At 66.0% G+C, this 49,337-nt stretch carries 54 protein-coding genes, 1 pseudogene and 1 riboswitch (1 of these 56 running past the window's edge); of the genes and pseudogenes, 18 read left to right on the top strand and 37 right to left on the bottom strand.

The annotated features are described in order from the left end of the window. Nucleotides 1–290, bottom strand: partial view of a TetR/AcrR family transcriptional regulator gene (locus tag MTX34_RS19625; protein WP_243610524.1) — the 5' portion only. It extends 283 nt beyond the left edge of the window; 290 of the gene's 573 nt are visible here — the first part of the coding sequence; its start codon is at nt 288–290; its stop codon lies off the left edge, out of view. A gap of 105 nt (nt 291–395) precedes the next feature. Between MTX34_RS19625 and MTX34_RS19630 the strand changes: the two genes are divergently transcribed. Continuing rightward, on the top strand, nt 396–1,235 hold the full coding sequence (locus tag MTX34_RS19630) for an alpha/beta fold hydrolase (RefSeq protein ID WP_243610525.1): 840 nt from the start codon (nt 396–398) through the stop codon (nt 1,233–1,235). 43 nt (nt 1,236–1,278) lie between these two features. Here the strand turns inward: MTX34_RS19630 and rraA are convergent, their stop codons facing one another. Both rraA and MTX34_RS19640 read right to left on the bottom strand, forming a co-directional pair. Beyond that, entirely contained in the window at nt 1,279–1,758 is a 480-nt protein-coding gene (rraA, locus tag MTX34_RS19635) for a ribonuclease E activity regulator RraA (RefSeq protein WP_094638506.1), read from the bottom strand. A gap of 24 nt (nt 1,759–1,782) precedes the next feature. Continuing rightward, a complete protein-coding gene (locus tag MTX34_RS19640) occupies nt 1,783–2,166 on the bottom strand; it encodes a DUF5313 family protein (RefSeq protein ID WP_243595820.1) in 384 nt (127 codons plus the stop codon). 106 nt (nt 2,167–2,272) lie between these two features. Here MTX34_RS19640 and MTX34_RS19645 point away from each other — a divergent pair, with 106 nt between their 5' ends. Both MTX34_RS19645 and MTX34_RS19650 read left to right on the top strand, forming a co-directional pair. Next, complete coding sequence (locus tag MTX34_RS19645) at nt 2,273–3,313, top strand: amidohydrolase family protein (protein ID WP_243610526.1); 1,041 nt, start codon at nt 2,273–2,275, stop codon at nt 3,311–3,313. 71 nt (nt 3,314–3,384) lie between these two features. Beyond that, on the top strand, nt 3,385–3,630 hold the full coding sequence (locus MTX34_RS19650; RefSeq protein WP_279393523.1) for a WhiB family transcriptional regulator: 246 nt from the start codon (nt 3,385–3,387) through the stop codon (nt 3,628–3,630). On the opposite strand, the gene MTX34_RS19655 is transcribed toward MTX34_RS19650, so the two are convergent. Together MTX34_RS19655 and MTX34_RS19660 are read right to left on the bottom strand one after the other, a co-directional pair. Beyond that, nucleotides 3,599–4,351: a MerR family transcriptional regulator gene (locus tag MTX34_RS19655; protein WP_243610567.1), complete on the bottom strand. Its 753-nt coding sequence runs from the start codon at nt 4,349–4,351 to the stop codon at nt 3,599–3,601. The two genes, MTX34_RS19650 and MTX34_RS19655, sit on opposite strands and share 32 nt — an antisense overlap. A gap of 89 nt (nt 4,352–4,440) precedes the next feature. Next, entirely contained in the window at nt 4,441–5,646 is a 1,206-nt protein-coding gene (locus tag MTX34_RS19660; RefSeq protein WP_243610527.1) for a lipase family protein, read from the bottom strand. 115 nt (nt 5,647–5,761) lie between these two features. Here MTX34_RS19660 and MTX34_RS19665 point away from each other — a divergent pair, with 115 nt between their 5' ends. Beyond that, entirely contained in the window at nt 5,762–7,354 is a 1,593-nt protein-coding gene (locus tag MTX34_RS19665; protein ID WP_279393524.1) for a succinic semialdehyde dehydrogenase, read from the top strand. A gap of 34 nt (nt 7,355–7,388) precedes the next feature. Here MTX34_RS19665 and MTX34_RS19670 read toward each other — a convergent pair whose 3' ends face one another. From MTX34_RS19670 to MTX34_RS19685, 4 genes and pseudogenes are all read right to left on the bottom strand, one after another. Then, nucleotides 7,389–8,783 carry a PQQ-binding-like beta-propeller repeat protein gene (locus MTX34_RS19670; RefSeq protein WP_243610529.1) on the bottom strand — a complete coding sequence of 465 codons (1,395 nt, stop codon included), beginning with the start codon at nt 8,781–8,783 and terminating at the stop codon, nt 7,389–7,391. Nucleotides 8,784–8,899: 116 nt separating this feature from the next. Further along, nucleotides 8,900–10,909, bottom strand: coding sequence for an MDR family MFS transporter (locus tag MTX34_RS19675; protein WP_243610530.1), 2,010 nt, complete (start codon nt 10,907–10,909; stop codon nt 8,900–8,902). Between the two features lie 3 nt (nt 10,910–10,912). Next, on the bottom strand, nt 10,913–11,398 hold the full coding sequence (locus MTX34_RS19680; protein ID WP_243610531.1) for a MarR family winged helix-turn-helix transcriptional regulator: 486 nt from the start codon (nt 11,396–11,398) through the stop codon (nt 10,913–10,915). A gap of 219 nt (nt 11,399–11,617) precedes the next feature. Next, nucleotides 11,618–11,815: pseudogene (locus MTX34_RS19685) on the bottom strand (type II toxin-antitoxin system Phd/YefM family antitoxin); the annotation flags it as partial. Between the two features lie 108 nt (nt 11,816–11,923). On the opposite strand from MTX34_RS19685, the gene MTX34_RS19695 reads away from it, so the two are divergent. Next, nucleotides 11,924–12,274 carry a VOC family protein gene (locus MTX34_RS19695; protein ID WP_243595828.1) on the top strand — a complete coding sequence of 117 codons (351 nt, stop codon included), beginning with the start codon at nt 11,924–11,926 and terminating at the stop codon, nt 12,272–12,274. Here the strand turns inward: MTX34_RS19695 and MTX34_RS19700 are convergent. The 9 genes from MTX34_RS19700 to MTX34_RS19740 all read right to left on the bottom strand — a co-directional run bounded on the left by MTX34_RS19700 (nt 12,265) and on the right by MTX34_RS19740 (nt 19,846). Then, the gene (locus MTX34_RS19700) at nt 12,265–13,374 is read right to left on the bottom strand and encodes a TDT family transporter (protein WP_243610532.1); all 1,110 of its coding nucleotides are present in this window, start codon (nt 13,372–13,374) and stop codon (nt 12,265–12,267) included. The genes MTX34_RS19695 and MTX34_RS19700 overlap by 10 nt on opposite strands. A 68-nt stretch (nt 13,375–13,442) precedes the next feature. Beyond that, on the bottom strand, nt 13,443–14,351 hold the full coding sequence (locus MTX34_RS19705; protein ID WP_243610533.1) for a LysR family transcriptional regulator: 909 nt from the start codon (nt 14,349–14,351) through the stop codon (nt 13,443–13,445). 18 nt (nt 14,352–14,369) lie between these two features. Further along, a complete protein-coding gene (locus MTX34_RS19710; protein ID WP_243610534.1) occupies nt 14,370–15,221 on the bottom strand; it encodes a GIY-YIG nuclease family protein in 852 nt (283 codons plus the stop codon). After that, the gene (locus MTX34_RS19715) at nt 15,205–16,380 is read right to left on the bottom strand and encodes a DNA cytosine methyltransferase (protein WP_243610535.1); all 1,176 of its coding nucleotides are present in this window, start codon (nt 16,378–16,380) and stop codon (nt 15,205–15,207) included. Before MTX34_RS19715 ends, MTX34_RS19710 begins: the two co-directional genes overlap by 17 nt. A gap of 48 nt (nt 16,381–16,428) precedes the next feature. Next, complete coding sequence (locus tag MTX34_RS26015; protein WP_243610536.1) at nt 16,429–17,373, bottom strand: copper resistance D family protein; 945 nt, start codon at nt 17,371–17,373, stop codon at nt 16,429–16,431. 16 nt (nt 17,374–17,389) lie between these two features. After that, nucleotides 17,390–17,944 carry an MprA protease, GlyGly-CTERM protein-sorting domain-containing form gene (gene mprA / locus MTX34_RS19725; RefSeq protein WP_243610537.1) on the bottom strand — a complete coding sequence of 185 codons (555 nt, stop codon included), beginning with the start codon at nt 17,942–17,944 and terminating at the stop codon, nt 17,390–17,392. Between the two features lie 5 nt (nt 17,945–17,949). Next, complete coding sequence (locus MTX34_RS19730) at nt 17,950–18,615, bottom strand: YcnI family protein (RefSeq protein ID WP_243610538.1); 666 nt, start codon at nt 18,613–18,615, stop codon at nt 17,950–17,952. A 46-nt stretch (nt 18,616–18,661) separates the two neighbouring features. Continuing rightward, entirely contained in the window at nt 18,662–19,180 is a 519-nt protein-coding gene (locus tag MTX34_RS19735; protein WP_243610539.1) for a hypothetical protein, read from the bottom strand. Nucleotides 19,181–19,195: 15 nt separating this feature from the next. Then, the gene (locus MTX34_RS19740) at nt 19,196–19,846 is read right to left on the bottom strand and encodes a DUF6474 family protein (RefSeq protein ID WP_037186611.1); all 651 of its coding nucleotides are present in this window, start codon (nt 19,844–19,846) and stop codon (nt 19,196–19,198) included. Between the two features lie 132 nt (nt 19,847–19,978). Between MTX34_RS19740 and MTX34_RS19745 the strand changes: the two genes are divergently transcribed. After that, complete coding sequence (locus tag MTX34_RS19745) at nt 19,979–21,592, top strand: TM0106 family RecB-like putative nuclease (protein ID WP_374640073.1); 1,614 nt, start codon at nt 19,979–19,981, stop codon at nt 21,590–21,592. A gap of 40 nt (nt 21,593–21,632) precedes the next feature. Here MTX34_RS19745 and MTX34_RS19750 read toward each other — a convergent pair whose 3' ends face one another. The 8 genes from MTX34_RS19750 to MTX34_RS19785 form a co-directional block, all read right to left on the bottom strand. Continuing rightward, nucleotides 21,633–22,400, bottom strand: a complete 768-nt coding sequence (locus tag MTX34_RS19750) for an SDR family NAD(P)-dependent oxidoreductase (RefSeq protein ID WP_243610540.1) — start codon at nt 22,398–22,400, stop codon at nt 21,633–21,635. Between the two features lie 123 nt (nt 22,401–22,523). Beyond that, the gene (locus MTX34_RS19755) at nt 22,524–23,363 is read right to left on the bottom strand and encodes a carbohydrate ABC transporter permease (RefSeq protein ID WP_243610541.1); all 840 of its coding nucleotides are present in this window, start codon (nt 23,361–23,363) and stop codon (nt 22,524–22,526) included. Further along, nucleotides 23,360–24,265 carry a carbohydrate ABC transporter permease gene (locus MTX34_RS19760; RefSeq protein ID WP_243610542.1) on the bottom strand — a complete coding sequence of 302 codons (906 nt, stop codon included), beginning with the start codon at nt 24,263–24,265 and terminating at the stop codon, nt 23,360–23,362. Before MTX34_RS19760 ends, MTX34_RS19755 begins: the two co-directional genes overlap by 4 nt. After that, nucleotides 24,262–25,557, bottom strand: a complete 1,296-nt coding sequence (locus tag MTX34_RS19765; RefSeq protein ID WP_243610543.1) for an ABC transporter substrate-binding protein — start codon at nt 25,555–25,557, stop codon at nt 24,262–24,264. Before MTX34_RS19765 ends, MTX34_RS19760 begins: the two co-directional genes overlap by 4 nt. 86 nt (nt 25,558–25,643) lie before the next feature. Further along, entirely contained in the window at nt 25,644–26,660 is a 1,017-nt protein-coding gene (locus MTX34_RS19770; protein ID WP_243610544.1) for a hypothetical protein, read from the bottom strand. Then, nucleotides 26,657–27,841: an ATP-binding protein gene (locus MTX34_RS19775; protein ID WP_243610545.1), complete on the bottom strand. Its 1,185-nt coding sequence runs from the start codon at nt 27,839–27,841 to the stop codon at nt 26,657–26,659. Before MTX34_RS19775 ends, MTX34_RS19770 begins: the two co-directional genes overlap by 4 nt. A 32-nt stretch (nt 27,842–27,873) precedes the next feature. Beyond that, on the bottom strand, nt 27,874–28,578 hold the full coding sequence (locus tag MTX34_RS19780; protein WP_243610546.1) for a TMEM165/GDT1 family protein: 705 nt from the start codon (nt 28,576–28,578) through the stop codon (nt 27,874–27,876). Nucleotides 28,579–28,786: 208 nt separating this feature from the next. Beyond that, a complete protein-coding gene (locus MTX34_RS19785; protein ID WP_243610547.1) occupies nt 28,787–29,314 on the bottom strand; it encodes a peptidase in 528 nt (175 codons plus the stop codon). A gap of 158 nt (nt 29,315–29,472) precedes the next feature. Between MTX34_RS19785 and MTX34_RS19790 the strand changes: the two genes are divergently transcribed. Together MTX34_RS19790 and MTX34_RS19795 are read left to right on the top strand one after the other, a co-directional pair. Continuing rightward, nucleotides 29,473–30,420, top strand: coding sequence for an ABC transporter substrate-binding protein (locus tag MTX34_RS19790; protein ID WP_243610548.1), 948 nt, complete (start codon nt 29,473–29,475; stop codon nt 30,418–30,420). Between the two features lies 1 nt (nt 30,421). Next, a complete protein-coding gene (locus MTX34_RS19795; protein WP_243610549.1) occupies nt 30,422–31,342 on the top strand; it encodes a sucrase ferredoxin in 921 nt (306 codons plus the stop codon). A gap of 79 nt (nt 31,343–31,421) precedes the next feature. Here MTX34_RS19795 and MTX34_RS19800 read toward each other — a convergent pair whose 3' ends face one another. Then, nucleotides 31,422–32,045 carry a superoxide dismutase gene (locus MTX34_RS19800; RefSeq protein ID WP_243610550.1) on the bottom strand — a complete coding sequence of 208 codons (624 nt, stop codon included), beginning with the start codon at nt 32,043–32,045 and terminating at the stop codon, nt 31,422–31,424. A 259-nt stretch (nt 32,046–32,304) separates the two neighbouring features. Here MTX34_RS19800 and MTX34_RS19805 point away from each other — a divergent pair, with 259 nt between their 5' ends. Then, nucleotides 32,305–33,432 (top strand): acyltransferase, encoded by a 1,128-nt coding sequence (locus MTX34_RS19805; RefSeq protein WP_243610551.1) that lies wholly within the window; start codon nt 32,305–32,307, stop codon nt 33,430–33,432. A 109-nt stretch (nt 33,433–33,541) separates the two neighbouring features. On the opposite strand, the gene MTX34_RS19810 is transcribed toward MTX34_RS19805, so the two are convergent. After that, complete coding sequence (locus MTX34_RS19810; RefSeq protein WP_243610552.1) at nt 33,542–34,477, bottom strand: LLM class F420-dependent oxidoreductase; 936 nt, start codon at nt 34,475–34,477, stop codon at nt 33,542–33,544. A 277-nt stretch (nt 34,478–34,754) separates the two neighbouring features. Between MTX34_RS19810 and MTX34_RS19815 the strand changes: the two genes are divergently transcribed. Genes MTX34_RS19815 through MTX34_RS19830 form a run of 4 tightly spaced genes read left to right on the top strand, consistent with a single transcriptional unit; the run spans nt 34,755 to nt 37,868 of the window. Further along, nucleotides 34,755–35,105, top strand: coding sequence for a rhodanese-like domain-containing protein (locus MTX34_RS19815; protein WP_243610553.1), 351 nt, complete (start codon nt 34,755–34,757; stop codon nt 35,103–35,105). Then, nucleotides 35,106–36,176: a DUF4328 domain-containing protein gene (locus MTX34_RS19820; protein ID WP_243610554.1), complete on the top strand. Its 1,071-nt coding sequence runs from the start codon at nt 35,106–35,108 to the stop codon at nt 36,174–36,176. Then, on the top strand, nt 36,173–36,946 hold the full coding sequence (locus MTX34_RS19825; RefSeq protein ID WP_243610555.1) for a glycerophosphodiester phosphodiesterase: 774 nt from the start codon (nt 36,173–36,175) through the stop codon (nt 36,944–36,946). The genes MTX34_RS19820 and MTX34_RS19825 overlap by 4 nt, the downstream gene beginning before the upstream one ends. 10 nt (nt 36,947–36,956) lie before the next feature. Then, the gene (locus tag MTX34_RS19830; RefSeq protein WP_243610556.1) at nt 36,957–37,868 is read left to right on the top strand and encodes a DUF5926 family protein; all 912 of its coding nucleotides are present in this window, start codon (nt 36,957–36,959) and stop codon (nt 37,866–37,868) included. 105 nt (nt 37,869–37,973) lie between these two features. On the opposite strand, the gene MTX34_RS19835 is transcribed toward MTX34_RS19830, so the two are convergent. The 5 genes from MTX34_RS19835 to MTX34_RS19855 form a co-directional block, all read right to left on the bottom strand. Further along, nucleotides 37,974–38,528, bottom strand: coding sequence for a ferritin (locus tag MTX34_RS19835; RefSeq protein WP_243595852.1), 555 nt, complete (start codon nt 38,526–38,528; stop codon nt 37,974–37,976). A gap of 112 nt (nt 38,529–38,640) precedes the next feature. Further along, nucleotides 38,641–39,201, bottom strand: coding sequence for a ferritin (locus tag MTX34_RS19840; protein WP_243610557.1), 561 nt, complete (start codon nt 39,199–39,201; stop codon nt 38,641–38,643). Nucleotides 39,202–39,264: 63 nt separating this feature from the next. Then, nucleotides 39,265–40,542 (bottom strand): LCP family protein, encoded by a 1,278-nt coding sequence (locus MTX34_RS19845; protein ID WP_374640093.1) that lies wholly within the window; start codon nt 40,540–40,542, stop codon nt 39,265–39,267. A gap of 358 nt (nt 40,543–40,900) precedes the next feature. After that, nucleotides 40,901–41,710, bottom strand: coding sequence for a CPBP family intramembrane glutamic endopeptidase (locus MTX34_RS19850; RefSeq protein WP_374640082.1), 810 nt, complete (start codon nt 41,708–41,710; stop codon nt 40,901–40,903). Nucleotides 41,711–41,744: 34 nt separating this feature from the next. Further along, complete coding sequence (locus MTX34_RS19855; protein WP_243610558.1) at nt 41,745–42,515, bottom strand: DUF2470 domain-containing protein; 771 nt, start codon at nt 42,513–42,515, stop codon at nt 41,745–41,747. 124 nt (nt 42,516–42,639) lie between these two features. Here MTX34_RS19855 and MTX34_RS19860 point away from each other — a divergent pair, with 124 nt between their 5' ends. From MTX34_RS19860 to MTX34_RS19870, 3 genes are read left to right on the top strand one after another with little or no spacing between them, the layout of a single operon-like run. After that, the gene (locus tag MTX34_RS19860) at nt 42,640–43,362 is read left to right on the top strand and encodes a hypothetical protein (protein WP_243595855.1); all 723 of its coding nucleotides are present in this window, start codon (nt 42,640–42,642) and stop codon (nt 43,360–43,362) included. A 9-nt stretch (nt 43,363–43,371) separates the two neighbouring features. Further along, nucleotides 43,372–44,304, top strand: a complete 933-nt coding sequence (pheA, locus tag MTX34_RS19865) for a prephenate dehydratase (RefSeq protein ID WP_243595856.1) — start codon at nt 43,372–43,374, stop codon at nt 44,302–44,304. Further along, nucleotides 44,301–44,966, top strand: coding sequence for a histidine phosphatase family protein (locus tag MTX34_RS19870; RefSeq protein WP_243610559.1), 666 nt, complete (start codon nt 44,301–44,303; stop codon nt 44,964–44,966). The genes pheA and MTX34_RS19870 overlap by 4 nt, the downstream gene beginning before the upstream one ends. On the opposite strand, the gene MTX34_RS19875 is transcribed toward MTX34_RS19870, so the two are convergent. The 4 genes from MTX34_RS19875 to MTX34_RS19890 all read right to left on the bottom strand — a co-directional run bounded on the left by MTX34_RS19875 (nt 44,959) and on the right by MTX34_RS19890 (nt 47,982). Then, entirely contained in the window at nt 44,959–45,786 is an 828-nt protein-coding gene (locus MTX34_RS19875; protein ID WP_243610560.1) for an ESX secretion-associated protein EspG, read from the bottom strand. The two genes, MTX34_RS19870 and MTX34_RS19875, sit on opposite strands and share 8 nt — an antisense overlap. Further along, nucleotides 45,783–46,952 (bottom strand): PPE domain-containing protein, encoded by a 1,170-nt coding sequence (locus MTX34_RS19880; RefSeq protein WP_243610561.1) that lies wholly within the window; start codon nt 46,950–46,952, stop codon nt 45,783–45,785. The genes MTX34_RS19875 and MTX34_RS19880 overlap by 4 nt, the downstream gene beginning before the upstream one ends. Before the next feature lie 63 nt (nt 46,953–47,015). Further along, entirely contained in the window at nt 47,016–47,327 is a 312-nt protein-coding gene (locus tag MTX34_RS19885; protein WP_032381057.1) for a PE family protein, read from the bottom strand. 88 nt (nt 47,328–47,415) lie between these two features. Further along, nucleotides 47,416–47,982: a histidine phosphatase family protein gene (locus tag MTX34_RS19890; RefSeq protein WP_243610562.1), complete on the bottom strand. Its 567-nt coding sequence runs from the start codon at nt 47,980–47,982 to the stop codon at nt 47,416–47,418. A gap of 100 nt (nt 47,983–48,082) precedes the next feature. Continuing rightward, a riboswitch (cobalamin riboswitch) is annotated at nt 48,083–48,158 on the top strand. Nucleotides 48,159–48,227: 69 nt separating this feature from the next. On the opposite strand from MTX34_RS19890, the gene MTX34_RS19895 reads away from it, so the two are divergent. Continuing rightward, nucleotides 48,228–48,422, top strand: coding sequence for a CbtB domain-containing protein (locus tag MTX34_RS19895; RefSeq protein WP_032396459.1), 195 nt, complete (start codon nt 48,228–48,230; stop codon nt 48,420–48,422). Further along, on the top strand, nt 48,413–49,180 hold the full coding sequence (locus MTX34_RS19900; protein WP_243610563.1) for a CbtA family protein: 768 nt from the start codon (nt 48,413–48,415) through the stop codon (nt 49,178–49,180). Before MTX34_RS19895 ends, MTX34_RS19900 begins: the two co-directional genes overlap by 10 nt. Nucleotides 49,181–49,337 lie beyond the last annotated feature (157 nt).

Here is a 49,337-nt window from a genome sequence, read left to right on the forward strand (position 1 = left end):
TCCTCGCGAAACCAGTGGTCCAGGAAGTCGAAGATCGACAGAAGCTTGTCTCGGGGGGACTCGTGGGCGGCGGCCTCGGCATCGATGCCGTCGTTCCACTGCTGGGTGCGGCCACGAAGCACCTCGGCGACGATGGCGGTCTTCGACGGAAACAGTGAGTACATGCGCTTGAGGGAGATGCCTGCACTACTGCGAAGTTCGTCCATGCCGACAGCCTGAATGCCTCGCGCATAGAACAATTCGTCCGCGGCGTTCACCACCTGTGCCCGTCCGATTTCCGTACTGGTCATCGTCTACCCCTTGCCGAGAGAACCAACGTTCTCTACAGTAGTCCACACGCGGTGAGAACGACCGTTCTCCCGCGTCGGACTTCACTCACGAAGGAAGGCGACACCATGGCGTACATCAAGGTCGACACCGAGAACTCCACCCCCGTCGAGGTCTACTACGAGGATCACGGCACCGGTCAGCCGATCGTGCTCATCCACGGCTACCCACTCGACGGCAACTCCTGGGAACGTCAGTCGCGGGCGCTGCTCGACGCCGGCTACCGCGTCATCACCTACGACCGCCGCGGCTTCGGCCAGTCCAGCAAGCCCACCGTCGGCTACGACTACGACACCTTCGCCTCGGACCTGGACAAGGTACTGACCGAGCTGGACCTCAGTGATGTCGTTCTGGTCGGATTCTCGATGGGCACAGGCGAATTGGCTCGGTACGCCGCAAAATTCGGCACGGATCGCGTCGCGAAGTTCGCATTCCTCGCCTCGCTCGAACCGTTCCTGCTGCAGACCGACGACAATTCGACCGGCGTTCCACAGTCGGTGTTCGACGGCATCGAGACCGCTGCTCGGGAGGATCGCTTCGCCTGGTTCGAGAACTTCTACAAGGATTTCTACAACCTCGACGAGAACCTCGGCAGCCGTATCAGCGAGGCCACGGTGCGGGCGAACTTCGCCACTTCCGCAGCCAGTGCGCCGGTCGCGGCCTACGCCGTTGTGCCGACCTGGCTCGAGGACTTCCGCGGCGATGTCGCGAAGGTTCGTGAATCCGGCAAGCCCACGCTGATCCTGCACGGAACCGCGGACAACATCCTGCCGATCGATTCGACGGGCCGTCCGTTCCACGAGGCGTTCCCCGAGGCGACGTACGTCGAGGTCGAGGGCGCTCCCCACGGACTGCTGTGGACGCACTTCCAGGAAGTGAACGACGCGCTGCTCGCGTTCGTGAAGTAGTGAATCGGGGCGGCAGGCATCAGGCCTGCCGCCCCGACCGGCACTAGACCGCGACGACGCCGTCGTGGTCGCTGTACACGATCTCGCCCGGGTTGAACGTGACGCCGCCGAAGCTGACCGGCACGTTCTTCTCACCCGAGCCGGTTTGCGTGCTCTTGCGCGGGTTGGTTCCCAGGGCCTTGACGCCGATCTCGAGGGTGCGCAGAATCGCGGAGTCGCGCACCGCACCGTTGACGATGACACCCGCCCAGCCGTTGGTGACTCCGCGGCCCGCGATGATGTCGCCGACGAGGGCAGTGTGAACGCTGGCATCGCCGTCGACCACCAGCACACCACCGTTGCCGGGCTCGCTGAGAGTTTGCTTCACCAGCAGATTGTCCTGGAAGCAGCGGATGGTGGTGATGGGCCCCGCGAACTCGGTGTGCTTGCCGAACTGGATGAACTGGGTGTCGCAGCTGCGGATATCGGGACCGATCTCGTCGGCCAGATCAGCGGTTGCCTTGAATTCCACAGGTGACGTCATGCGCCACAGACTATCGTCCGAATATCAGCCGCGGCCGTGACGGCGTTCGTAGTCGTCGCGAGTGCGGTCGGCGCGGGTCTGCGCCTTGGCATTGATCAACTGCGGATCGAGGCCGTGAATCAACAAGCGATGTCGTCGATAAACATTCATCAGGGCGATCGCGAAGTAGACCAACGGGATGAACAGCAAGGCCATCATCGCCAGCGACATCCACAGCGGCCCCGGGATCAGCAGGAACAACAGCAGCAGCGGGATGACGGGCACGGTGAACCGCGCGAGGTAGCGGACCTGCGCGCCGTTACCCACCAGATCCTCACGAACCCAATCCTGCATGGACTCGGGCAGCGTGCGACCGAACGAATAGCCCAGAAACTGCAGCGGGGTGGGCGTCGTGCGTTCGGTGGTCATCGCGCAATGCTAGTCCCACAAGAGTTGGTACAAGTCACCGTTGACTGCGGATTCTCTCATATGTGACGATAGCGTCAGTTCAAGTCATGAGAGAAGGACGTGCACGGTGATCGATCGCAGGACCCTGCTCGGCGCGCTGGGTGCCGCGACGATCTCCGGGGTGGCCCTCTCGACGTTGCCGTCTGCGACAGCATCGGCAGCACCCGCTTCGGGCAACGGCGGGATTGTCGACGTCCACTCGCACATGGTTCCCGACTTCTATCTGAGAGAAGCCCTCGCGTCGGGCATCGTTTTTCCCGACGGCATGCCGAAGTGGCCGAGCTGGTCGGTGGGCGAACACCTGCAGATGATGGACGGCTGCGGTATCGACAACGCCGTGCTCTCCGTGTCCTCGCCCGGAGTCCATTTCGGCGACGACCGAAAGGCCGCCGATCTGGCCCGACGCGTCAACGATTTCGGGGCCGGAGTTGTCGAGGGGCAGTCACGCCTCGGATTCTTTGCGTCGCTGCCTCTTCCGAACGTCGTCGACTCGACGGTCGAGGCCGTTCGTGCACTCGATCAGCTCGGTGCCGACGGCGTCACGGTGATGTCGAACGCCGGTGGAATGTACCTGGGCAACGCCGTACTGACGCCACTGCTGGCCGCGCTGGACGCGCGATCGGCGGTCGTATTCGTTCATCCCACGTCGCCGCCGAATTCTGCAGCGGCGTCGCTCGGGCGACCGGCTCCGATGATCGAATTCCTTTTCGACACAGCGCGTACCGTCGTCGACCTGATTCTGTTGGGAGTCGTCGACAGGTTCCCGAACATCCGCTGGGTGTTCACTCACGGCGGTGGAGTTCTGCCACTACTGGCGGATCGGGTCGACTTCTTCCGAACGCAGGTCGGTCTGGGAACGCCGACGACACCGGATGTACTGCAGCGCTTGTGGTTCGACCTCGCCGGTACGCCGGTCCCGCGGCAGCTGCCCGCGCTGTTGTCCACCGTCGGACCCGATCGTCTGGTGTACGGCAGTGATTACTGCTTCACGCCGATCACCGGCGTGCAGGAGCAACTGCGATCCCTCGACGCCGGTGAAGCGAACGGTGGCCTCGAGAACTGGCGTGCGACCACATCCGGCAACGCCCGCCGACTGCTGAATCTCTGATCCGAAGGAAGCAGGCACTGACGATGAAAGCGCAAGCACTGCAACCGTTCTCAGAGTACTGGGATTGGCAGATGAATGCCGCCTGCCGCTCGATGCCGGTCTCGATGTTCTACCCGCCCCTGGGGCTGCGGGGATACTCGCTGAGAAACCTCGAGCGGCAGGCGAAGCTCGTGTGCGATGGATGCCCCGTGATCGCGCGCTGCCTGCAACACGCACTCGACTCGGATGAAAAGCACGGAGTCTGGGGTGGATCGACCCCACACGAGCGGTCCGCGATGGCGCGCGTCAACCCTGCCGAGCAGCGTTCGCGACGATGACGTCGCGAAGGTACTGCGCCAAGCCTGAGGCAATACCGTTGTAGTGCTTGGCAAATCGCTCGTCGGCGATGTACATCTCTGCCAGGTTCACCTGCATCTCGTAACCGCAGTCGTAGTACCGCTCGATCGATGCCCGATGACGCTCGGCCAGTGCCCCGGCCTCGGTGGAATCCGGCGAGACACCCCGCTGCATCGCGGCAGCGAGATCCGCTTCCAGTAGGTCGGCCTCCTTTTTGACGGCCTTCCAGTCGTCCTTGGTGAACGACGCCGTCCGCTGTTGCGACTGCTTCCACTCGTCGGTCTCGCCCCAGCGCTGCTCGGCTTCCTCGGCGTAGTCCTCGCCGGGCCAGTTGTCGCCGAAGATCTCTCGCTGCTCCTCGGGAGTCAGTTGCATACCCATCTTTTTCGCCTCCATCATCTTGTCCACGGCCGCAGCCATTGCGTGCAAGTGATCGATCCGCTCGTTCAGAAGGTCCCGTTGCCGACGTAGATGAGCCAACGCGTCGACCGCTGGATCGTCGAGCAACGCTGCAATGACCTCGAGCGGAAACCCGAGTTCGCGGTAGGTCAATACCTGATGCAGCCGTTCGACATCGGCGGACGAGTACGTCCGATAGCCCTTCGGCGTTCTGCCCGACGGCACCACCAACGAGATCTCGTCGTAGTGATGCAGCGTTCTCACGCTGACACCCACCAACTTCGAGACCGCGCCGACCTGCATGCCGACCTGGACGTCGACCGAACTGTTCGCGGACGAATCACTCACGAAGGACACTGTGCTGCCTCCCGTGGCGTGAGGGTCAAGCGCTCTTATCGAACCACGCGTTCGCATCCCGAGGTGGATTCTCCGGCGAGCCGTTGCGCGAGCCAATCGTATGCGCCGGGACGACCGTTGGTCTGCGCCAGCGAATGATCCCCGGGGACCAATTCGAGGCGAACCGACGCTCCCGCAGCGCACCACTGGTCCTGCACGGCCTCGGCGCCTTCCTTGGGAATGAGGAAGTCCTGCAGGCCCTGGTAGATGTACACCGGCGCGTCGGGCTTCGTCTGGCCCATGCGGTTCTCCTCGACGACGGCCGTGGTGATCGGATGCGCGAAGACATCAGGAACGTTGGAGAGGTTTCGCTGGTCCAACATCAACAGTCCCGAATACGACAACACATCGACGCACTGATCCTTCTGCGCCAAAGCCAGTCGTTTCCCGTTGTCGTTGGCGAGCTCCCGCATCTCCGGGTACTCCCGGGACAACCCGATCGTCGCCGCAGTGAACAGGCCCGATCCGATCTGACCGTTCAACGAGGTCTGCAGAATCTTGTAGTCGGTGGGCGGACCGCCGAACGCGACGCCTGCGATGTTCAGCTCGGGCGCGTACTCCGGGGCCAACTGCGCGGCCCAACCGGAGGCGATGGCACCGCCGGAGTAGCCGGTGATACCGATCGGCGCATCCGCGCTCACGCCCGCGCTCTGGGAGGCACGGAGGCCGTCGAGCACGGTGTGTCCGGAGACGAGACCGGCCGAATAGGCCTGCCGCGGGCCCTGGTAGTCGGTGACGACCACCGTGTAGCCGCGGTCGAGCAGAATTCGAACCTGGTCGATTTCCTTGTTGTTGCCCCGCGGCAACGTGTAGGACGGCGCGCACTGATTTCCGAGCGAATCCGTCGCCTCGTTGTACGCGATGACGGGACGATCTCCGGCTCCGGTCCACGGCGCGGTGGGCGTCAGTACCGTCGTCGCCGCTGCGATGGGCCGGTTCTTGGAGTCGGTGGAGCGGAACAGCAACTGCACGGACGACGCCTCGGGCGTGACCGCGACGTCGCGACGGTTCAGTACAGAGCCGGGCTGCTGGTTCTCGTACCCGGCAGGCGGATCGAACCATGGATCACCGAGTGAGGTGGGGAGATACGCATCCGGATCGCTCGGCGGAGCGATGAAATCCTGCAGTGGATCGGCCTGGGCCGATCCTGCGAACGACAGCATCAATGCTGCGGCTCCGGCCAGAACGAATGCCTTGCGCATGTATTTCCCACCCTGTAGCTCCGTACGCCCCGACGTCCGGTAGACCACTGACCATCGTGCCACAGGATTCGGGAATTTCGGCCCTGTGAAGTGAGCCGAAGACCAGGTAGGTTGTCTGTTACTCAGAACACTACTCACCAGTAGGGACACGTCCATGCCAGCACCGTCCGCCTCGACCTTCTCTCGGCTCGCCGATCTCATCGCCATCCCAGACGCCGAATCGCGGCCGACGAAGACCATCACCGAGGTGTTCACCGGTAAGGAACTGGCGACCATCCCGGTCGGCACCGCCGCCGACGCGACGGCTGCGATCGCGCGCGTTCGCGCAGCTCAGGTGGCCTGGGCCAAGCGCCCCGTGTCCGAGCGCGCCGAGATCTTCCACCGCTACCGTGACCTGGTGCTCGCCCATCGCGACGAGCTGATGGACATGGCGCAGGCCGAGACCGGCAAGTCCCGCGCCGCTGCCCTCGAGGAAGTCCTCGACATCTCGATGACCTCGCGGCACTACGCGCGCACCGCCGCGAAGCTGCTGGCTCCGAAGAAGGTCACCGGCATGCTGCCGGTGCTGACCAAGACTCGGGTCCGCTATCAGCCGAAGGGCGTCGTCGGGATCATCTCCCCGTGGAACTACCCGATGACCCTCGCGGTATCCGACGCCATTCCGGCTCTGTTGGCAGGCAACGGCGTTGTGCTCAAGCCCGACAGCCAGACGCCGTACTGCGCCCTGGCCTGCGTCGAACTGCTCTACAAGGCCGGTCTGCCCCGCGACCTGTTCGCCGTGGTGCCCGGCCCGGGTTCGGTGGTGGGAACCGCCATCGTCGAGAACACCGAATACGTCATGTTCACCGGCTCCACCGCTACCGGTCAGCTCCTGGCCGAGCAGGCCGGCCGTCGACTCATCGGATTCTCCGCGGAACTCGGCGGCAAGAACGCGATGATCGTCGCCAAGGGTGCCAACCTGCGTGAGGTGTCCGACGCGGCCGTCCGAGCTTGCTTCTCCAACTCCGGCCAACTCTGCATCTCCATCGAACGTATCTATGTCGAGAAGTCGATCGCCGCGGAGTTCACCGAGAAGTTCGGTGAACGGGTGCGCAAGATGACTCTCGGAGCCGACTACGAGTTCGGCATCGAGATGGGCAGCCTCATTTCCGAGGACCAGATCAAGACCGTCTCGACCCACGTCGACGACGCCAAGGTCAAGGGCGCGACCGTGATCGCGGGCGGCAAGGCTCGCCCCGACATCGGCCCACTGTTCTACGAGCCGACCTTGCTGGCGAATGTCACCGAGGACATGGAGTGCGCGGCAACCGAAACCTTCGGGCCGCTGGTGTCGATCTACCCCGTCGTCGATGTCGACGAGGCCATCGAGAAGGCCAACGACACCGAGTACGGACTCAACGCGAGTGTGTGGGCCAAGACCAAGTCGCAGGGCGAAGCCATTGCGGCGCGGCTGCATTCGGGCACCGTCAACGTCGACGAGGGCTACGCGCCGACGTGGGGAACCACCGGCGCACCGATGGGCGGCATGGGAGTGTCCGGCATGGGGCGCAGGCACGGTACCGAGGGCCTGCTCAAGTACACCGAGTCGCAGACCATCGCGACGACGCGGTTGCTCAATCTCGGTGGGCCGCGGGGACTTCCGCCGAAGCTGTGGGCCAAGATCATGCCGCCCTTCGTCAAGGCGCTGAAGTACATCCCGGGCCGGTAGTACAGCCCCGGTATCGGGGGCGACGAGGGACGGTCTAGGTCGCGCGTAGGACCGAGATGCTCAGGGCCCTGGTGTAGATCGAGTCGGTGTCGACTCGATCGAACATCGGCCACGACTGTCGATCGATTCCCTCGTCGTCGAACGTCGCCACGGGGATGTCCCACACGGTCGATCCGGTTCTGACGTCGATTCCGCGCAGTACTTCCGGTCCGAACAGTGTGGCGACGTCACCGTCGAGCGCACCGACCTCGGCGAACCGCCCCGACTCTCGGCTCCACAGCGTGGTCCCGGTGTCGAGGTCGATCGCCCACTCGGTGGCGGTGTCGTTGTTGCGCAGCAGTGCCACCGAATCGGTGACCGCGTAGGCGAGGCCGTTGGTGGCCAGGAACGTCGCGGCGGGGCCGGCGACGTCCGGCGCAACAGTCCAGACGAGGCTGTCGTCGGTCCACACAGGATCGGGATTCGACGGTCGATAGCCGCCCGTCCCGAGCAGCAACGGGGTCCCCTCGGAGGGTGCGTCGAACGTCGGCTGCTGCAGGGTCACGGAATCCGTTGCCGCGAGCACGGTTCCGTCGGTGTCGACGATCTCCGAACCCGTGACCGCTTTGGGATCCGAGCAGTCCGTTCGGACCACCCGCACTGTGCCGTCGCGCGCGGCAGTGCCCGAGCGTGCACAGCTCGGAGTTGTTCTGGACCACAGGTTCTCGCCGGTGTCGAGGTCGAAGGCGAACACTCCCCGGTCGTCGTCGTACAGCCCGATTCCGTGCGCGGTGTGCAGGGTGGAAGCAAAGTGCATGCTCGACGAGGTCGCGGAATCGAACTGCACCGACCAGTCTGCATCGAGGTCATCAGCAGTACCTCGCGATACCGTCGCCCGGTCACCCTCGTCCACCGCACGCGAGGTGTACACGTGGCCGTCCGAGGTGGTCAGATTCGTGATGGGGAACGCTGCGTCCCGCGTGGTCGGTTCTCCGGATTCTGCGTCGACGGTGAGGATTTGGGACCTCGTGCCGGCGTTGCCGCGATAGCAGACGATCCGACCGTCGACGAATTCCTCACCGCAGCCGATGATGTCCTCCGCAGGGGTGCGCCATCGCACCGCGCCGTCGGCGATGTCCAATCCCACCAGGGTGGCGTCGGCGATGTCCCGGCCGTCGAGACGGCCGACGAGCGTGACGACCGTCGAGCCGTCGGAGATGGAACCGGATTCCGTCGAGTCGGTGGCACTGCCCTGGACGGGATCGCGAAATTGACCACCGTCGATCCCCACATCCGAGGGAGTCAGAGTCCAACCGAGGCCGGGAGCAGATCCTGTTGCACCGTCGACGGGGGTGCCGGCCGTGGGCTGCTGCTGCTCGGTTGTGCACGACGCGCAGACGAGCGCTGATACCAGGACCGCGACGGCGGAGATCCGGAGGCCGCGTGTCATGAAAGATTCTCCCGCCTGTGCAGAACCGACATGGTGGTCTGTCCGTTCTGGCGAGCATAGAACGAAAATTCCCCGCACTCTCGGTGAGAGTGCGGGGAAATTCTGTGATGCCGGGTCTAGTTGACGCTGTGTCCGTTCAGTCCGGCGTGTGCGTAGTGATTGTGACTATCGGGAATGTGGTTGTCTCCCAACACCCGAGCGATCTGTTGCTCACTGAGCCCCAGGCGACGAAGCCGCTCGCACACTGCATCGAAATCGAGCATCTTCGCGTCGAGTTCCTGCTGCAAGGCAATCACTTCGGCGCGGATGGTCTCGGCCTCGTCGAGTGCGGCCAACGTGTCCTTCGGCTCGGGCAACAGCAGAGCGAGCAGTCGATCGCGAGCATCGGTGCTCAGGCCCTCGAAGGGCCGCCGTCCCGGCTGAGCCTCGTGCCGACCCTCGGCGTGCCGGCTGTCGAGGTGGCGGTCAGCGTCGGACTCGGGGGAGAGGTAGTCCTGGGTGGCACCGAAGGACGGAATCTCGGCGAGCTGGTCCTGCGGCTCGTCCTTGGGTCCCTGCGCAGGGGTCGAGGCGATGTCGATCGTCTGGCGCAGTGGGCGATTCGGAATGAAGACGACTGCGATCAGCGTGACGATCGCAACGAAGCCGGCGATCATGAAGATGCGACCGGTCGCGTCACCGTATGCGGTGCGGACGACTTCGAGGACGGGCGCGGGGAGTGCGGTGAGATCGAGTGATCCACCGCCGCCCGACGAGCTGTCGACACCGAGTTGGGCCAGGCCGGCTGCGGACTTGTCTGCCACTCGGGTTGCCAACAGCGAACCGAGAACCGAGACGCCGATCGCGCCGCCGAAGGTGCGGAAGAAGGCAACCGTCGACGATGCCGCACCGACATTCTGCACACTGACCGTGTTCTGCACTGCGAGAACGAGATTCTGCATCAGCATGCCGGTACCGAGGCCGACGATGGTGATGAAGATGCCGACCGTCACCAGGCTGGTGGCGTGATCGATGGTGCCCAGGAGCAGGAATCCGACGACCAGCAGGACCGAGCCGGACACGATGAACGGCTTCCACTTTCCGAACTTGGTGATGAGCTGTCCCGAGCCGACGGAGGCGACGAGCATGCCGAACACCAATGGGATGGAGAGCAATCCGGCTTCGGTGGGGGTGTAGCCGCGAGCGGTCTGGAAGTACTGGCCGAGGAAGGTGGTGGCTCCGAAGAGGCCGACACCGACGGCGATCGAGGCGATGATGGCCAGGCCGGTCGTGCGCTCGGTGACGATCTTGAGCGGGATGATCGGCGACTTGTGCCGTGCCTCGACGATGATCGTCAGGACCAGCAGCAGTACGCCGCCGCCCACCAGGTAGGCCGTCTCGCGGGAGATCCAGGCGTAGTAGTCGGCCTTGCCTGCGAACGACACCCACACCAACAGAACGGAAACGCCTGCGGTGAGCAGGAGTGCGCCCAGCCAGTCGATCGAGACGTTGTCCTTGCGGACGGTCTTGATGTGCAGGGTCTTCTGCAGCAGTCCGAGGGCGACGACGGCCAGCGGCACGCAGACGAAGAAGCACCAGCGCCAGCCGAGAGGGCTGTCGACGATGACACCGCCGAGGATGGGGCCGCCGGACATCGACACGGCCATGACGGCGCCGGTGTAGCCGGAGTAGCGACCGCGATCACGCGGGGAGACGATGGTTCCGATGATGGCAATGACCAGTGCGGTCAGACCGCCCATGCCGATGCCCTGCACCACGCGTGCGGCCAGGAGGACGGGCACGTTGTGGGCGAAGCCGGCGATCAGCGAGCCGGCGACGAAGATGACGATCGCGCTCTGGACGAGCACCTTCTTGTTGAACAGGTCGGCCAATTTGCCCCAGATGGGCGTGGAAGCGGCGTTGGCCAGCAGGGCCGTGGTGATGACCCAGGCGTACGCGGTCTGCGAGCCCTTGAGGTCACCGATGATGGTGGGCAGCGCCGTCGAGACGATGGTGGTGCTCAGCAGCGCCGTGAACAGCGCGGCCAGCAGGCCGGTCAGGGCTTCGAGGATCTGGCGATGCGACATCGCGTCGGGATCGACGACTGCCTGATTGGGCGGAGTATCCGCGCTAGGGGATGTAGTCATGTCTTATCTCGCAATCAATTCAATGCGGGCCACGTCCTGGTGCTGGGCGTGGGCGTCTTCGGTGAAGGTGTCGTTCAATCTGCGGATCGAGTCCAGTGCATCGAGTGCCTCTGCCTCGCTCCAGCCGCTCAACATCTCTGCCAGGCGACGTGCTCGTCTGTCCCAAATTTGCTTCAGTCGAGCTTGGCCTTCGTCCGACACACAGACCCGAGACGCACGTTTGTCGTCGGGATCGGGGTGCCGATCGATGTAGCCGAGGTCGACGAGGTCTGCGATCTGCCGGCTGAGGGCCGACTGGCTGACACAGAGCCTGCTGGCCAGGTCGGTCTGTCTGCATTCGCCCTCGGTCGCCAGGATGGCCAGAACTCCGGTCAGCGCCTGCGGCAGGGGTGAATCCTCGACTCCGGTGGTCACGGCCCGCTTCAGCGTGCGCCCGAAGAGAAAGACCTCTTCGACCAGCGACTCCGCTGTTGTGGATCGAACTGCCATGAGTGCTCCAACGATGAGTGTCCGTTTACTTGCTGTCTGCAACCATATATATAGATACATGCGCTAAGCAAACAATATTCCTGTCTGGTGGGTCACAGGTCTGAGATGGACTGCGGTCGGGAAAGTGAAGTTCTGCCAGGCTGATGGCGCTGATCGCGACTTCCCCTGCGACGCGATCGAGCGAGTCTCCTATGAGGACGCTGGTGTCGAGCACCGTCCTCATCGCTGCCATGGGTCCTGCATCGAGTCGTCGATGTCGATCAGATCGCCCGCAAGGGTCGGGTCGTGTTCCGAGTCGAAGACATCGGCTACGTCGTCGAACGTGTTCCATTGCTTTCGCTCTGCCGGACCCAACACGGCGCTCGGTCGTCCTGCGACCGTGATCAGCAGCGACTCGCCGGCCTCCGCGCGCTTGACGTAGTCGAAACATCGTCCACCATGTGCGGGATGTTCGTTGCGTCAGCCTCCGCGGGGAACTCGAGAAACGTCCCCGCGGGGACGCTTTCGGAGCTATACAGTCCGAACATGGACGTTGTGCGCGCGATGCCACTGCTCACGGTCACCGATCTCGATGCGGCGCTGGACAAGTACGTCCAGGTCACCGGCATGGAGGTGGTGATGAATCACGGCTGGATCGCTACGCTCGCTCCGCCCGATGACAATTCTGCCCAGCTGAGTCTGATCACCACCGATCCCACCGGACCGGTCAATCCGTCCGCGTCGATCGAGGTGGACGACGTGGACGCGGCGTACCGGGCAGCGATGGACGCCGAACTCGAGATCGTCTATGAGATCACCAACGAGGAGTGGGGTGTACGCCGATTCTTCTTTCGCGACCCCGGCGGCAACGTGGTGAACGTTCTTTCTCACCTGTGACCCGGACGCAGCAACTCTCCGTGCCGGATGCCGCGAAGAGTGCGGGTGGCCACGGTGAGCCAGGCAGCGAGCAGTAGGACGTACAGGGCAACGGCCAGAGCCTGCACCGCACCGAAGTTCAGCGCATGTCCCAGTGCAGTGGCTCCGGTGACACAGGTGCCGACGGGAAAGGTGAACGACCACCAGGTCAGCGAGAACCCCAGGTTCCTGCGTGCCGCGTGCACGGTGAGAGCCGTTGCGAGAGCGAACAGCAGCATTCCGAAGCCGCCCATGATCAGCCCGTAGCCGATGCCGAAGACATGAAGTCCGACCGCGACCGACGACTGTGCGCCGGTGAACACCATCGACGCATCGGTGCCGAGCAGGTTCGCCGCGGTGATCGACTGGCCGATCAGCCCCAGCGTGATCCACACGGTCGGAGCCGCGTCGACGGGCGGCAGACCGCCGTGCAGCAGACGGCCGTAGATCAGAGTCAGCGTGATCATCCCGACGATCAGCGACAGCCCGAACATCGCGTAGCACGCACACAGCAGCGCCAGCCGCCACTGGCCGTCGGGCACGTGGGGGAGCAGCAACGCACCGGTCGACGCCGAGACCATCGGCGGCACCACGGGCATCAGCCACGCGGGCAGGGCCGCGACGTCACGGTGATCGGCCGCGGTGATCATCCGATACGGCACGACGACGCTGGTGAGCAGACCGGTGATCGTCCCGGCGATCCACAGCGCGGCGAACAGTGTTGTGGCCGCAGTGGATCCGAGCAGGTCCGCTCCGAGGAGACCTGCGCCCGCGCCGACGGTGAGCATCGCCATGGGCGGAGCGCCGTAGAACTGCACCATCACCGGGTGCCGGGCGTATGCGACGGCGTGGTCGCGATGCGCGATCCAGTGCATCGCGAAGGCCGCACCGATCACGACCAGCGCGGTTGCTGCGATCACCCACACCGCAACGGCGAAGACATGCAGTGCGGGAGACTGCACCGGCAGCGTCGCGGCTGCGGTGGCCACGATGCCGGTCCCCATCACCGCGGCGAACCAGTTGGGGGTGATGTGCTCGAAGGGCTGGTGTCGCACCACGCGGGTAGGAGCTGTCACGGTCATGTCTTCAGCCTGCGCGTGACGGATCATCTCCGGTAGGTAGCGAATTGCCCCTCGCCCATAACTCAGGGTTATAGCTGGGTCTTCGCCGCCACGGTGAGCAGTTCCGCAGCCGGACCACTCGGCGCGCGGCCGGACGGCCAGATCGCCTTCAGCTCACGATGCAGAGTAAGTCCTGGGATAGGTACTCGGACCAGGGTTCCGGCGGCCATTTCGGTGGCGACGGCCAAAGAGCTCAGCACGGCTCCACCGATGCCTGCCCCGACGGCGGACTTGATCGCCGTGGTCGAGGAGACCTCGAGGAGTGGCGACGTCGGTTGTCCGAGACCCGCTGCAACCAAGGCACTTTCGTAGGCCGAACGCGTTCCCGACCCGGCCTCCCGCGTCACCAGTGCGGTGGCGACGATCTCGGCGACCGACGGCGCGGTGACGGCCCACGAGTGGTCCGGTGCCACCACGAGTACCAGTTCATCGGTGGCAACGGTTCGGTGGTCCAGAGCTGCCGGGACGCTGGGGCTTTCGATGAAACCGAGGTCGGCGGCCCCCGCGAGCACCTTCTCGGCGACCACCGTCGAGTTACCCGAACTCAGCGCCGGGACGATGTGCGGGACAAGCGTGTGCAGCGTGACCAGCCAGCGCGGCAGAAGATACTCTGCGACAGTCTGACTCGCGGCAATCCGTACATGGCCGACGCGTTCGGCGTGCAACGTGGCGATGGCCGTCGCCAAGTCCTCGGCGGACCGAACCACCGGCGCAGCCCAACTCGCGACGAGCTCACCGAGTTCGGTCAGTACCGTTCCTCGCGCTCCGCGCCGCAGCAGCGGAGCGCCGACGCGTCGCTCCAGCGCACGGATACGTGCACTGGCCGCCGGCTGTGACATACCGTGAGCCCGCCCCGCTCGCCCGATGCTGCCGAGCTCGGCCACCGACAGCAACAGATCGATGCTGGTGAGATCGGCAACGTGAGGGGGAAGCGGCACGAGGCGAGCCTACTTTCGTCAGTACTCGCTGAACAGATCCAGCTCGGCGTCGTCCTCGGGTTCCACATCGGGTTCGTTGTCGGGACTGTCGTCGCTGCGCTCGTGCAGCACCGAACCCACCAGTGCGGTGACGTCGATGGCGGCGGGATCGGGGATGGGATGCCCCTCGACGAAGGCGAGTCGCTCGGCTGACAGGTAGGCCAGGCGCACGGCCTGGACCACGAGGACGCGTCGTAGACCCTCGGAGACCTCGCCGCGTTCGCGAGTGACCGCGGCCAGTCGTGAGATGGTCTCGGCGCGGCGAGCAATACGAATGTCGGGATGGCCGCGCTCACGTCGGGTCTGTTCGGAAATCAACGACCGACGTAGCGACGCGGGGAGTGCGATGGGCTCCGAGACCGGCGGAATCTTCTCGTTGAGGATCGCCTTGTGCCTCGACCTGTCGATGGCCTCGAGGTACGCCGTGTACTCGTGAGCATTCAGATCACGCTCGGCTGCGCGGAATTGATCTGCGCCGTCGGACTTCTTGAGGTCCTCGTACTGCCACAGCGGCCAGATCTCGATCTCGGCGACCTCGAAGACGTCGAGCACCCGCATCGCAACTGCGTCGGTTCGCTGGTTGGTCAGATGCCGCTGCACCCGGACGCTGAGCTTCTCCTTGGTCTGCCCCACGTAGATGGGCTCGCCGTCGTAGTCGTAGAACGCATACACGCCCCACTTGGCCGCCGACCATACCCGACCGTGATCATCCCTCTCGCTCAGCACTTCTCGCAGAGCGGTACGAAAGGACTGCACATCGTCCGCGGGGAGAGTGCTTTTGCGCGGCGCGACGGCAGACGACCGCAGCGAGGACTTACCGTGACTGGACATGCGCTGCAGCAGAATCGAAAGATCCGGTGACCAGCGGCATCAGGTAATGCTCGGCCAGCCACGCGACCACGGGAACGCACACCGCGTCCCCGAAACCGAAGAGCGCCTGGTTGTTTCGCAGACCGTCGAGCGTGTAGTCTCCGGCACCCATCAGGCGGGCGTATTCGAGTGGTGTCATCCACCGCACCTGCAACCGGCCGTTGCCCATCTTGACCACCGCCTGCTTCGACGAACCTCCGCGCGCAGTACGGAGGCAGCCGGAGATGTCGTCGGGGCGAGCCTCCCAGACGGCGACGCCGTTGCGGGTGCGACGGTAGGCGGTGCGGTAGCTGACCTTGCGCGCCTTCTTCAGAATTTCGATGCGCTGCAACTGGATCGGCGACAACGACTGCACGAACGCCGCTGTACGGGTGGCGTCCCACCACCGCTCGTCGCGGTAGTCCATGCGCTCGACCAGATCTCCCAGACCGCTGGTCAACGGAATCGGCGGACTCGGCAGTGGTGCCCGATGCGTCAGCAACGTCGAATCGCCGTATACGGCCTGCAACCAATCCGGCCGAAGCTCACTGTTGGGGTCGCGGGCATCCTCCGGCGGATTCTGTGCACCGATCAGAAACAAACGTGGACGCGACTGCGGGACGAAGCGTCGAGCATCGATGGTGAGGACGTCCACCGAGTAGCCGAGCTCGTTGAGCTCGCGAACCGCTGCGGCCAGATCGTCACCACCGTGGCTGGTCGCCAACCCGACGACGTTCTCGAGCGCCACCACCTGTGGCCGAGCATCACCGAGCTCGGCCAGGACCCGCGTGAAATGCCGGAAGGTCGAGGAGTTCTTGCCGGCGAGACCGGCCCGGCCGCCGGCCAGCGACAGATCGGTGCACGGAAACGACGCCCACGCCAACGACAGACCGTCGGGTAGATCGTCTCCACTGGTGCGAGCGACATCGCCGAGTTGAAAATGGCCGGCATCGTCACCGAAGTGCTGGCGATACATGTGGTGCTTGTCGCGTTCGATGTCGTTGGCCCACGAGACCTCGAAGCCGGCCTGCTCCAAGCCCATTCGCACGAGGCCGATACCGGCGAAGAACTCCGCGACCGTGTGGATCCGACCGAGCGCAGGTGCCGAAGAACCACCCGGCACCACAGTCAACTTCGGCATTCACTCAGGCTAGTACAGAGTGCCGACAAGGTTTCGGCTGCTGCCGGCTCACGCAGTGGTCGCCAGCGCCGCAGCCAAGCCGAACGCCACCGTCAGCAGGCAGACGTGCGCGGCCGCCCGCCCCACCGAGTGTTCCACCGTGGATCGGTGTGCGGACACGGTCGCCAACCACGTCCCACGGATCCGGCGAGCGAATGCGATCAGGATCACGGTGATCAGAACTTTGGCGAGAACGATTCGGCCGTAACCGGTCTCGACCAGGGCAGTGAGGCTGTCCAGCTTCAGGGCCGCGTCCAGCACCCCGGTGGTGGCAACCCCGACGACGCACCAGAACGCGACTCGCGAATAGACCGGCAACAGCGTCGCCCATGCCGATTTGCTCCGCAGACTCAGCGCCATCGCTCCCAGTACCCCGAGCCAGACCGACGCGCAGACCACGTGCACGGCAACGGCAATGGAGCCGAACGCGAACTGAGACATGTGCCCCGTGATCGGCCGAGCGACCAGGGCCAGCGACGCCAGCACGACCACCGGAATCGGAGACCAGCTCGCACTCAGCCGATACCCGGCCACCCCGATGGCACACAGCGCGAGGGCCAGGATCACCGTCGCCGTACCCAGTCGACCCACGGAGATCGAGGTGGCGAACGCGGTGAACGCATTCGGCGACAGGGTCAGTGGCGTGCGTCCGGCAGAATCGGCGGCCGCCACAGTCAGCAGGACGAACTCGGTTACCGCCCACAACCCCGACAGATAGCCGATCGAACGCCACATCACCTGCGAGTCCACGGCGGGGCGTCGAGACTCGGAATTGCCGTCCAGGACAGCGAGAATCCCGAACCCCAACACCACCGAGCCCGACGTCACCGCAATCACCCGCAGCCACGACGACCCGTCGGGAAAGGTGGGGTACGCCATGGCGAAGGCCACCGCGACCCCCAGCACGGCCGCGGCTGCGGCGGCGAGTATCAGCCGAACGCTTCTCTCGCCCACCGCAGCCACGTCGGTGCTACTTCCGGTTCTTCGGCTTACGCACGCTTTTTGGCTTACGCAGCGCGAATGCCAATGCCCCGGCGAAAGCCAGAACCGCCACTGCGATCAGCGCAATCTGACCGTAGCCGCCGAGGAACGAATTCTCGGACTCCTCGGAGCTTCCCGACGCGTCGGCCGGTGCCCCGGGAGTTCCCGACCCCTCCTGCGTCAGCGTGAACGTCGCAGTACCGCTCACCGGATGGCCGTCGGCCGAGGTGATGCGATACGCGAGGGTGTAGTCGCCGACCGGTCCCAGTTCGTTGACGTCGACGACGACGCTCTGACCCTCGATGCGAGCGTCGCCCTCGGACCAGATGTTGCCGTCGGGCCCGACGACGTTGAGCGTGGCGAACTGCGACTGCGGAACCTCGTTGAACGACACGGACGCCGTTGCCGGAGACGCGTCGAGGGACGAGCCGTCGGCCGGGCTGTACCCGGTGACCTGCGAGTGCGCCGACGCCATCGGTGCGGCGACCAACAGCGTCAGCAGTGCCACCGCCGAGACGACCAGCGCTTTCGTGGAAATGGCCATGGCCTTCACGAGCGCCGCGCCCGTACTGTCGCGCCGATGCCGAGACCTGCGCCGACGGCCCCGAGCACGAGGCCGACGCCGGCGAGCCAGCGGGCGGTGTTGTCGGACGAGGATGACTCGGCCGACGCCTCGGTGGTTGCGGTGGTCTCGGTGTGGGCACCACCGTGTGCATCAACGCTCGACGCGGCGAGAGTCAGAGTGGGAGCAGGCAGTTCGGGTTCGCTCCCGTCCTCGGTCATCGGCTCGTCCCAGTTCACGACCTCACCGTCGGTGTAGGTCTGGGTGGCCGGGAACGAGACGGTCTCCTCCTCGGGCAGCGGGCCCGCGGAGAGCAGGAACTGCTGGAACTGGCCTGGCCCGACCTCGGAACCGGGGTTCGCCGTCCACGTCACCGACACCGCGAGATCGGCGGAGTCCTTCTCGACGGTGGACGTCCAGCCCGGAACGGGCTGTGTACGAGCAGAATTGAGGCCGGGAAGGGTCACCTTGACCGAACTGGTCGAGGCGGTATCGGACTCGGTGGGGACGCGGAACGTCAGCACCGAGTAGCCGCCCTGTGCGGCGTCGGGAGCGGAGACGACGACGTGTGCGGACGCAGCGCCTGCGCCGATCAGCAACGCGCCGACGGTGGCTCCCGAGACGAACAGGGCACGGGAAAGAGAGCTCTTCATGGGTTGGTTCATTTCTGTGCAGGGATGTGCGGAAAAAGGATGTCGGTCAGTAGACCGAGACCGGAGGTCCGCGACGAGAAATGACCCAGTCCAGGGCGGTTCCGTCTACCGACGGAACCGCGACGGACATGGACACGCGACCGACGGCGGAACCGTCGGGCAGGGGAGTGAGGAGCGCGAGAACCGCTCGGACGATGGAGGTGATCGGGCCGTAGAGGCGTTCGGCCGCGGCGATCATCAGTCCGGCGATCACCGAGGCGGCCGCGTGGAAGGCGATCATCGCGGTGCTGGGAAGCAGGGGGTGGTGGTGCATCTCTGCCGCGCCGAGGCTCAGCGCGATGTGGGCGAGAAGTTGGCCGGCCATCAGGGCCGGGAGCAGCAGAACGGTGGAACGCTCGGGTAGCGCCGTCATGGCACCGACTCCGATGCTGACGACGATCAGCAGGGCCAGTGCGGAACCGTCGGCCCAGCCGCCGCCGGCCATGCCGTGTGCGGCCACCGCGAGCGTCGCGGTGACGATACCGACAGCTCCGCCACGAAGCGGGGCGGCAGAGCTGTCGGTCACCGGTTGTTCAGGAGGTCAGCGCACGCCGAGACGGGCGAGCAGATCGGCTTCGATGCCGTCGAGCTCTGCGGAGATCGCGGCGTGTGCGGTCTTGCGGCGAGCGGGCGGCATCTGCTCGGACGCGCGGACGGCGGTGGTGAGATCGTCCAGACGCTCGCTGATCGCGGCACCGAAACTCTTGGTCTCGGGGTCCGAGTGGCGTGCACCGATGGTGTCGAGCGACTTCTCGGCACCGGCGATGCGGGCACTGAGCTTGCCGCCGTGGCCGGTGTACTCGCTGAGCTGATCGGGAGCGACACCGAGCTGCTGCGCCTTGCGGCTGTCGAGCTGCGCGCGAACGACCGTCGCACCGCGGTACAGGATGGGGGCCAACACCGGAATCAGCAGTCGAGCGATGCCGAGGTACTTGCGGATCTGAGCCACGCTCAGCGTTCCCTGCACCGCAGCCTTCTGCTGGGCTTTCAGAGCAGACACCTGCGCTTTCTCGACGTTCTTCTGCGACTTCGCCTCCACCGCGCTGAGCTTGCGCTGCGCCTTGGCGATCGACTTCAACTGCTTGCGCTCGTTCTTTGCGCCGAGCTTCGCTTCCAACGTTGCCTTGTGCTTGAGTGCCTTGGCCTCTGCCTTACGAGTGGCTCGACCCTTACGCTTGCGGAACAAACCCATCGACAAGGCTCCTGACGTGTGCTGCTAGGCGGAAACGGTGCGTTCCACACACCTTATCGGGCGGTGGTGTTCACAGGCTGACGGGCGGTGATCTGTACCGGCTGTCGGAGGGCTGACCTAGTGTCTAGCAGTGTGAACGGTCAACGAGGTGCGGCAGCCACATCACCGGTGCCCGTGCTGCTCGACGCCGGATCGTTGACGCGGTGTCGGCATCGTCTCTATCTCGACACGGCGTACGGGTCGTTGTTGCGCGGCGAACCCGAGAACCCAGGGGTACGGCAGCGCCGAGAAGCAGCTCAGGCTCACCGGGAGAACGTCCGCGCGCAGTTGGCCGTGGACGATCCGATGCTGTGGATCGAGATCGACGAACCCAGTGCCCGCGACGCTGCCGACGCCACCGTCGCCGCCTGCCGAGCCGGAGTGGAACGCATCTGGAACGCGGTACTACCCCTCGAACGTGACACCGGCCGACGCGGTCGCAGCGAACTGCTCGTCCGCGACGCGGCGGGTGGCTACATTCCGGTGATCGTCGTCAACCACAAGGTCACCGACCCCGGCCGCGGCGCGCGCACCACCCCACTGGACCGGTGGTCTCCGTCGATCGACGAGACCCGCAAGGTGCGCAGTCAGTTGCGCGACCAGCTCCGGCTCGCTCATCTGTATCGCATGCTGACGCACGAGGGCCTGGCCACGGCCACCCCCGTCGGCGGCGCAGTGGGCTACAAGGGCGAGTGCATGCTGGTACACGATCTCACCACCGTCCTCGACGACTACGACACCCGCTTCGCAGACCGGCTCTCGGTGGCCCAGGGTGCCGCGTTCACAGTTCCTTCCCAGGTGAGTGAATGTCGGTCGTGTTCGTGGTGGTTCGACTGCAAGCCGCAGCTCGAGGCCGTTCGTGACGTCTCGCTGGTCGCCTCCGGGTCCCGCGCCGATGTGCTGCGCAGTGCCGGCGTGCGCACCATCGACGAGTTGGCGCAGTGGACCGGCCCGGCTCCCGAGGAATGGCCCTTCGGAAACTTCGACGACGCCGTGTCCGCGGCGCTGGCCTGGCGAGCCGACGTGCCGTTGCTGCGGCGCTCGGAGACCGTGACGGTGCATCGCGCCGACGTCGAGGTGGACGTGGACATGGAGAGCTATCAGGAACACGGCGCGTACCTGTGGGGCACGCTGCTCACCGAGGCGGGCGGTCCGCCGCCGACGTATCGCGGTTTCGTCACGTGGGATCCGCTGCCTACCGTGGACGAGGGCCGCTCGTTCGCGGTGTTCTGGAACTGGTTGATGGATACCAGGGCCGATGCGGCTGCGCGCGGCAAAACCTTTGCCGCGTACTGCTATTCGCGACAGGCGGAAGACAAGTGGCTGCTCGATTCGGCGCGCCGTTTCGCCGACGTTCCCGGGGTTCCCACCGAGGCGCAGATTCGCGAGTTCATCGACAGCGAGCAGTGGGTGGACATCTACCAGGCCGTCAGCGATCAGTTCATCTGCCCGAACGGCAAGGGCCTGAAGAAGATTGCGCCGGTCGCGGGATTCGCCTGGCGTGACGACGAGGCAGGCGGCGAGGCGTCGATGGGTTGGTACCGTGAGGCCGTCGGCTACGACGCGGAGCCCGATCAGACGCAGCGTGAGCGACTGCTCGTCTACAACGAGGACGATGTTCTGGCGACAAAAGTGTTGCGCGAGTGGATGTCCGACCGCGCCGAGAAAGAGATTCCGACGGTGGCGGATCTACGCGCCCGCGCGTGACCCCACCTCGACAGGCGGGGCCACGCGGAGTGGTCGGTGATTACCGCGGAGCCATGCGGATCGCGCCGTCCATGCGGATGGTCTCGCCGTTGAGGTAATCGTGCTCGGCGATCATCTGGACCAGCTGCGCGTACTCGGTGGGCTGCGCCAGACGCGAGGGGAACGGCACCGACGCCTCGAGGCCCTGGCGGTATTCCTCGGTGACGCCGGCCAGCATCGGGGTGTCGACGATGCCGGGGGCGATGGTGTTGACGCGGATGCCGACCTGCGCGAGGTCGCGAGCTGCGGTGATGGTCATCGCGTGCACGCCGCCCTTGGAGGCGGTGTAGGCGATCTGCCCGATCTGTCCCTCGAACGCCGCGACCGATGCGGTGTTGATGACGACGCCGCGCTGGCCTGCGTCGTCGACGGTGGCCTGCGACTGCATCCGATTCGCGGCCAGTCGCATCACGTTGAACGTGCCGAGCAGATTGATGGTGATGACGGTGCGGAACAGCTCGAGATCGTGCGGTCCCTTCTTGGACAGGATGCGGCCCGCCCAGCCGACGCCTGCACAGTTGACGACGATGCGCAGCGGCACACCGGATGCGACGATCGTGTCCAGCGCCGCCTCGACCTCGGCTTCGCTGGTGACGTCCGCGGGGAGCAGTGTCACCCCGGCCGGGACACCGTCCCCGGCGCGCTCGATGGACTGCGGCAGATCCAGACCGAAGACGGTGACGCCCGCGGCGGCCAGACGTGCGGCCGTTGCGGCACCGAGGCCCGATGCCCCGCCGGTGACAAGTGCTGCTGTTCCTGAAATTTCCACGTCGTACGATCCCCTTCGCTCACGGTGGCGGGCCGCGGCACAGGCTGCGACCTCGTAGTCGCTTGCACCATAACCGGCGGGGGACCTCATGTACCGGTGGGCGCCCGCTTCGACAGTCGAGGGCTACTTGATTCCGCTGCGCGCGAATCCGGCGATGAAGTATTTCTGGAAGAACAGAAACAGCAACGCCATCGGCACGACGTTGATCAGCGCGAACGCCATCGTGGCACCGTAGTCGCTGTTCGCCTGGCCCTGCAGGTACAGCAGCCCGATGGGCAACGTGAACAGTTCGTTCTCTCGCAGGGCGATCAACGGCCACGCGAAATCGTTCCACGATTGCAGCAGGCTCATGAAGGCGAGGACGGCGATCAGCGGTCCCGACAGCGGCAGCACGACGCGTCGGAAGATCTGCCATTGACCGGCACCGTCCAGACGCGCCGCCTCGAGCAGTTCACGCGGAATGCCGAGCATGAACTGGCGTGCGAGGAACAGCCCGAACGCCGATGCCGAACTCGGCAGGATCACCGCCCAGTACGTGCCGTACAGGCCGAGCCCGACGACGATGCGGAACAACGCCACCATGATCACCTGCACCGGCAGCACCAACGTCGCCAGCGCGATGAAGAACAACGGCGTCGAGAACCGGAACTTCAAGTGCGCGAACGCATATCCTGCGAGCAGACTCGTCACCACGGTGATGATCGTGACCACGACGGCGATGGCGATCGAATTTCCCAGCCACGTCGCGACCGGGAACGAGTCGAACACGCGGGTGACGTTCTCCCACGTCACCTGGCGTGGCCACAGCCGCAGCTCGCCGCCGCCCAGCAATTCCCCGCGAGTCGAGAACGCCACGGCCAGCATCCAATACAGGGGCGCGACGGTGATCAGGCCGATGACGGCGATGATCACGGTGCGCAGCACCAGTGCGCGACGAGCGGACGCGTTTCTCGGCCCGCTCATTCGACCAGATCCTTCGTTCGGCTCGCGCGCCACTGCGCGGCGGCGAACGTGAGGGCGAATAGGAACAGCACCATCCCGATCGATGCTGCATAGCCCTGGTCTCGGGTGACGAAGCCCGTCTCGTAGGCGTACGTGACCAGCACCGACGTCGCCCCGCCCGGTCCACCGCCGGTGAGGACGAAGACGAGATCGAACACCTGGAACGAGTAGATGACGTTGAGCACCAGCAGGAAGAACGACGTCGGCCCCAGCAGCGGCACCGTCACGTTCCGAAAGCGTTGGAACGCGTTTGCGCCGTCCAACCGGGCTGCCTCGTACAGGTCCGGACCGAGACCTTGAAGGCCGGCCAGGTAGATCAGCATGTTCAGCCCGGTGCGCCACCACACGGTGGCGATGACGATCGATGCGAAAGCCGGACCGGGAGAGGACTGCCAGTCGATGGCAGGTAGCCCGAGGAACCCGATCAGATTGTTGAGCACGCCCGAGTTCTGGTCGAACACCAGAATGCCGATGAGGCCGGTCGCGACGCCCGAGACCGCCATCGGCAGGATCACGAGCGATCGCCACAGCGGCCGGGCGGGTAACGCGGAATTGAGCAGTACCGCGGCGATGAGACCGAACAGCATCGACAGCGGAGTGACCAACGCCGTGAACAGCAGCGTGTTGACCAGCGCCCGCCAGAACAGCGGATCCTCCACCAGGCGTGCGTAATTCGCCGCCCCGACGAACTCGCCTGCCCCGAATCCGTCGGTCTGCTGCAGGCTGACGACGAACGCGGCGACGAGGGGAACGAGCACGAACACGGCCAACAGTGCATAGCTGGGGGCCAGAAATCCGGCGGCCGCGAATGCTTCTCTCCTGGCACCGGCGCGCTTGGTCTTCGCTCGTACTACAGCCGTCATGCGCCGGTGACCCCGGCGATGCCGCTCTGCAACGCGGAGACGGTGGCGGCGGAATCCTGGGAACCCGCGAAGGCGAGATCGAGCTGCTCCTTCAGAACCGGAATGATCGCCGACATCGACGGCGATGCCACCTGGGCCGCATCCTGAGGCTGCACGGTGGTGGCTTGCGCCGCGAAGATCGGGGCCAGCTCCGAGCGGATGTCGAACTCGAGGTCGGAGTTGAGCAGGTCGGTGCGCGTCGGCAGCAGCGACGCGGCCCTGCAGAAGTTGCGCATCTGCTCCTGCTGGGTGACGAACTCGAGGAACGACGCCGCCAGCTCCGGCTGTGAGGTCTGCGACGTCGCGACGAGTGCATTGCCGCCGAAGTCGCCGCCGCCCCGGCGATCTCGCGGCGCGTAGGTGGCCGTCCAATCGAAACTGGCCGTGGCTTCGGCGTCGGGCAATTGGAACGCACCCGACCACACCATGGCGACCGATTGCGAGAACCAGGCCTCGCTGGCGTAGCTCGACGACGCGATGGTGTTGTTTGCCGGCACGTAGCCCTTCGAGAAAAAGGACGACGAGAATTCGACGGCCCGGCGCGCCTCGTCGGAGTCGATCAGGGGAGTCTTCTGGTCCTCGGCCAGGAAGGATCCGCCCGCTTGGAACAGCAGGCTGAGCCAGCGGGTGACGCCGTTGCCCTGCCAGTTGTAGGCCCACGGGTACTTGTCGGCCGGCAGCGAGGAACGTAGTCGATCGCCGATCGACGCCAACTCGTCCCACGTCCAGGCGTCGTCGAGAGTTGTCGGGACCGAGTCGATACCGGCCTGCGACAACAGGTTTCGATTCACCAGAATCGCCGAGGTGTCGGTGTGGTGGGGCAGGCCGTAGGGGATTCCGCCGTTCTGCACGGCAGCCCACGCTGTCGGCGTGAACTGATCCCGCGTGTCCGACGCCAACAGCGGCGACAGATCCAGCAGTTGGCCGCGGCCGGCGTACGCGCCGAACGTGTAGTACGGAACGCGGAAGATGTCGGGCGGATTGCCCGCCTGGAGCTGGGCGTCGATGTTGGTGAACATCTGCTCGTACGGCACTGCGTTGAGAGTGATCGTCGACCCGGGATTGGCCGCCTCGAACGCGCTGATCGAGTCCCGGAAGCCGGCCAGCTCGGCATCGGTACCCCACGTGGTGAACGTCAGCGTGCCCTCGGTCTGTTGCGACGGGCTGGACTTCACGAAGCCGCATCCCGCCAACAGCAACGGCACTGCGGCAGCACCGGATCCGATCAGAAACGAGCGACGATCGAGTGCCATTGAAGATCTCCGTTCACCGGCTGCAGCTGTACAGACCGACTGGTCCGCCGCAGAGTAGCCAGGGGAGCAGCGGTCCAAACCACCGCTCAGCGCCGGATGTGACCGGCTTCGTCGTACTCGACTCGCTGCGTCCCGTCGCCCAGGTCGTCGAGCAGAATCGTCGCCGCCACGGTCCGTCCGGGAGGCAGGAGGCGGACCGTCACCGCGCCGGCTTCGGCGGCGTCGAGCGCACTCGATGCAGCGGCCACGATGCGGTCTCGTGCGTCGTCGTCGAGTGCGTCCGGGGTGCGGTCGTCGAGCATCGTCACGTCCACTCCGCGCGCCCGAGCCGATCGCGCGGCGAGAATGAGGTCGGGCTTCACGAGACCGCGGGCGCGCAGGGTGTCGCGAAGTTCGGCTTCGAGCAGCCGGCACGCGAGGATTTCCTCGTCGGTGGGATCGGGACCGTCGGCGATGCGCTGCAGCAACGGACGGGCCAACGCGTCGAGACTGGCCAGGCGGGCGTCGCGTTCCTCGAGGACGGCCGCGGCCGCAGCCTGGGACGCGATACGCACCGTCGACTGCTTGCGCAGTTCGAAGATGGCCGCGGCCAACGGACGGATGGTGAAGGCGAAGAACGTCGCCATCAACAGCGGCGCGATGTTGATGGCGCTGAACGACAGCCCGTACAGAAATCCCTGACCCGTCACCACCGCCCACCCGATAGCCACCGACATGGTCAGTGCCAGCCCGAGCCACGCGGCCAGGGTGCGACCGCGAACACACATGAAGGTGTAGATCACCAATGGCATGCCCAAGGGCCACGTCTGCAGGCTCCCGGCAAGTGGTACCGGCAGCACCGCGAAGACCAGCGCGGCTGCGACGGGGCCCGATGCGGTCATCAGTGCGGTCGCCCGCACGCTCGGTGGGTCACCCGGCGCTCTGAGCAAGAGGATGACCGCGGCCGAGAGCACGAGCACCGCTGCGTATTCGGGCCACACGGCGGACACCCCGGTCAGGGTCGTGGATGCGCACACCAGGCACGCGAGGACGAAGAATCCGGCGACCGCATAGGCTGCCGTCGACTTCATCGACAGCAGATCGCGAACGTCCACGCCGTTCATCGCTTCCAGCCCAATCGCACGGTGGTGCCTGCGGCGGAGGAGTGGATGTCGGCCGATCCGCCGTCGAGCTGACGCATCCTGCCTTCGATACTGACGGCGACACCGAGTCGGTGCGGGGGCACCGAGCGTCGATCGAAGCCGATGCCGTCGTCTTGCACGGTGATGTGCATCGACGACGGGGTCAGCTCCACGGCAACCGAACGGTGCGATGCCTGCGCGTGGATTCGACTGTTGCGCAGTGCTTCGGCCAATGCGGCTGCGATGGCTCGTACTGCATCGGCTGGATACTGCTCCGTCCGCACGAGCACGTGCTCGTCCACGGTGAATTCGATCGACTCGTCGACTGTCGTTGCGGCAGAACGCAGCTGAGCCAGAGCCTCGTCGGCCGAGAACGTCTCGGCGGCGGTGCCGGTGGTCAGGTCATCGAGATGCATCAGAGCCGAGCGGGCCTGACGCGCCAGGCTTGGCGTGCGGCCATGTCGAGTCACGGCGAGCAGGGACGACATGACCTCGTCGTGGATCAGCGCGTCGAACCGCTCGCGCTCGACCTCGCGGGCGGTGGCCGCGGCTGCCCGGGCGGCGTCGTTCTGAGCCGACGAGATGGTGGCATCGAGAATGCGCCCGGTGCGTACCGCGGCGAGGGTTGCGGCCACGAACACCGTGCAGAACATCATCGCGAAGAGGATGTCCGCGACCGCATTGCTGCGGGGGAACGGTTCTCGCACAGCTTGATTGGTGAGCTGCACGACGACGACGCTGACGGTCATCTGGACGAATGCCGGGACCGGGGGCCACACCGTGGCGGCCGCGAGTGCTGCCAGGCCGGGAAATGCCGCGAGAAACGTTCCCCCCTGGTCGAACGTCGTACCGTCCCAGGCAATCCACCACAGCACGGCCCATACCGGGAACGCCAGCGCGGCGATGGAACCGGCAATGCGGATGACTCCGATGCTGGGGTGGAAGGTGGAAGCCGCGAACACGAAGCCGGTGCCGAACACGACGACCACTGCTGTCGGAGTCCACCATCCGGGAATTACGCTACCGGTGCGTGCGATATCGGGGATCAACAGCAACAGGTACGCCCCATAGCCGACACCGACGAAACGACCGATGATTCTGATCAGCCGGTCGGTCGAGCGATGTGCGGCGTCGGTACCGATGACCTGCTGGTCGATGTTCATTCACCCCTCCGGAGGAGGAGTGTAAACCAAGGTCAGGCGTCTTCGCTGGTGGTCTGCTCCAACGATTCCCGCGCTGCCCTGGTGCGGGAGCGTCGAACGAACACGGCGACGACGACGGCGGACATCACGACGACCACTCCGGCGGCAATGTACGGGGCTGCGGTGCCGGGCATGAGGCCCTCGAAGAACAGGACGGCACCGAAAACGAAGAACAGGATAGCTGCGCCGTACTGAATCATGCGCTCCGGCAGGTGCTTTCCGAGAACCGCACCGACCACGATGGCAAGCGCATCGGCCGCGACCATGCCGACCGTCGAGCCGATCCACACGCCCACCCAGTCGTTGTCGGCCGCGAGGGTGACGGTCGCCAGCATCGTCTTGTCACCGAGCTCGGCCAGGAAGAACGCCGACGCGATCGCGAGGAACGCGGACTTGGTGACCCGGGAGGCTTTCGCGCCCTCGTCGTCGGACAGGGAGTCGCCGCGCAGCGTCCAGAGCCCGAAGATGACGAATGCGATGCCGCCGACGATGGATATCGCCTCGGTGGGGATCGACACCCCGAGGAAGTGCCCGACCGCCACCGAGACCAGGTGCACAACAGTGGTGGCCACGGTGATGCCGCCGATGACGACGTACCACTTGTAGCGCAGGGCGAACGTCATGGCCATGAGCTGGGACTTGTCACCCAGCTCGGCGACGAAAATGACAGCGAAACTCAACAACAATGCGGACAGCACAGCGGACTCCTCGGTCGTCGAACGGACCGAAGGTCTCGCCCACCGGAACTGGCCGGTTCAGGTGCCGGGTCGCTTTCGAGCAACCAGTATGTCGACACGTTGATTGGGGGCTACTCCCCTTCGCTGCAGACGACTGTAGGAGGTCGATCGTGAAATGTCCAATGCCGCAATAAGTTTGGGTTCCCGAAACCTCGTGTACGGGGAGCGGTCACGACGCGAGGAGCATCGCCAAAACTGCGGTGTCGGGATCGCTGATGGGATCGAGACCGACCCGGCTGACCATCGAGGTCACGGTGCCGTCGGACTCGGCCTCCACCCAGGCCGCCCGGTGGTCGAGCCCGAGGTGAGGAAGGCCGGGAAGCAGGACGCACCCGGACGCCGCGCCCGCACACTCCGGGAGCGTCGGCGTGGTCTCCGAGGGCGGATGCAGCATCAGTAACGCAGCAGGTTGATGCGCGGCGAACCGTCCGGGTGCCAGCGCGAAATCGCCGATCACCGGACCCTCGGCGACGACCAATCCGACCGTGCCCGGCTCCGGGTCGTCGGGCAATTCCTCCCGCACGCCGAACACCGTCGACGTGGCCAACAGGCCCGGCATCGAGGCCACCCGCACGGCGAGGGCCAGAAACTGAGCCCATTCCTTGGTGGTGTCCGGCCAGCGGCCCGAGATCACGAATCCGCGCAGCAGACCGGCGGCATGAAACGGTGAAACACCGATGAGATCTCGCTCGTCCATCTCGATCTTTCCTCCCAGACAGGTACAGGGCGCTAGCCGGGTACACGACGTTGGGTAAAGAAGAGAATGACCCGAAAGCGGCTGGCACACAAGATGGGGAGAGTGCCAGCCGAAACGTGGCCGCCCCGCTGCGCATTGCCACCGGATACGCTCCTTCGATGAAATTCGGGAGAATCGGTGGGCGGCTCGGTGTTGCGGTCGCGTCATGCCTGGTCGCCATCGCGGTCACTGCGTGCAGAGCGGACGCGTCGAGCACCCAGGAGAACCCAGGTGACGTCCGCACCGTGCAGCACGCATTCGGTGAGTCGAGTATTCCGGTGGATCCGCAGCGCGTTGCCGTGCTCGACGGGGACCGCACGATGGAAGCGGTCGTGGCTCTGGGAGTGCAGCCGGTCGCAGCAGTGAAGCCGCCGCTCACCGGTGACTACGCGCCCGTCGTACGTGCCCTTCTCGCCGACGAACCGGTGGACATCGGATCGGCCGACTCCGACATCGACATCGAGGCCCTGACGGCGGCCGGACCGGACCTGATCGTGATGCGAACGGAGGGTGAGGACAGTCGCGCGTTGTTCGACCGCGTCGCCCCGATCGCACCGACCGTCGTCGTGGACTACGCGCCGGCGTCGTGGCAGAGCACCCTCGAGCAGGTGGCGGAATTCTTCGACTTGCAGGACACGGCCGAAAACCTGTTGGCCGACTATCGGCGCACGGTGAACGAGTCGCAGGCTCGGGCACCGCGCGAGGGCAGCACGTTGACCATCGCACGGGTGCGCGCCGACTCGCTTCGGTACATGACGCAGGACGGCTCGTTTCCTTACTCGGTGCTCGCCGATCTGGGCTACAGCGCCCCGCCGCAGCAGGACCGTGGGTCGGACGCGGTGCAGACCGTCGACGTCAGTCCCGAACTGATCGACGTGCTCGACGCCGACGACATCGTGCTGCTGACCGACGCCGGGACGGAAGACGCCGTGGCGCAACTGCGGCAGAACCCGCTCTTCACCGGACTCGGTGCCCGGGTGACCGAACTGCCGTCCAAGGACTACCTGTTCGGCAACGTACTCACCGCGCAGGCGTTGGTGGAGACGGCGGCCGGACTCGGTGGCTGACATGCCTCCATCGCAACGCTGGGGCGGCTGCGCCGCGGTGGCCCGAGAGAGCGACGAGTCTCTTCGCGGAACGGCGGCCAGGGCCGACGGGTGGGTGCTGATCGAACACCGAGGTCCGTGGGGCACAGAACCGTGGGGGCCCGACGGTCCGCTGGGTCGAATCGGCGTCGAACTTGCCCGTCGCTGTTCGGCGGCACGGGTACGTCCCCAACTCGTGCGCGACACTCGGCTGACGCGGAATTCGACCGATGTGCGGCGAATCTTCCTCGTGCATTCGGGCCGTTCGGGTCCGTGGGCTGAGCAGTACACGGTCGACGCGGTCGAGCAGATGCTCGAGCTGCCGCTGGAAGCCGCTTCGGGCGATACCCCACCCGGCCTGGGGATATCTGTCGATCAGCCGCTGTACCTGGTGTGTACGCACGGGAAGAAAGATCCGTGCTGCGCGGTGTTGGGTCGTCCGGTGGCGACCGCTCTGAGTCGACCCGACGGACGGGTGTGGGAATCGACGCACCTCGGTGGGGACCGGTATGCGGCGGGAATGGTGGCGCTGCCGGAGGGCAGCTACTACGGCAACCTCACTCCGGCGAATGCTCGGGGCGTGGTGGACGGTCACGACCGTGGGCAGTTGTCTCTGCAGCACTACCGGGGTCGGTGCACCGACGACACGGCGGTCCAGATTGCCGAACACGCAGTACGCACCGAATACGGCCTCACCGGAATCCACGACGTGCGTCCGACGGCGGCCACCGCGTCGGACAGCGGGATGGACGTCGTCGTTGCAACGACGACGGGCTCGGTGCAGGTGCGCGTGACTCCGAACCCCGAGGCTCCGCGCAGAACGACGTGCCGCTCGGAGGCTCTCGCGACGCCCGACCACGGAATCACCTCGATCCGACCGATCTCGGCAACCGAGCGGGTATGACTTCGAAAAGCGACAGGGCCACCGCATCCGTTGCGGTGGCCCTGTCGGCGAGTGCTCGACTGTCGGCACTCCGGCGGAACTACGGGAAGATCAGACCCGGGGTCTTCGACGTCGCGGCCTCGAAACGAGCCTGGACGTCGGCCCAGTTGACGACGTTCCAGAACGCCTTCACGTACTCGGCCTTGACGTTCTTGTACTGCAGGTAGAAGGCGTGCTCCCACATGTCGACCTGGAGCAGCGGGATGATGCCCAGCGGCACGTTGGCCTGCTGATCGTAGAGCTGGAAGGTGAGCAGCTTCTTGCCCAGCGAGTCGTAACCCAGAACGGCCCAGCCGGAGCCCTGCAGGCCGTTGGCGGCAGCGGTGAACTGTGCGCGGAACTTGTCGAACGAACCGAACTGGTCGTCGATCGCGGCACCGAGCTCACCCTCGGGCTTGTCGCCACCGTTGGGCGAGAGGTTCTTCCACCAGATGGAGTGGTTGACGTGGCCACCGAGGTGGAACGCGAGGTTCTTCTCGTGCAGGAAGATGGATGCATGGTCGTCGTTCTCGCGCGCCGCGGCGAGCTTTTCGAGGGCCGTGTTCGCGCCTGCGACGTAGGTGGCGTGATGCTTGGAATGATGAAGCTCGTTGATCTCGCCCGAGATGTGCGGCTCGAGGGCGGAGTAATCGAAATCAAGGTCGGGCAAGGTGTACTCGGACACGTGGTTCCCTTCTCTAACGACGCCGTACCCATCATGTGATGCGGGCACGTTCGTCCTACTGCGGATCTTTCGTAGGGTTCAACCCAATCTCATTCCTACCCCCAGTGCAACAGTTGTAACCGAGATGCTTTTCTCGGAATAAATTCGTGTGAACGAGACAGTCGAATCCTTGGCTGTGAATTCGCATCGAATATCACGAAACAGTTGCGGAGCGGCTGCGGATTGGTCCGAAAGGTGAACGGAACCTAAACTCGCGGGTGTGAGTGGGGACCGGCCGGGCCAGAATGCGGTCGACGAGTCCGTCGCCGCTCGGCCCTTCGCGGCACCCCGAGTGCAGATGGACGGTGCCGACCTCCTCCGCGCCATCGCAGCCCTCGCCGTCCTCTACTCCCACATCTCGTTTTGGGTGATCGACGACCTGGGCGAATCCTGGTGGTTCCTCGACGCCTCCGCGGCCGTCCTGAATGGAATGCTGGGCCTGACCCTGCATCTGTCTCTCGTCGGAGTAGGCATCTTCATGCTTCTCACCGGCCTGTTGGTGACCAGATCCGCCATGAGGCAAACCCGTCGGGACTTCATGGTGGCCAGGCTCGCACGCCTTGTACCCGCCTTCTGGTTCACGCTCGTGCTCGTACTGCTGATAGGAGCCGCCGAAAACAACGGCGACATCGGTATCAGCATCGTCGACGCGGCGTTGAATTTCGTTCTGGGCGGATTCTTCCTGACCCCACAGGTGCTGGTGCTCGGCGTGACGTGGACCCTCGTCGTGCAAGCAGTCTTCTACCTCTACTGCACTGCGATGCGATCGGTGCTGCGCAGCGCCCCGTTCCTGGTACCCCTCGTCGGAGCGGTCCTGTGTGTGTCGATCCTGCTGTACAACCTCACCGTCCCCGAGGGCTGGGCCGTACCCTTCCTGACCCGGGTCGCGGCGATACTTCCCACCTTGTTCCTCGGCCAGATCATCTATCTGGCCTGGGCCCGGCTGGTGGCGTGGCGATGGGTGGCCCTCGCTGTGCTCGCACAGGTGGAAGTGGTCCGACTCGCCATCCACGCCGACGCATTCTGGATGGGCTACCGATACCTGTGGACGCTGTTCGTCATCACCGTGGCCGTCGTCCTGCTGGCCCGATACAGCGGGTCGATCACCCGCTGGCCCCTGGTCCACTGGCTCGGCACCCGTAGCTACGCCATCTACCTGCTGCACACGCTCGTGCTGTACCGCACCTACAACACGGTCCAGCCGAGCCTCGGAACCTCGGCGGCAGTCCTCGTGTTCCTCGCCATCACCGCCGTCCTGGCCGAGATCACCTACCGCTGGATCGAACTACCCGCGGCACGACACATCAGTGCGACATACGCACGCCTACGCGCCCGATCCACCGCCTGACCGAGGCCCCTTGGGTACTCGATGTGACATCTGGTGGCCTTTTCGGGGGTCGATGTCACATTTGGTGGACTTCGGTGGGTGGACTCGGGCGGGCGGGGTTCGGTGGGGGTCAGAGCTGCGGGAGAACCTCGGAGGCGACGAGTTCGAGGTGATCGAGATCGGTGAGGTCCATGGTCTGCAGGTACACGCGGGTGGCTCCGACCGCTCCGAAGCTGCCGATTTTGTCGACCAGTTCGGCGGGGCTACCGGCGGCACCGTTCTCGCGTAGCTCCGATACCTCGCGGCCGATGGCGGCGGCGCGTCGGGCAATTTCTTCTTCGGTGCGGCCGCAGCACAGGACGAGGGCGTTGGAGTAGACGAGGGAATCGGGGTCGCGGTCGGCCGCGGTGCAGGCAGCGCGGACGCGGCCGAACTGGGTCTCGGTGTCGGCCAGCGAGGCGAAGGGAATGTTGAACTCGTCGGCGTACTTCGCGGCGAGGGCGGGGGTGCGCTTCTTGCCGCCACCGCCGATGACGATGGGCGGGTGCGGGGTCTGCACCGGCTTGGGGAGCGCCGGGGAGTCCGTGACGGGGTAGTGCGTGCCGGCGTGCGAGAACGTGTCGCCCATCGGGGTGTCCCAGAGTCCGGTGATGACCGCGAGTTGCTCCTCCAGCCGGTCGAAGCGCTCGCCGAGCGCCGGGAAGGGGATTCCGTAGGCCTTGTGCTCGTCCTCGAACCAGCCGGCACCGAGGCCGAGGTCGACGCGGCCACCGCTCATGGCGTCGACCTGCGCGACGCTGATGGCGAGTGGTCCCGGGTACCGGAAGGTGGCCGAGGTGACGAGGGTGCCGAGCCGAATGGTCGACGTCTCGCGGGCCAGGCCGGCGAGGGTGATCCACGCGTCGGTGGGGCCCGGGCCGCCGTCACCGCTCATTGCGAGGTAGTGATCGGAGCGGAAGAACGCGCCGTAGCCGAATTCCTCGGCTGCCTTCGCGACGCGAAGGAGGTCGTCGTAGGTGGCACCTTGTTGCGGTTCGGTGAAGACGCGTAGCTCTGTCGAAGTCATGTTCGCCAGCCTAAACAGCGAATCCACAGGGCCGCAGACGGTCGCTGTGTCAAATCACCATCGATCCACAGCCTGCGTTGGTACTCGGTACACCGAGGGACCGACTCGACGCTCTGACCTGTGGATAGAAACCGGCACAGCCCCCGATTCTGTGCATCAACCTGTGGATACTGTGGATAACTTCTGTGACTCGAGTGACGTAGGTCATAGTGGGTGCGCGCTTCGGTCGGCGGGACACGGGTGGCAGCCCCGCGTGACGCCGTGACAAGATCGAGGTGTGTCTCACCCCGAGCAGTCGCCCGCCGTCACCGTCGACCGACTCCCGACGCCGTTCCCGGAAACGGCGCTGCTGCTCGACGTGCGCGAGGACGACGAGTGGCAGGCGGGACACGCACCCGACGCCGTCCACATCCCGATGGGCGACATTCCGTCCCGTGCCGGCGAGATCGACAACCAATCCGAGGTCTACGTCGTCTGCAAAGCCGGCGGACGGTCGGCTCGCGTCGTCGAGTACCTGAATCGGGTGGGATTCGATGCGATCAACGTCGACGGTGGGATGCTCGCCTGGCAGGCCGCAGGTCGACCGATCGAGCGCGACGACGACTCCCACGAACCGAGCATCATCTAGATGACGGCTCCGCGGGGACGCGCGCAGGCGTTCCAGGTCTGTGCCCGCTGCAGCACTCGCTGGGCGGTCGGTGCACGGCCGGGCACGTGGTGCCCCCGCTGTCACGGCGTCCTGCTCTCTCCGGTGTCGAGCCAGGCACCTGCTCAGGGCCGACGAAACTTCCGCTGGGTAGCCCGCCCGGCACCCTCTCCGACGCGGGCCGCACGCCCGGCCGGATCCACGACCCCGACCCCGACGCCGCACTACGACTCGACGCCCACCTGGGGGTTGCGTGACATCCCGCGCGATCCCGAGGGGAATCGCTACGTCGGTCGCGTCGAGCGGTACGCCGCGAATGCGCAGAACCTGGTCATCGTCACCGCGATGTTGCTGGCGCTCGCCGCGTTCGCCGAGGCGTTCCGTTACGGCATCCTGCTGTACAACCGCGTGCGACTGGTCTCACCGATCACGTTGGCCGTGTCCGACGCGTTGGTGTATTTCGCCCAGGTCGGTGCGCTCGTCATCGGGTTGGCGGCGCTGATTGCCTCGTCCTGCTGGTTGATTCAGCAACGCCGACTGGCCTTCGCTGCGGCCGGCTCCACGGAACCACGGTCGGTGCGGTGGATGCTGCTGCTGTCGATGCTTCCAGTGGTCCGCATCGTGATGCCAGGGGTCTACCTCACCGAGGTGGTCCGTCTACGGGCCGCTGCCGATGCCGATCTGCACCGTGAGCTGACGCTGGTTCGCATCTGGTGGGCCGTCTGGGCCGCGAGCAACGCGCTGGTGATCGTTCAACTGCTGTGGAATTTCCGCGATTCCCTCCAGGCCCGCGCCGACGGAGTTCTGCTGTCGGCATTCGTGGCAGTGGTGGCCGCCGTCTCGGCCGTACTGACCCTGGCGGTGATGCGCCGACTCGAAGGCCGCACGCTGCGCGGCTCCGCTGTGTCGCGTCCGACTCGCTGGGTGATCGCCACCGACACTGCGCCGAAGCCGAAGCAGCAGCCCGACACCGAAACAGCCGACACCGAGAAAGCCGACACCGAGGAAGCCGACACCGATCGGAAGGAACCCGAGGCGGTGACGGCGTCGTGAGTCCCGACCGGCGTGGGCCGTTGGTCGTCGCGCATCGAGGTGCGTCGTCGGCCAAGAAGGAACACACCCTCGCGGCGTACGACCTCGCGCTGCGCGAGGGAGCGGACGGGGTCGAATGCGATGTGCGGCTCACCAAGGACGGCCACATCGTGTGCGTGCACGATCGCCGCGTCGATCGGACCTCGAACGGCACCGGCATCGTCAGCGAGATGGACTTCGCCGATCTCGCCCGACTGAACTACGGCGACGCCGACGAACCCGCTGAACTCCTGACGCTGCACGACCTGATCTCGCTCGTCCTCGATTGGACCAGCAAGCCGGTCAAACTCTTCATCGAAACCAAGCATCCCGTGCGGTACGGCTCGCTGATCGAGAGCAGGGTGCTCGACGAGCTGCACACGTTCGGGATCGGCGCGCCCGCCTCGGCCGACCACTCGCGGGCCGTCATCATGTCGTTCGCGCCGTCGGCCGTCTGGCGCGTACGACGGTCGGCTCCGATGCTTCCGACGGTGCTCCTCGGCGACAGCTCGCACTACCTCGGTGGGGGAGCGGCGACGACCGTCGGTGCCACCGCCGTCGGGCCGTCCATACGGGCTCTGCGCGAGCACCCGGCCATCATCGACCGCGCAGCCGCGTCGGGCCGGGCCAGTTACGTGTGGACCGTCGACGAAAAAGAGGACGTGGACCTGTGCCGCGAGCTCGGCGTCGGGTGGATCGCCACCAACCATCCCGGTCGAACGCGAGCCTGGCTCGAATCGAAGAACGTGTAGGTTTTCTGGCGTGGGTAAGAGCAAAAGAAACAGTGGACCTAAGCAGGACAGCAATCGAGCAGCGAAGCTGGCGCAGCGCGAGGCCGAGCGCGCGAGCATCGAATCGTCGTCGACTCGCCCGTTCGAGGGTCTCGCCGCCGAATGCGACCTGGTAGCGCTGCGCGAGTTCGTCCCGTCGGCGACGGCAACCGCGCCGATCACAGTGGACGGTCGCACCATCACGCTGGCAACAGTGCTGCCCGGTGCCGTCGCGGCACTGGTGCGCGAAGAAGCGGATACCGTCGAGGGATTCGTCGGCCTTCAGGTACAGACGCAGTCGAAAGACGTTGCAGCAGATATCAGTAGCGCACTCGGCTGGGTGTCCACTGCCCCCGCGGGCGAGTCGCTCGAAGCCGCGAAGATCACCGACAGCACCCCCGCGCTGACCGAGGTGCTCGACGCCTCCGCGCTACTCGAGATCACCGTCCATCAGGACTTCAACTGGTGGATTCCCGAAAGTGCCACTCCCGCAGCCGATGTGACTGCCACCGTGGAGCGTGCGAACCAGGCGATCATGCCCTCGGCTCGGATCGAGGCCGACGGTGTCGTCGCGGCCTGGTGGGTGGATGCAGGCGACAAGGCGCACATCCGGTGGGTTCGTCCGGAGAGCGAGGACGACGTGATGCTTGCCCTCGCGCGTCTGCACGCTGCGGGTGATCTCAACTTGGGTGAGGGCTCGCGCTACGCCGGTTCGTTCCGGACGCACGGGGTGCTGGTGCCGGTGTTCGATCTCGATCCCGAGATGCACCCCACCGAATGGGCAACGCCCACAAAGGAATTCGGAGACAAGCTGAACGAGGCGCTGGCCGTCGATGCACCGCTCACGGCGGCGCAGTTGCGCTCACGCGACGGCCTGCGTGGACGCCAGGTCACTCTGCGCTAGAACGAGAGCCGGGTGGCCGCCCGAACAAGAGTTGCTTGTTCGTTCGGCCACCCGTATGAGCGCGAGGGTTCGCGCGTTACTCGTGTTGCGTTGCTGCGGTGCGGATCAGAGCGATCCACCGGCAACCGTGGGGGCACCTGCGTCGGCGACCACGCTGGTGTTCATCTCACGGGCGACGAACTGCTCGAGATCGAACAGGTTGTGGCCTGCGCGATCGGCGATGTTGAGCAGAGTCTTCATGCTGGCAACTTCCTCCACCTGCTCCTTGAGGAACCACTGCATGAACTGCTCGCCGAGGTAGTCGCCCTCCTCGCGTGCGGTGCTCGCCAGCGCGATGATCTGCTCGGTGACGGTCTCCTCCTGCGCCAGCGCCAGTGCGATGGCCTCACGGGGATCGGTGAAGACGGACTTCGACGCGTCGACGCCGGTCAGCTCGACCGTGATGTCGCGATCGAGGAAGTACTGCACGATCATCATCGCGTGGTTGCGCTCTTCGACCGACTGCGCGTAGAAGTGCTGCGCCAGCTGCGGCAGGTCGACATTGGCGAAGTAGACCGCGGTGGCGATGTACTGCTGCGAGGCGTTGAACTCGTTGCGAATCTGGTCGCGAAGAAGTGCGTGGAACTTGGTGTGGCTGGTTTCTTTGATATCTGCGCTCATGCGAAGGACAATATGCCTGGTCAGAGGGCATTGTCATCCAAGTCGAACCTTATTGAGGCGAACGTGGCCTAATACAGTCGATCCTAAATGTCCGCTCTGAGCAGGGCACACGCTACGCTCGCCCGGCCTCTTTCGGGGCGTTGGTGGCACGGATCACCGAAGCGCCGATCTCGCGAGCGACGTACTGCTCGATGTCGAACAAGTTCGAGTCGGCCCGGCGGACGATATTGAGCAGGCTCTGCATCGCCGCGACCTCCTCGACCTGCTCGGTGAGGAACCAGTGAGTGAACTGCTCGCCGATGTAGTCGCCCTCGGCCCGGGCAGCACCCGCCAGCGCAGTGATCTTCTCGGTCACCGCCGACTCCTGCGCCAGCGCCAGTTCCACCGGTTCGACGACCGACTGGAATGCCGTCACCACGTCGTCGATGCCCGACGCGTCGACTTCGAGTCGATTGTCGATGAGGAAGCGGATCATCATCATGGCGTGCCGGCGCTCCTCGGCGGACTGAGCGTAGAAGCGCGTGGCCAGCTGTGGCAGATCGTTGCGGTCGAACCACACCGCGATCGCGACGTACTGCTGCGATGCGGTGAACTCATGCCGTACCTGAGCGCGCAGCAGGTCGTGGAACGACATACCGGGTGTGGCGGTGGGCTGGGCGGACGGCGATGTCATGGTCCACAACCTACCGGGCTGGTGGGAGTGGAGCCTGCAGGAACGACCGGTACAGCGGGCCGCTCAGGGGCCGCCGGTCAGCAGTTCCGGCGGAATCTCGCGATCCTGCGCGATGGCGTCGAAGAATGCCGGCGCGCGAGTGTCGTCCCACAGCAGCACGTTTCCGACGTCGGAGTCCTGGAATCCGCCGACCGGCACCGTGGTGGTCACCGGGCCTCCGCGCATCGCCCAGGCCAGTGCTGCGAGGTTCCAGATGTGATCTCCCTCGTCGACGCTCAACGACGACGCGGTATCGGAAACCAGCGGCCACAACCGCAGTGGGTTGAGGAAAGTCGAAGCGCTGGTTGCCTTCTCGAGGAGGGCGGACATGAACGCGCGCTGATTGTTCATCCGGTCGATATCGGCCAACGCCGTCGCGCGGGATCGGACGAACCCGAGCGCCTCGGACCCGGTGAGTTCCTGACAGCCGGCGGGAATGTTGATGCCCGCCAACGGATCGTCGATCGCGTTCTGTACGCACACGTCGACTCCGCCGACGGCGTCGACGATCCCGGCGAAGCCGCCGAATCCGATCTCGGCGTAGTGATCGATGTGCACACCGGTTGCACCCTCGACCGTCTGCACCAGCAGTGGCGGCCCGCCGAATGCGAAGGCCGCGTTGAGCTTGTCCTGGCCGTTGCCGGGAATCGACACGTACGAATCGCGCGGCAGGCTGACCATCGTGGGCGCGCCGCTGCCCTCGGGGATGTGAATCAGAATGATCGTGTCGGTGCGGCTCGGGCCCACCTCGCCGCCCGTCGCCAGTGCGGCTTCCTGCTCGGGCGTCAGGCCGGCTCGTGAATCCGATCCGACGAGAAGCCAGTTGGTGCCCGGGGTGTCGCCGATGCGTCCGGGGTACGAGGTGAGGGCGTCGACTCGCGTCAGCGAGCTGTCGACGTAGTAGACGACGCCGCCGATTCCCAGCACGAGCACCAGCAACACGATGAGGAAGCGTCGACCCCAGTGTCTCCTCTTGCGCGGCTTCGCGACCCTCGGTGGCCGTGAATCACGTTGTGGCCGTGCCGGTTCCGGTCGTCGCAGCGCCCGCTGTGCAGGTGCGGCCGGTTGCCTGCGTTCCTCGGTGAACGGCTCGGGTTGCTGACGCGGTGCATAGCCGGTGCGACCCCGATCGTCGTTCTGCGCGCGTGGGTACTGCCGCGTCGAATTCGGCGGGGTCGACTGTGCTGGATACGACTGCGCCGATCGGGGTTCGGGTGCCTGCGACCATGCCTGCTGCGGGGGCACGGGAGGGCCCTGACGCGACGGCGGCCGCGGTGAGGCGGGACGGCCGTCGCGTCTGATGAACTCGGTGCCCTCCAGTGCCGGCCCCTGTGGCTGACCCGGCCGGTACCCCCGTGGTGGCGGCGGCTGCTGGCCGGGCGGTCGGCGGTTAGGGCCCTGCCCGGGCTCCGGACCGGGCGGCTGCTGACGAGGTCGTGGCCGATCGGGCGGCTGCTGCGGGGGTGGACCTGCGGCGCGACCCGGTTGCGGCGCTCGACCCGGTTGGGGAGCCGGGTCCGGCCGACGGTGTCGACTCGGCGTCGATCGGTCCGGTGGCGTGCGCCGGTCTGGCGCGCCGTGCCGTCCGTAGCGATCGTCGTCGTTCACGGGTCGACTGTAACCGTCGCCGCGGAAACAGCGGCCTTCCTCGGCGACCGATTCACGGGAGCCACGACAGATGTTCGCGCAGGAGGGCGTAGCCGACGAAGGCCACGATGTCGATCAGAGCGTGCGCGATCAGCAGTGGCCAGAGCCTGCCGGTGCGCTGCCAGTAGCGGCCGAACAACAGACCCATCAGGAAGTTTCCGACACCGCCGCCCACGCCTTGATAGAAGTGGTAGCTCCCGCGCAGCAGCGAGGAGCACAGCAGGGACGCGTTTTCGCTGAGCCCGAGCCTGCGCAGCCGGGAGATCAGGTACGCCACGACGATGATCTCCTCGGCACCGGAATTGGCCAACGCGTACAGAATCAGTGCCGGAACGCGCCACCAGTGGTCGTCGAGGGCACTGGGAACGACGTTCAGATTGAAGCCGAGGGCGTTGCCCACGAGATACAGCGCCAGGCCGGGCAGCCCGATCAGTGCGGCCAGTCCGACGCCGTGGCCGAGGTCGATCTTCAGCCGCGGCCTGCCCAGTCCGATCGCTCGGGGTGCCAGGTCGGCTCGCCACAGCAGGTACAACCCCAGGGCTCCCCAGGCGTACAGACGCAGAATGCTGAGCAGCTGGAACAGCAGATCGATCACACTGAAGCTCGACCGCGACGAGTTCAGCGCCACGGTCTGATCGGAGAGGGCGACGGTCTGCAATGCGTCCTCGATGAGCGAGAGGATGCTGCTCATACCGCTCAGGCCGAACGTCACCAGCAGGACGATCGCGATCTCGACCTTGATGGTGGTGCGTTCGCGGGCATCGGGCGGGGGAGCGGCGCTCGCAGGCGGCGGTGGCGTCAACCAGCTCTTGAAGTCGATCACCGCACGAGTCTGCCCTGTTTCGAGAGATCGGGTGTCAGCCGCGGGCGCGTAGCCCGTTCAGAAACGGGCAGCCGGCGAGCACGCGGAGTGCGCGACTGAGCGAGAGTACGTCACGGGCGGGCTCGGCGAATCCGAGCCGGACGTCGTTGTCGCCGCATTCGCCTTCGATCCGCAACCGAATGCCGTAGCGGTCGATGCCGAGCGGCCGGATTCGGCCCTGCCGCAGTGACGGCGGGAGGCGTCGGGCCAATTGGGCGAGCAGGTCCGGGTGGTCGGAGTCGAGGTGCTCGAGCCAGCTGGTCTCCATCTCCCAGAAGGGATCGGGTTCGGCCGCCAGCAGCGTGTCGACGTCGACCGGCTCGGCTCCCGTGCTGTCTGCGACCACGGCGGAGGTGACGATCAGCCGCATCAGCGAGGTGGTGTGGCCGACGTCGAGCAGGGCCGGGTGCGGATGTTCGGCGGCTACCGCTCCGGCCATGGGCCGCATCAGCGATTCCGGGACCGGGCGCAGATCTCCGCGAAGCCACACCAGCGATCGCACCGGTTCACGCAGGGCGAGTGGCGCATGATCGGTGAGTTCGAGGACGGCAGGTACTCCGGCACGGGAGGATTGCCACGCGACCGCGCCGTCGAGGGAGTCGGTGCGGACGGCGAGGATCATCTCGCCGTTGGGTCGCAGGTGGTGCAGGGACGTGATCACCGGGTCGCTGCCGTCGATGGCCAGGGCAGCGCCCTCGGCGCGCATGCACGCACTGCGCACGCGTTCGGCAGTGGTCGGTCCGGTGGTGGTGGTTGCGCCGAGCATGGGCTCCTCCGATGCGTTCGGTACCTGCGTTGGTCCAGTAGGTGAGGCAAACCTAAGTTATGCGTCCCTAAGTTATACCGGTGTGGCGAGGATCGCAAGAGCAACTCGGGGCTACGGTGAAGGCGTGCCGATTCCGTTGACCCTCGGTGTGCCCCACCGACCCGACCCGAACGCTCTCGTCCACGCACTTCTTCAACCGGTGTGTTCCGACGGCGACTCGCTGGCCGCGGCCCCCCGTGGTGCCGAATACGGACCACCCGTCGTCCGGGCGTCGACGCTGCTCGCACTGCCCGACGTCGAGAACTTCGGCCGCATCGTGGTGCACCTCGACCTCGATCCCGACGAGCTCCGTGCGGGTCGGACCGGCGGCTACGAGGCCGTCCGCTTCACGGTGGACGCCTCTGCCGAGCATCTCGCCGATGCCCTCGCGCTGCGATTGCCCTCGCCGCTCGTCGTCTTCCCGATGTTCGACGCGATCGACGTGGCCGAGACCGCGGAGGCCGTCGTCCTCGCTCATCGGACCCCGGGCATTGGCGTCGCCGACACTCCGCGGCGCATCGCCGACGTGCTCGCGGTGGTCTCGCACGCCGATGTCGGCCTGGTCGCCCGCGCCGACTCTGGCGACGAGGTGCTCTCGATCCTCGCTGCGACGGTGGCGTCGTTGCGCGGGGACGACATCGCCGCGGCCCTTGCTGCGCCGAACGTCGCCGCACTGCGAGCGCTGATCCCCGAGGCCGCCGAGGCGGTGCGCGAGGTACTGCTCGGAATCGAGATCGTCGACGCCGCCCGCGCTCGCGCGCGACTCGTCGACGTCGGTTTGATCGCTTCGTCGACGTCGACAACGTAACCTCGAGGCGTGCCTCGCATCGCTTACTTCGGCCCATCGGGAACGTTCACGGAGATGGCGCTGGCGCAGTTCGAAACGCTCGGAACCTTCGGTGCAGTCGGTCTGAACGGGGCGGTCGAGCGGGTATCGGCGTCTAACCCGCCTGCAGCGCTCGAGGCCGTGCGCTCGGGTGCGGCCGACGCGGCCGTGGTCCCCATCGAAAGCTCCATCGAGGGTGCCGTTCCACCGACGCTCGACGCGTTGTCGGAAGGTCGCCGGTTGCAGATCGTCGCCGAGACCGAGATCGAGGTGGCGTTCACCATTCTCGGCGGCCCCGGCGTCACCCTCGACTCGGCTCGCACCGTCAGTGCCTACCCCATCGCACTCAATCAAGTGCGTCAGTGGCTGCAGACCGCCATGCCCGACGCCGTGGTGCAGTCTGCGTCCTCCAATGCCGGTGCAGCAGAGGATGTTGCCGCCGGAATGGTCGATGCTGCGGTGTCGACGCGGCTTGCCGGTGAGCGCCTGAAGTTGCCGCAGTTGGCCGACGGGATCATCGACGTCGAAGGTGCGCGGACTCGCTTCGTGCTGGTGACCACACCGCAACCAGTGCCCGCGCGTACCGGTTCCGACCGCACGTCGGTGGTGCTGGAGCCGCCGAACGACCCGGGCACACTGCCGGCAGCGTTGGCAGAGTTCGGAATTCGCAACATTGACCTGACCTTCATCGAATCACGGCCCACCCGTTCACGATTCGGGACCTACAGGTTCTTCGTCGATTGCGCCGGGCACATCGACGATCCACTCGTCGCGGAGACGTTGGCCGCCTTCCATCGCAAGATGCCACTGCGCTTTCTCGGATCTTGGCCCACCGCAACGGGAACGGGTGGATCGGTGCCGCCGCCGATCGACGAACACGTGCAGTGGGTCGCCGAGATTCGTGCCGGACGCGGTGATCTGTGATGGGCAAGCTCATTCTCGTTCGGCACGGCCAGACGAAGGCCAACGTCGCGAAGGTATTGGACACCGCACCGCCAGGAGCCGAGCTGACCGAGCTGGGCCACCAGCAGGCGGAGGCCTATGCGCAGACCTGGGTCGGTCGCCCGCCGGCGATGTTGGTGTCCTCGGTTGCGTTGCGCGCCAAGCAGACTGCCGGCTACATCGAGCGAGCGACCGGAGTTCCCCTCGTGGTGACCGAGGGAATCCAGGAGACGTTCGCCGGCGAGCTGGAGGACCGCGACGACCAGGACGCGCACCGGGCGTTCACCGAGATCTTCGGTCGCTGGCACACCGGAGATCTGGCGGCGACGGTGCCCGGAGGCGACAGCGGACATTCGGTGTTGGAGCGATACGTCCCTGTGCTCGACAGTCTCCGGGCGCAGTATCTGGGTGACGACACGGGAGGCGACGTCGTTGTCGTCAGCCACGGTGCCGCGATCCGATTGGTCGCGGCGGTACTGGCCGGGGTCGACGGCACGTTCGCGGCCGACAACCATCTCGACAACACCCACACCGTCGAGCTGCTCCCGCTGCCAAGCGGAGGGTGGGCGTGCGGCAGGTGGGGCACGATCCTGCCGCCGTTCGAGGGCAAGGGCAGTGACAACGCGGACAACCCGATCAGCTAGCGAGCAGATCCTGCGCCGATGCGATCAGCTCGGCCACAGCCGCGGTCACCCTGCGATCCGTTGCGCCGGTCAGCGAGCTCCACGACGTGCCGTCGGCGGCGAGGGTGGAGGTGGCGACGATGCGTCCGGCTCGGGTGTCGAACAGAGCGACGGGTCTACCCGCCACGAGCCGGCTGCCGTGCCTGCGGGCGACGGCGGTGATCTCGGTTCTGCCGGCGCAGGTGGCCATCGCCGACGCCAATGCCGACGCGCGGTCGCCCACTATTCCGATGCCGTGTAGCCGAGACGCTGTCGCTCCGACGTCGGACGGTGCCGCATCGAGCGCCTCGGCGAGTAGATCGGTGGGCGCGTTGATGCTGCCCAGGTCGAACGTGGCGGCCGAGCCGATCGACATCGCGAGGTCTCGGGCCGGGTCGCCGTGGACGACACGGATGGTGACCACGTCGCCCTGCCGCAGCGCCGACACGGTGATCCGGTCGTCGGACGCGACGCAGATCCGCGTGCTCGGGGCGGGCGCGCCGCTCTCGACGTCGAACACGCGGGCCGAGATGTACCAGCGTGGTTGTTCGAGAACCCGCAGCCAGTGCCGAACGTCGTCGTGAACGCGGCCCCCGGCCAGCAGCCCGGCCGACTCGAGAGCGCAGCGGCCACGTTCGAGCGCGGAGTCCCTCGCGGCGGCGTCGTCGAAGCGCGGGAACACGTTCAGGACGACGGGCAGTTCGGCGATCGACAGCTCGTCGACCAGGAAGTCCATCGCGTCCGTGCCGAGTGAGGCGCTCGGCACCGTGTGGCCCACCGGCACGGTTCCCAAGTCGATCAACGGCCGTTTCCGCTGGTATCGGGTGCAGGAAGGGGCGGATCCGCGCCGATGACGGACGGCGCAACGGTGCGGCCGTCCGCGAAGTGCTCGAACTGCTTGAGGTAGTCCGGGGTCTCGTGCTCGTCGTCCTCGGCCTGCCCGCGCGTACCGGAGGCCGGAGCGCCGGCCGCGCCCGTCCCGCGCTGAGCGAGGCCGCCATCGGTCGATGCCGGTGCGCCGAACGCAGTGGCTCCGCCCTGGCCCGCAGCTGCGGGCATCGAGCCGCCACCCGCAGGACCCAACGCGGAACCGAGCATTCCGGCACCGCCGCCGAATCCGCCGGCTCCACCCACTCCGCCGAACGACACCGGACGCGTCGACGCCGGGCCGACGGCAGGAGATGCCGAACCACCGGGTGTGAAGCCGCCGCCCGTTCCGGCACCACCGGACAGTGCACTTCCTCCGATGTTCGATGCGGCGGTGGCGACGGTGGACACGCCGGTACTGGCGATGGAGGTGGCAGCGCTACCGATCTGACCTGCCGCCGCGGCCACACCGGGGTTCTGAGTTGCGGCCATCAGACCGCCGATCGCGGCCTGAACTGGCGAGGTCATCACGGCGTTGGCGAACTTTCCGAGGCCGCTGCCGGAATCGGACACGATGGCAGGCGGATGATCGAAGGTGGTCTTGACGATGCGGTGCGAGTTGACCAGCTCGAAGCCCTCCATCACCAACGCGGCGCGGATGTCGAGCAGTCGGTCGGCCACCTCGGCGGCCTCGTAGCTGCCGTTGAGTGCGCCGCCCGTCGAGGCAGCGGTGACCTTGGCGGCCTGCACGGCTCCGATTTCGATCAGCGACGGCATGGTTGCCAGGGCTACGCCGTAGGTGGTCCCGGCGGCGGGGGCCTCGACCGAGAGCGCGGCCGCTTTCAATGCCGTTGTGCCGGTCCACGTTGCGAAACGTGCGAGTGCGGCCTGGGCGAGCAGTGCCGACTCACCCTCCCAGCCCGCGGTCAGGGCCGCAGTGACAGCGGCGATGCTCGCCGATGCCTCGGTGAACGCCGCGGCAACCGAACCCCATGCTCCGCCGGCGACGTGCAACGGCACCGGTCCCGGCCCGAGCAATCGCGTCGAATTTCCCGTCGCCGTGCGTGGCAGCCACACCACACCTGTCACTCCGAGCGTCATCCCTCAGCCCCCCATGATGTTCGAGCCCTGCATCCAATTTTTGCTGCGGTCGAGTTCGGCGCGTCAGATGCCGGGTAGGCCGGGCAGGCCCCCGGCCGTGTCGTCGTCGGTGGCCACGTAGTCCGCGGCTTGCTTCCGCAGTTCCTCGGCCGCTCGATGTAGTTCCGAAATACCCTGTGCTGCAGCCGGCCCGAAGGTGTCAGCCGCGGTGCCGAAGAACCGTTCGGTGAGCAGAGAGACCTCGTCGGTGCCCGGCGGTAGTGGCCGCACGGGGATCGCCGTCGCGGTGACGGCGGCCTGCAACCTGGCGGCGACCGCATCGAGCTCCGAAGCAGCGAGCTGCAGTGCCACCGGATCCACCTTGATGACGGTCATGAGCCACGCCCCCTGATCGAAGAACTTTGCGCTGTCGGTAGGTAGGACGCCGCCGTGTTCGGTTTGGTTCCCCCGACGCGAGAAAAACTCAGACGAACTTCTGGGCCACCGAGCCGACGGTCCATACGCCGCCTCGACGGCCGAGTGCGGTGAGTGTGAGCGGGAAGACGTCGATCCGCCAGAACGAGGACACCGGGGCCTCCAACACCACGATCACCACGGCTCGGACGACGGCAGGAGAGGTCACCGCCAGGGTCCGGCCGGGAGTCGAGCCGACGGTGCTCAGCCACGTCTCGACGCGAGAGAACAACGCGTCGAGGGATTCACCGCCCGGTGGAACGAACGCCGGGTCACTCAGCCAGCCCATCGCGTCGGCGTCGGGCAGATCGGTCATCTCGAGACCCGACCATCGGCCGTAATCGATGTCGGCCAACCCGGGTTCGACCGAGATGTTCGAGCCGAAGCGTTGCGCAGTGGAGATCGATCGGGTTTCCGGGCCGGACAGCACGCGGTCGACGCGAGGAGGATCGGTCACCGCGGCGAGATCGCGCTGTCCCGCGTCGTCGAGTGGTTCGTCGCCGGGGAATCGGCCGGTGTGCATCGCGTCGGTTCTGGCGTGGCTCACCAGCATCAGTCGGGTCACGGGCGCAGACACTCGGCCATTCTGGCATCGAGCTGCGGTAGGCCACGACAGCGATTGACACAGCGTCGCGTTCGGTGCCACAGTTCGCAGGTTAGACGCGATGTACGCAGGCAATCCGGTGAAAATCCGGAGCGGTTGCGCCACTGTGATCGACGTCGGGCATATGTCCGAATTCGAGAGTCAGAAAACTCGTTCATCGCATGGCCGTCCCCGTTTTCGAGCGGGGACTACGGGACGCACAATCCCAGGAGGACACCATGGCAATCATTCACGCACCCAGTAATACGACGGAGTCGGCTGCCCTTGCCGTCATCGTCGCCGCAACGATTCTGCTCGCTTTCGTCGTGCTCTACCTCGTCGGCTTCGATCAGGGCGCGATCTCCCGCAGTGGCATGTACATGCACGAACTGATGCACGACGGCCGCCACCTGCTGGGCCTGCCATGCCACTGACCGGGACATTCGTTCAATTGCTGATGCGAGGTCTGCTCGCCGGGCTTCTCGCCGGCCTGCTCGCCGGAGCAGTTGCCTTCGTCGTCGGTGAGCCGCACATCGACTCGGCCATCGCCATCGAAGAAGCAGCCGGCACCGACGCCCATCACGCCGACGCCGCCCCTGCCGCGCACTCCCACGGCGACGAGGCGCTCGTCGGTCGGGACGGACAACGCGTCGGACTGTTCCTCGCTACCGGACTCGCCGGCCTGGCCCTCGGCGCGATCTTCGCCTCGGTACTGCACTATGCCCGACGCGTCAGCTCCCTCCCGGGCTCGATTCTCGCGCTCGTCGGGGCAGGCGGCGGGTGGTTGGCCATCGAAGCGGTGCCGTTCTTCAAGTATCCGGCGAACCCGCCGGCCGTCGGCGATCCGGAGACCATCACCCAGCGCACCTGGCTGTGGTTGGCGTCGGTGATTCTGGGTCTGCTGGCCGTCGTGGTCGCGGTGTACGCGGCGAAGGCGGTGGCATCGCAGAACTCGGTGGCGATTCGCGTCGGCGCGCCATTGCTGGCGTTCCTGGTGATCGTGGGACTCGGCTACGCGCTGCTGCCCGATGTGAACGAGGTGGCCGCGGACTTCCCGGCAACCCTGCTGTGGGAATTCCGACTGTCGTCACTGGCCACCCAAGCAACGCTGTGGCTGACACTGGGATTGGGATTCGCATTCCTCACCGATCGGGCAGTCCGCCCTGTTCGCCGAGAGACAGTCGCGGCGTAGCCCGTTTCCGCGTCAATGGACCATTGCACGGCCCAGACGTATGCAAAGTGCCATTGACGCGGTGTGGCCGGCCCGGGTCGGTCCGGGTGAATGGACCATTGCACTGCTCAGACGTATGTGCACCGCTCCCCGGAAGTTGGACTGAGTAATTCAGTTC

It is taken from the genome of Rhodococcus sp. ARC_M5 (genome assembly GCF_022810405.1).
Taxonomy (GTDB): domain Bacteria; phylum Actinomycetota; class Actinomycetes; order Mycobacteriales; family Mycobacteriaceae; genus Rhodococcoides; species Rhodococcoides navarretei.

What these genes read in the sequence shown, in the direction of transcription:
- MTX34_RS19630 (WP_243610525.1), top strand. Translation starts at nt 396, where the DNA reads ATGGCGTACATCAAGGTCGACACCGAGAACTCCACCCCCGTCGAGGTC.
- rraA (WP_094638506.1), bottom strand. Translation starts at nt 1,758, where the DNA reads ATGACGTCACCTGTGGAATTCAAGGCAACCGCTGATCTGGCCGACGAG.
- MTX34_RS19640 (WP_243595820.1), bottom strand. Translation starts at nt 2,166, where the DNA reads ATGACCACCGAACGCACGACGCCCACCCCGCTGCAGTTTCTGGGCTAT.
- MTX34_RS19650 (WP_279393523.1), top strand. Translation starts at nt 3,385, where the DNA reads ATGAATGCCGCCTGCCGCTCGATGCCGGTCTCGATGTTCTACCCGCCC.
- MTX34_RS19655 (WP_243610567.1), bottom strand. Translation starts at nt 4,351, where the DNA reads ATGCAGGTCGGCGCGGTCTCGAAGTTGGTGGGTGTCAGCGTGAGAACG.
- MTX34_RS19660 (WP_243610527.1), bottom strand. Translation starts at nt 5,646, where the DNA reads ATGCGCAAGGCATTCGTTCTGGCCGGAGCCGCAGCATTGATGCTGTCG.
- MTX34_RS19670 (WP_243610529.1), bottom strand. Translation starts at nt 8,783, where the DNA reads ATGACACGCGGCCTCCGGATCTCCGCCGTCGCGGTCCTGGTATCAGCG.
- MTX34_RS19675 (WP_243610530.1), bottom strand. Translation starts at nt 10,909, where the DNA reads ATGACTACATCCCCTAGCGCGGATACTCCGCCCAATCAGGCAGTCGTC.
- MTX34_RS19680 (WP_243610531.1), bottom strand. Translation starts at nt 11,398, where the DNA reads ATGGCAGTTCGATCCACAACAGCGGAGTCGCTGGTCGAAGAGGTCTTT.
- MTX34_RS19695 (WP_243595828.1), top strand. Translation starts at nt 11,924, where the DNA reads ATGGACGTTGTGCGCGCGATGCCACTGCTCACGGTCACCGATCTCGAT.
- MTX34_RS19700 (WP_243610532.1), bottom strand. Translation starts at nt 13,374, where the DNA reads ATGACCGTGACAGCTCCTACCCGCGTGGTGCGACACCAGCCCTTCGAG.
- MTX34_RS19710 (WP_243610534.1), bottom strand. Translation starts at nt 15,221, where the DNA reads ATGTCCAGTCACGGTAAGTCCTCGCTGCGGTCGTCTGCCGTCGCGCCG.
- MTX34_RS19715 (WP_243610535.1), bottom strand. Translation starts at nt 16,380, where the DNA reads ATGCCGAAGTTGACTGTGGTGCCGGGTGGTTCTTCGGCACCTGCGCTC.
- mprA (WP_243610537.1), bottom strand. Translation starts at nt 17,944, where the DNA reads ATGGCCATTTCCACGAAAGCGCTGGTCGTCTCGGCGGTGGCACTGCTG.
- MTX34_RS19730 (WP_243610538.1), bottom strand. Translation starts at nt 18,615, where the DNA reads ATGAAGAGCTCTCTTTCCCGTGCCCTGTTCGTCTCGGGAGCCACCGTC.
- MTX34_RS19740 (WP_037186611.1), bottom strand. Translation starts at nt 19,846, where the DNA reads ATGGGTTTGTTCCGCAAGCGTAAGGGTCGAGCCACTCGTAAGGCAGAG.
- MTX34_RS19755 (WP_243610541.1), bottom strand. Translation starts at nt 23,363, where the DNA reads ATGAGCGGGCCGAGAAACGCGTCCGCTCGTCGCGCACTGGTGCTGCGC.
- MTX34_RS19760 (WP_243610542.1), bottom strand. Translation starts at nt 24,265, where the DNA reads ATGACGGCTGTAGTACGAGCGAAGACCAAGCGCGCCGGTGCCAGGAGA.
- MTX34_RS19765 (WP_243610543.1), bottom strand. Translation starts at nt 25,557, where the DNA reads ATGGCACTCGATCGTCGCTCGTTTCTGATCGGATCCGGTGCTGCCGCA.
- MTX34_RS19770 (WP_243610544.1), bottom strand. Translation starts at nt 26,660, where the DNA reads ATGAACGGCGTGGACGTTCGCGATCTGCTGTCGATGAAGTCGACGGCA.
- MTX34_RS19775 (WP_243610545.1), bottom strand. Translation starts at nt 27,841, where the DNA reads ATGAACATCGACCAGCAGGTCATCGGTACCGACGCCGCACATCGCTCG.
- MTX34_RS19785 (WP_243610547.1), bottom strand. Translation starts at nt 29,314, where the DNA reads ATGGACGAGCGAGATCTCATCGGTGTTTCACCGTTTCATGCCGCCGGT.
- MTX34_RS19790 (WP_243610548.1), top strand. Translation starts at nt 29,473, where the DNA reads ATGAAATTCGGGAGAATCGGTGGGCGGCTCGGTGTTGCGGTCGCGTCA.
- MTX34_RS19795 (WP_243610549.1), top strand. Translation starts at nt 30,422, where the DNA reads ATGCCTCCATCGCAACGCTGGGGCGGCTGCGCCGCGGTGGCCCGAGAG.
- MTX34_RS19810 (WP_243610552.1), bottom strand. Translation starts at nt 34,477, where the DNA reads ATGACTTCGACAGAGCTACGCGTCTTCACCGAACCGCAACAAGGTGCC.
- MTX34_RS19820 (WP_243610554.1), top strand. Translation starts at nt 35,106, where the DNA reads ATGACGGCTCCGCGGGGACGCGCGCAGGCGTTCCAGGTCTGTGCCCGC.
- MTX34_RS19835 (WP_243595852.1), bottom strand. Translation starts at nt 38,528, where the DNA reads ATGAGCGCAGATATCAAAGAAACCAGCCACACCAAGTTCCACGCACTT.
- MTX34_RS19840 (WP_243610557.1), bottom strand. Translation starts at nt 39,201, where the DNA reads ATGACATCGCCGTCCGCCCAGCCCACCGCCACACCCGGTATGTCGTTC.
- MTX34_RS19855 (WP_243610558.1), bottom strand. Translation starts at nt 42,515, where the DNA reads ATGCTCGGCGCAACCACCACCACCGGACCGACCACTGCCGAACGCGTG.
- MTX34_RS19880 (WP_243610561.1), bottom strand. Translation starts at nt 46,952, where the DNA reads ATGACGCTCGGAGTGACAGGTGTGGTGTGGCTGCCACGCACGGCGACG.
- MTX34_RS19885 (WP_032381057.1), bottom strand. Translation starts at nt 47,327, where the DNA reads ATGACCGTCATCAAGGTGGATCCGGTGGCACTGCAGCTCGCTGCTTCG.
- MTX34_RS19895 (WP_032396459.1), top strand. Translation starts at nt 48,228, where the DNA reads ATGGCAATCATTCACGCACCCAGTAATACGACGGAGTCGGCTGCCCTT.
- MTX34_RS19900 (WP_243610563.1), top strand. Translation starts at nt 48,413, where the DNA reads ATGCCACTGACCGGGACATTCGTTCAATTGCTGATGCGAGGTCTGCTC.